Origin of the sequence: Arenibacter sp. S6351L (genome assembly GCF_023016025.1) — a bacterium.
GTDB lineage: Bacteria > Bacteroidota > Bacteroidia > Flavobacteriales > Flavobacteriaceae > Arenibacter > Arenibacter algicola_B.
In genome coordinates this window covers 57,672-115,342 of the sequence record NZ_JALKBB010000021.1, presented here as the reverse complement: position 1 = coordinate 115,342, position 57,671 = coordinate 57,672, and the positions used below count along the sequence as shown (strand labels likewise).

56 protein-coding genes (2 of these 56 cut by a window edge) are annotated in these 57,671 nt (G+C 38.4%); 30 read left to right on the top strand and 26 right to left on the bottom strand.

Annotated features, from left to right (window positions below; translation table 11 throughout):
* On the top strand, positions 1 to 717 hold the 3' portion of the coding sequence (locus tag MWU82_RS16650; RefSeq protein ID WP_247097232.1) for a hypothetical protein. The gene continues 588 nt to the left of window position 1, outside the view; the window shows 717 of its 1,305 coding nt (coding positions 589–1,305); the start codon falls outside the window, past its left edge; its stop codon occupies positions 715 to 717.
* A 162-nt stretch (positions 718 to 879) separates the two neighbouring features.
* Complete coding sequence (locus tag MWU82_RS16645) at positions 880 to 1,656, top strand: DUF3825 domain-containing protein (protein WP_247097231.1); 777 nt, start codon at positions 880 to 882, stop codon at positions 1,654 to 1,656.
* A 188-nt stretch (positions 1,657 to 1,844) separates the two neighbouring features.
* Here MWU82_RS16645 and MWU82_RS16640 read toward each other — a convergent pair.
* Positions 1,845 to 3,025, bottom strand: a protein-coding gene (locus MWU82_RS16640) for an IS3 family transposase (protein WP_245808633.1) whose coding sequence is annotated in 2 segments (ribosomal slippage) — positions 1,845 to 2,767 and positions 2,767 to 3,025 — 1,182 coding nt in all. Because the reading frame shifts where the segments join, the coding sequence is not laid out codon by codon here.
* Between the two features lie 173 nt (positions 3,026 to 3,198).
* On the opposite strand from MWU82_RS16640, the gene MWU82_RS16635 reads away from it, so the two are divergent.
* Positions 3,199 to 3,663 carry a transposase gene (locus tag MWU82_RS16635; RefSeq protein ID WP_247097230.1) on the top strand — a complete coding sequence of 155 codons (465 nt, stop codon included), beginning with the start codon at positions 3,199 to 3,201 and terminating at the stop codon, positions 3,661 to 3,663.
* Complete coding sequence (locus MWU82_RS16630; protein WP_085496298.1) at positions 3,660 to 4,169, top strand: DUF6398 domain-containing protein; 510 nt, start codon at positions 3,660 to 3,662, stop codon at positions 4,167 to 4,169. The genes MWU82_RS16635 and MWU82_RS16630 overlap by 4 nt, the downstream gene beginning before the upstream one ends.
* Here MWU82_RS16630 and MWU82_RS16625 read toward each other — a convergent pair.
* Positions 4,163 to 4,738 carry a hypothetical protein gene (locus tag MWU82_RS16625; RefSeq protein WP_085496300.1) on the bottom strand — a complete coding sequence of 192 codons (576 nt, stop codon included), beginning with the start codon at positions 4,736 to 4,738 and terminating at the stop codon, positions 4,163 to 4,165. The two genes, MWU82_RS16630 and MWU82_RS16625, sit on opposite strands and share 7 nt — an antisense overlap.
* A 468-nt stretch (positions 4,739 to 5,206) precedes the next feature.
* On the opposite strand from MWU82_RS16625, the gene MWU82_RS16620 reads away from it, so the two are divergent.
* Together MWU82_RS16620 and MWU82_RS16615 are read left to right on the top strand one after the other, a co-directional pair.
* A complete protein-coding gene (locus MWU82_RS16620; RefSeq protein ID WP_085496302.1) occupies positions 5,207 to 5,815 on the top strand; it encodes a DUF6088 family protein in 609 nt (202 codons plus the stop codon).
* Positions 5,816 to 6,817 carry a nucleotidyl transferase AbiEii/AbiGii toxin family protein gene (locus MWU82_RS16615; RefSeq protein WP_085496304.1) on the top strand — a complete coding sequence of 334 codons (1,002 nt, stop codon included), beginning with the start codon at positions 5,816 to 5,818 and terminating at the stop codon, positions 6,815 to 6,817. It abuts the gene before it with no gap.
* On the opposite strand, the gene MWU82_RS16610 is transcribed toward MWU82_RS16615, so the two are convergent.
* Positions 6,814 to 7,128 (bottom strand): hypothetical protein, encoded by a 315-nt coding sequence (locus tag MWU82_RS16610; RefSeq protein WP_139827129.1) that lies wholly within the window; start codon positions 7,126 to 7,128, stop codon positions 6,814 to 6,816. The genes MWU82_RS16615 and MWU82_RS16610 overlap by 4 nt on opposite strands.
* A 74-nt stretch (positions 7,129 to 7,202) precedes the next feature.
* Here MWU82_RS16610 and MWU82_RS16605 point away from each other — a divergent pair, with 74 nt between their 5' ends.
* The 5 genes from MWU82_RS16605 (at position 7,203) to MWU82_RS16585 (ending at position 10,187) form a co-directional block, all read left to right on the top strand.
* On the top strand, positions 7,203 to 7,874 hold the full coding sequence (locus MWU82_RS16605) for a hypothetical protein (protein WP_085496308.1): 672 nt from the start codon (positions 7,203 to 7,205) through the stop codon (positions 7,872 to 7,874).
* A gap of 118 nt (positions 7,875 to 7,992) precedes the next feature.
* Entirely contained in the window at positions 7,993 to 8,283 is a 291-nt protein-coding gene (locus MWU82_RS16600; protein WP_085496309.1) for a helix-turn-helix domain-containing protein, read from the top strand.
* A 269-nt stretch (positions 8,284 to 8,552) separates the two neighbouring features.
* Positions 8,553 to 8,849, top strand: coding sequence for a mobilization protein MbpA (mbpA, locus tag MWU82_RS16595; protein ID WP_085496312.1), 297 nt, complete (start codon positions 8,553 to 8,555; stop codon positions 8,847 to 8,849).
* A gap of 5 nt (positions 8,850 to 8,854) precedes the next feature.
* On the top strand, positions 8,855 to 9,715 hold the full coding sequence (locus MWU82_RS16590; protein ID WP_317045108.1) for a relaxase/mobilization nuclease domain-containing protein: 861 nt from the start codon (positions 8,855 to 8,857) through the stop codon (positions 9,713 to 9,715).
* 4 nt (positions 9,716 to 9,719) lie between these two features.
* Complete coding sequence (locus tag MWU82_RS16585) at positions 9,720 to 10,187, top strand: DUF6730 family protein (protein ID WP_085496316.1); 468 nt, start codon at positions 9,720 to 9,722, stop codon at positions 10,185 to 10,187.
* Between the two features lie 114 nt (positions 10,188 to 10,301).
* On the opposite strand, the gene MWU82_RS16580 is transcribed toward MWU82_RS16585, so the two are convergent.
* Genes MWU82_RS16580 through MWU82_RS16570 form a run of 3 tightly spaced genes read right to left on the bottom strand, consistent with a single transcriptional unit; the run spans position 10,302 to position 11,491 of the window.
* Complete coding sequence (locus MWU82_RS16580; RefSeq protein ID WP_085496318.1) at positions 10,302 to 10,646, bottom strand: hypothetical protein; 345 nt, start codon at positions 10,644 to 10,646, stop codon at positions 10,302 to 10,304.
* A gap of 9 nt (positions 10,647 to 10,655) precedes the next feature.
* Positions 10,656 to 11,015: a hypothetical protein gene (locus MWU82_RS16575; protein WP_139827130.1), complete on the bottom strand. Its 360-nt coding sequence runs from the start codon at positions 11,013 to 11,015 to the stop codon at positions 10,656 to 10,658.
* Between the two features lie 20 nt (positions 11,016 to 11,035).
* Complete coding sequence (locus MWU82_RS16570; protein ID WP_085496322.1) at positions 11,036 to 11,491, bottom strand: hypothetical protein; 456 nt, start codon at positions 11,489 to 11,491, stop codon at positions 11,036 to 11,038.
* A 147-nt stretch (positions 11,492 to 11,638) separates the two neighbouring features.
* Between MWU82_RS16570 and MWU82_RS16565 the strand changes: the two genes are divergently transcribed.
* Entirely contained in the window at positions 11,639 to 11,857 is a 219-nt protein-coding gene (locus MWU82_RS16565; protein ID WP_085496324.1) for a helix-turn-helix transcriptional regulator, read from the top strand.
* A gap of 171 nt (positions 11,858 to 12,028) precedes the next feature.
* On the opposite strand, the gene MWU82_RS16560 is transcribed toward MWU82_RS16565, so the two are convergent.
* Complete coding sequence (locus MWU82_RS16560; protein ID WP_085496325.1) at positions 12,029 to 12,919, bottom strand: nucleotidyl transferase AbiEii/AbiGii toxin family protein; 891 nt, start codon at positions 12,917 to 12,919, stop codon at positions 12,029 to 12,031.
* Positions 12,906 to 13,679 carry a type IV toxin-antitoxin system AbiEi family antitoxin gene (locus MWU82_RS16555; RefSeq protein ID WP_085496327.1) on the bottom strand — a complete coding sequence of 258 codons (774 nt, stop codon included), beginning with the start codon at positions 13,677 to 13,679 and terminating at the stop codon, positions 12,906 to 12,908. Before MWU82_RS16555 ends, MWU82_RS16560 begins: the two co-directional genes overlap by 14 nt.
* A gap of 764 nt (positions 13,680 to 14,443) precedes the next feature.
* Between MWU82_RS16555 and MWU82_RS16550 the strand changes: the two genes are divergently transcribed.
* From MWU82_RS16550 to MWU82_RS16535, 4 genes are all read left to right on the top strand, one after another.
* Positions 14,444 to 14,731, top strand: coding sequence for a helix-turn-helix transcriptional regulator (locus MWU82_RS16550; RefSeq protein WP_085496329.1), 288 nt, complete (start codon positions 14,444 to 14,446; stop codon positions 14,729 to 14,731).
* 9 nt (positions 14,732 to 14,740) lie between these two features.
* Positions 14,741 to 14,923, top strand: a complete 183-nt coding sequence (locus MWU82_RS16545) for a hypothetical protein (RefSeq protein WP_085496331.1) — start codon at positions 14,741 to 14,743, stop codon at positions 14,921 to 14,923.
* Between the two features lie 310 nt (positions 14,924 to 15,233).
* Complete coding sequence (locus MWU82_RS16540) at positions 15,234 to 15,476, top strand: hypothetical protein (protein WP_085496332.1); 243 nt, start codon at positions 15,234 to 15,236, stop codon at positions 15,474 to 15,476.
* Positions 15,469 to 15,765 (top strand): type II toxin-antitoxin system RelE/ParE family toxin, encoded by a 297-nt coding sequence (locus tag MWU82_RS16535; RefSeq protein ID WP_085496334.1) that lies wholly within the window; start codon positions 15,469 to 15,471, stop codon positions 15,763 to 15,765. The genes MWU82_RS16540 and MWU82_RS16535 overlap by 8 nt, the downstream gene beginning before the upstream one ends.
* Positions 15,766 to 16,699: 934 nt before the next feature.
* On the opposite strand, the gene MWU82_RS16530 is transcribed toward MWU82_RS16535, so the two are convergent.
* The 4 genes from MWU82_RS16530 to pelA all read right to left on the bottom strand — a co-directional run bounded on the left by MWU82_RS16530 (position 16,700) and on the right by pelA (position 22,083).
* Positions 16,700 to 18,124, bottom strand: a complete 1,425-nt coding sequence (locus MWU82_RS16530; RefSeq protein WP_215946682.1) for a DUF1593 domain-containing protein — start codon at positions 18,122 to 18,124, stop codon at positions 16,700 to 16,702.
* 5 nt (positions 18,125 to 18,129) lie between these two features.
* Positions 18,130 to 19,410, bottom strand: a complete 1,281-nt coding sequence (locus MWU82_RS16525; RefSeq protein ID WP_215946683.1) for a nucleoside hydrolase-like domain-containing protein — start codon at positions 19,408 to 19,410, stop codon at positions 18,130 to 18,132.
* A gap of 58 nt (positions 19,411 to 19,468) precedes the next feature.
* A complete protein-coding gene (locus tag MWU82_RS16520; RefSeq protein WP_247097229.1) occupies positions 19,469 to 20,896 on the bottom strand; it encodes a nucleoside hydrolase-like domain-containing protein in 1,428 nt (475 codons plus the stop codon).
* 71 nt (positions 20,897 to 20,967) lie between these two features.
* Positions 20,968 to 22,083 (bottom strand): pectate lyase, encoded by a 1,116-nt coding sequence (gene pelA, locus MWU82_RS16515; RefSeq protein ID WP_247097228.1) that lies wholly within the window; start codon positions 22,081 to 22,083, stop codon positions 20,968 to 20,970.
* A gap of 339 nt (positions 22,084 to 22,422) precedes the next feature.
* Here pelA and MWU82_RS16510 point away from each other — a divergent pair, with 339 nt between their 5' ends.
* The 3 genes from MWU82_RS16510 (at position 22,423) to MWU82_RS16500 (ending at position 25,791) form a co-directional block, all read left to right on the top strand.
* Positions 22,423 to 23,295 carry a helix-turn-helix domain-containing protein gene (locus MWU82_RS16510; RefSeq protein ID WP_247097227.1) on the top strand — a complete coding sequence of 291 codons (873 nt, stop codon included), beginning with the start codon at positions 22,423 to 22,425 and terminating at the stop codon, positions 23,293 to 23,295.
* Positions 23,296 to 24,127: 832 nt separating this feature from the next.
* A complete protein-coding gene (locus tag MWU82_RS16505; RefSeq protein WP_247097226.1) occupies positions 24,128 to 24,949 on the top strand; it encodes a histidine kinase in 822 nt (273 codons plus the stop codon).
* 119 nt (positions 24,950 to 25,068) lie between these two features.
* Positions 25,069 to 25,791, top strand: a complete 723-nt coding sequence (locus tag MWU82_RS16500) for a LytTR family DNA-binding domain-containing protein (protein WP_215946688.1) — start codon at positions 25,069 to 25,071, stop codon at positions 25,789 to 25,791.
* Positions 25,792 to 25,867: 76 nt separating this feature from the next.
* On the opposite strand, the gene MWU82_RS16495 is transcribed toward MWU82_RS16500, so the two are convergent.
* A complete protein-coding gene (locus tag MWU82_RS16495) occupies positions 25,868 to 27,244 on the bottom strand; it encodes a vanadium-dependent haloperoxidase (protein WP_247097225.1) in 1,377 nt (458 codons plus the stop codon).
* Between the two features lie 764 nt (positions 27,245 to 28,008).
* Here MWU82_RS16495 and MWU82_RS16490 point away from each other — a divergent pair.
* From MWU82_RS16490 to MWU82_RS16470, 5 genes are all read left to right on the top strand, one after another.
* Positions 28,009 to 29,235, top strand: a complete 1,227-nt coding sequence (locus MWU82_RS16490) for a hypothetical protein (RefSeq protein ID WP_247097224.1) — start codon at positions 28,009 to 28,011, stop codon at positions 29,233 to 29,235.
* Positions 29,236 to 29,303: 68 nt separating this feature from the next.
* Positions 29,304 to 29,684: a hypothetical protein gene (locus tag MWU82_RS16485; RefSeq protein ID WP_111622102.1), complete on the top strand. Its 381-nt coding sequence runs from the start codon at positions 29,304 to 29,306 to the stop codon at positions 29,682 to 29,684.
* 239 nt (positions 29,685 to 29,923) lie between these two features.
* The gene (locus tag MWU82_RS16480) at positions 29,924 to 30,517 is read left to right on the top strand and encodes a sigma-70 family RNA polymerase sigma factor (RefSeq protein WP_247097223.1); all 594 of its coding nucleotides are present in this window, start codon (positions 29,924 to 29,926) and stop codon (positions 30,515 to 30,517) included.
* The gene (locus MWU82_RS16475; protein ID WP_247097222.1) at positions 30,510 to 31,259 is read left to right on the top strand and encodes a hypothetical protein; all 750 of its coding nucleotides are present in this window, start codon (positions 30,510 to 30,512) and stop codon (positions 31,257 to 31,259) included. The genes MWU82_RS16480 and MWU82_RS16475 overlap by 8 nt, the downstream gene beginning before the upstream one ends.
* Complete coding sequence (locus MWU82_RS16470) at positions 31,256 to 34,504, top strand: CHAT domain-containing protein (protein ID WP_247097221.1); 3,249 nt, start codon at positions 31,256 to 31,258, stop codon at positions 34,502 to 34,504. The genes MWU82_RS16475 and MWU82_RS16470 overlap by 4 nt, the downstream gene beginning before the upstream one ends.
* 26 nt (positions 34,505 to 34,530) lie before the next feature.
* Here the strand turns inward: MWU82_RS16470 and MWU82_RS16465 are convergent, their stop codons facing one another.
* On the bottom strand, positions 34,531 to 35,304 hold the full coding sequence (locus MWU82_RS16465) for a hypothetical protein (RefSeq protein WP_247097220.1): 774 nt from the start codon (positions 35,302 to 35,304) through the stop codon (positions 34,531 to 34,533).
* A gap of 146 nt (positions 35,305 to 35,450) precedes the next feature.
* Positions 35,451 to 36,362 (bottom strand): YihY/virulence factor BrkB family protein, encoded by a 912-nt coding sequence (locus MWU82_RS16460; RefSeq protein ID WP_215946690.1) that lies wholly within the window; start codon positions 36,360 to 36,362, stop codon positions 35,451 to 35,453.
* 347 nt (positions 36,363 to 36,709) lie between these two features.
* On the opposite strand from MWU82_RS16460, the gene MWU82_RS16455 reads away from it, so the two are divergent.
* Together MWU82_RS16455 and MWU82_RS16450 are read left to right on the top strand one after the other, a co-directional pair.
* The gene (locus MWU82_RS16455; RefSeq protein ID WP_247097219.1) at positions 36,710 to 36,877 is read left to right on the top strand and encodes a lmo0937 family membrane protein; all 168 of its coding nucleotides are present in this window, start codon (positions 36,710 to 36,712) and stop codon (positions 36,875 to 36,877) included.
* A gap of 283 nt (positions 36,878 to 37,160) precedes the next feature.
* Entirely contained in the window at positions 37,161 to 38,183 is a 1,023-nt protein-coding gene (locus tag MWU82_RS16450) for an AI-2E family transporter (RefSeq protein ID WP_247097218.1), read from the top strand.
* A 260-nt stretch (positions 38,184 to 38,443) separates the two neighbouring features.
* On the opposite strand, the gene MWU82_RS16445 is transcribed toward MWU82_RS16450, so the two are convergent.
* From MWU82_RS16445 to MWU82_RS16435, 3 genes are all read right to left on the bottom strand, one after another.
* Positions 38,444 to 38,629, bottom strand: coding sequence for a CsbD family protein (locus tag MWU82_RS16445; RefSeq protein WP_111622110.1), 186 nt, complete (start codon positions 38,627 to 38,629; stop codon positions 38,444 to 38,446).
* 183 nt (positions 38,630 to 38,812) lie between these two features.
* Complete coding sequence (locus MWU82_RS16440; protein WP_247097217.1) at positions 38,813 to 41,140, bottom strand: BamA/TamA family outer membrane protein; 2,328 nt, start codon at positions 41,138 to 41,140, stop codon at positions 38,813 to 38,815.
* On the bottom strand, positions 41,137 to 46,122 hold the full coding sequence (locus MWU82_RS16435; RefSeq protein ID WP_247097216.1) for a translocation/assembly module TamB domain-containing protein: 4,986 nt from the start codon (positions 46,120 to 46,122) through the stop codon (positions 41,137 to 41,139). Before MWU82_RS16435 ends, MWU82_RS16440 begins: the two co-directional genes overlap by 4 nt.
* A gap of 315 nt (positions 46,123 to 46,437) precedes the next feature.
* Here MWU82_RS16435 and MWU82_RS16430 point away from each other — a divergent pair, with 315 nt between their 5' ends.
* Positions 46,438 to 47,334, top strand: a complete 897-nt coding sequence (locus MWU82_RS16430) for a DUF808 domain-containing protein (RefSeq protein WP_247097215.1) — start codon at positions 46,438 to 46,440, stop codon at positions 47,332 to 47,334.
* Positions 47,335 to 47,391: 57 nt separating this feature from the next.
* On the opposite strand, the gene MWU82_RS16425 is transcribed toward MWU82_RS16430, so the two are convergent.
* The 5 genes from MWU82_RS16425 to MWU82_RS16405 all read right to left on the bottom strand — a co-directional run bounded on the left by MWU82_RS16425 (position 47,392) and on the right by MWU82_RS16405 (position 50,521).
* Positions 47,392 to 47,607, bottom strand: coding sequence for a hypothetical protein (locus tag MWU82_RS16425; RefSeq protein WP_247097214.1), 216 nt, complete (start codon positions 47,605 to 47,607; stop codon positions 47,392 to 47,394).
* A 1-nt stretch (position 47,608) separates the two neighbouring features.
* The gene (locus MWU82_RS16420) at positions 47,609 to 48,277 is read right to left on the bottom strand and encodes a hypothetical protein (protein ID WP_215946695.1); all 669 of its coding nucleotides are present in this window, start codon (positions 48,275 to 48,277) and stop codon (positions 47,609 to 47,611) included.
* An 87-nt stretch (positions 48,278 to 48,364) separates the two neighbouring features.
* The gene (locus MWU82_RS16415) at positions 48,365 to 49,453 is read right to left on the bottom strand and encodes a hypothetical protein (protein WP_247097213.1); all 1,089 of its coding nucleotides are present in this window, start codon (positions 49,451 to 49,453) and stop codon (positions 48,365 to 48,367) included.
* The gene (locus tag MWU82_RS16410; protein WP_247097212.1) at positions 49,437 to 49,982 is read right to left on the bottom strand and encodes a hypothetical protein; all 546 of its coding nucleotides are present in this window, start codon (positions 49,980 to 49,982) and stop codon (positions 49,437 to 49,439) included. The genes MWU82_RS16415 and MWU82_RS16410 overlap by 17 nt, the downstream gene beginning before the upstream one ends.
* Positions 49,982 to 50,521: an RNA polymerase sigma factor gene (locus MWU82_RS16405; RefSeq protein ID WP_247097211.1), complete on the bottom strand. Its 540-nt coding sequence runs from the start codon at positions 50,519 to 50,521 to the stop codon at positions 49,982 to 49,984. The genes MWU82_RS16410 and MWU82_RS16405 overlap by 1 nt, the downstream gene beginning before the upstream one ends.
* Positions 50,522 to 51,408: 887 nt before the next feature.
* Here MWU82_RS16405 and MWU82_RS16400 point away from each other — a divergent pair.
* Genes MWU82_RS16400 through MWU82_RS16390 form a run of 3 tightly spaced genes read left to right on the top strand, consistent with a single transcriptional unit; the run spans position 51,409 to position 55,381 of the window.
* A complete protein-coding gene (locus MWU82_RS16400) occupies positions 51,409 to 53,775 on the top strand; it encodes a TonB-dependent receptor (RefSeq protein WP_247097210.1) in 2,367 nt (788 codons plus the stop codon).
* Positions 53,776 to 53,781: 6 nt separating this feature from the next.
* Positions 53,782 to 54,627: a DUF4249 family protein gene (locus MWU82_RS16395; protein WP_247097209.1), complete on the top strand. Its 846-nt coding sequence runs from the start codon at positions 53,782 to 53,784 to the stop codon at positions 54,625 to 54,627.
* Positions 54,628 to 54,649: 22 nt separating this feature from the next.
* Positions 54,650 to 55,381 (top strand): HAD family phosphatase, encoded by a 732-nt coding sequence (locus MWU82_RS16390; protein WP_215946700.1) that lies wholly within the window; start codon positions 54,650 to 54,652, stop codon positions 55,379 to 55,381.
* A 313-nt stretch (positions 55,382 to 55,694) separates the two neighbouring features.
* Here MWU82_RS16390 and MWU82_RS16385 read toward each other — a convergent pair whose 3' ends face one another.
* The 3 genes in view from MWU82_RS16385 to MWU82_RS16375 are tightly spaced (at most 7 nt apart) and all read right to left on the bottom strand, a layout consistent with a single transcriptional unit that may run on beyond the window.
* Positions 55,695 to 56,405, bottom strand: coding sequence for a hypothetical protein (locus MWU82_RS16385; protein WP_247097208.1), 711 nt, complete (start codon positions 56,403 to 56,405; stop codon positions 55,695 to 55,697).
* Positions 56,406 to 56,412: 7 nt separating this feature from the next.
* Positions 56,413 to 57,000 (bottom strand): hypothetical protein, encoded by a 588-nt coding sequence (locus tag MWU82_RS16380; RefSeq protein ID WP_247097207.1) that lies wholly within the window; start codon positions 56,998 to 57,000, stop codon positions 56,413 to 56,415.
* A 1-nt stretch (position 57,001) separates the two neighbouring features.
* A protein-coding gene (locus MWU82_RS16375) for a D-alanine--D-alanine ligase (RefSeq protein ID WP_247097206.1) crosses the window boundary here: on the bottom strand, positions 57,002 to 57,671 show its 3' portion. Its footprint extends 374 nt past the window's final position; the window shows 670 of its 1,044 coding nt (coding positions 375–1,044); its start codon lies beyond the right edge, outside the window — the gene reads right to left on this strand; it ends in the stop codon at positions 57,002 to 57,004.

The following is a 57,671-nucleotide window of genomic DNA, read 5'->3' as shown; positions in this document are numbered from 1 at the left end:
ACACAATTTGAATTCTATACAACGGCATATCTAATGCTTGACATGATTGGTTATAAAACTGATAAGTTACCAAAGGCAACCGATAATTTGCAAAATATTCAAGCAGATGGTGAACACTCATTTTATGGAGGTCATTGTGATTATTTTGTGTCAATGGATAAAAAGCTAGGAGTGAAATCTAAGGTGTTATATAATGAATTTAACATTGACACTAAAATAATTGAACCAAAAGACTTTATTTCAGAATTGAGTAAAGTAATTGACCCTTTAACAAACAACATCAATTTTATAGAAGAAGCAATAGACTTCTGCAAAAAAGAAAGTATCATTGAATCTTATGTGGATGAGAATGGTGATGGTGTTGAATCAATTGCATATAAGTTACCACGGTTTTATTTCAACTTTTTTAATTACGTGGTCTATACTAATTATCCTGAACAAGGTGGATTCGTCATGACTTTTCGCAAGGTGTTTAAGAATTTTTCACGATTTGTTTATTTTACAGAGTCAGAAACTTTAATCGATTCTGTATGTAATTATTTTGGATACGAAAATAAAGAAGAATTAAAATCTAAGAAATATGAATTTATACATGAAGATACGAAGACAATATTTGACTGGAACTTTGAAGGCGGATTGATTCGTTTAGAAAATGAAGAGGATACAAAACGACCAATTTTAAGCTATATTATATCAACTAAATTAAAAACTGCGTAACGGTTTGACAGGCAGTTTCCAAGCTATTTCTTCCCCATGCAAAAAGTAAAAATCCCTAAATTGGTATGAAATAAAAAGGATACAAAACAAATAACAAGGATAGCGCAAAACTTACACAACATAATTCATTATAGAAATTAAACTTAAACAAACCCATGAGCAATGAGAAACGACAAACTTGATCTTCCCGAAAATTTACACCAATTTGCTTTTTTACCACGGTTTTCTGAAAATATTGAATTTTTAGCAAATTTGTCCGAAGATGAAGATTGGAAATATCATCATACAGAATCAGATTTCCCGATTTTGGAAAACTATATAAAATATACTTACAGACGACTTGCAGAGGAGAAGAAAATAAGTTACTCAAGGGAAGGAACACATTGCTGTATAAATACGGGACTTGTAACAAGAAATCAAGAAGCCATATTTATGGTATTTGATGAAAACAAAATCGAGGATGTTGAACCTTATTGGCATTTTTACAAATTTTTAAGGAAAGGTGAATATGAATTGAGCAAATTTCCCAAGCTACCTGAAATGGCATTTTATTTTGATGACCCAGCTAAATTAGTTTATGATGTAAAAAAAGAATTAGTTGCAAACGTAGAGCACATTATTGAAGACAATAAAAACCGATTTCCCGAACCATATTGTTCAATGAATAATTATCAACTTCAAAATTCAATTCACGGTTCAATAAATAGCGCAAAAGAACGTGTAAAAAGAAGTTACAAAACTGCCGTACCTCAATATTATCGGAATAATATTCAGCTTTTAGTTCCGCTTTGCTTAAATGATCCCAAAATTGCGGATTTAGCGTTGGTCGTTGAAGATTATGGATTGATGTATAGAGCTTCAACTTGTCTGACTTTAGATATGGCAATTAATAATGCGCGGCAAATTGCTAGACCTGATAGAGATTGGTTACAGCCGTAAAAAAAAGCTGTGCCAAGTAACTAAGAAGCGTTCAGGTGGTCTGCAAGGTCCAACATATACACCATGTGGCCCGCCAATTCATAATATTTCTTGGTGGTTAGTGCCAGTCATTCCCTTTTAACCTGTACCACTTAAGGTAAAAAAGAAAAAATGGACTTGCAACAAAAAAGTGGACAATTAGATAAGAGTCATGCTGCTGTTTTTTGATTGTACATTTCTATTTCAAATTCCTCTATAGTTTTATACCCCAAAGTGGAGTGCATTCTTCTTCTGTTGTACCAAGTTTCTATCCATTGAAAGACGGATAGCTCGGCTTCCGATCTAAGGGTATAGCTATGTTTGTAGACCCATTCTACCTTTAAGCTCTTAAAAAATGATTCTGCCACCGCATTATCCCAACAATTACCTTTTCTGCTCATACTTTGTTTTATAAGGGCATTGTGATTTTTCAGGATATCGGCAAATCCATAACTGGCATATTGAGATCCTCTATCGGAATGAAATATGAGTTCTTTTGTGATATCGTTTGATTTAACAGCCATATTCCAAGCAGGTATTATAGTATCGCTTGTATTTAAGGTTTCGCTCATCGACCACCCCACGACCTTTCTATGGAACAGATCGATGATTACGGTCAGATACATCCATCCCTGTTTAGTCTCTATATAGGTAATATCGGACACCCAGACCTGGTTCTTTCTGAAGACCGTAAAGTTCTGGTTCAAAATATTACGGGCCAATGGATAGTTGTGTTCACTATCCGTTGTAATCTTGAACCTACGCTTTCTTCTGGCAAACAGATTATTGGCCCTCATTATCCTGGCAACTCTTGGTCTGGAAACATGATATCCCTTTTTTGAGAGCTCCTCTTTGATCCTTGGTGCCCCATAACTCTCAAAGCTATCTTTGAAAATATCCCGAATGACCGAGGATATTGTTTGGTTTTCCAACCATCTTTTGGATGGTCCCCTACCCAACCAATGATAATAGCTACTTTTACTTAACTTGAACATTTTGCACATCTTCTCAACTGGAAATTTAAATTTGTGGTGTTTTATGAACCTATATTTTTCCTGTCGCCCTAGGAGAAGATGGCTATCGCCTTTTTTAGGATATCACGTTCCAGCTCGGCATCCCTTAATCTTTTCTTCAACTCGGCAATCTCACGTTGCTCGTCCGTCAGTTTCGGATTTCCCTTGCCCGGAAAACTGTTCTTGCCATAAGCATCCGATTCTCTGCGCCAGCGGCTCAATACGGATGTAGGTATATCCAATTCCCTGCATATTTCCACAACGCTCCCACGTGCGTAGCTAAGTTCCACAGCTTTTTCCTTAAACTCTACGGTGTAATTTCTTTTTTCTCTTGACATTTTTCAAAGTTAATTTAAACAACGAACACGCTCTTAACTTTAAGTCCAGTTAAATATAGCAAGTCCACCGATCCCAAGATCACCCTTGCCGGATGCCTGGTACATGCCAGGCGCAAGTTCCATGATGCGCTGGACAGTGACAAAAAGCATTGGCCATCTTTAGGGAGATCTATTTGGAAGAACGCAAGATCAAGGAAGAGGCCCAAGATGACCTTAAAGCGAGGAAAACACAGCGCGACATAAGGATCAGGCCGTTATTGGCACAGATAAAAACGTGGATCGAAGGACAACAGTTCAAGGTGCTGCCACAAAGCCCCATCGGCAAGGCGATGACCTATTACATCAATCAATACCCAAAACTGGAAGCGATCTTTGAAGATGGACGTATAGAACTCGACAACAACCTGATCGAAAATGCCATCCGGCCCATGGCCATTGGCAGAAAAAACTATCTTTTCTGCGGATCGCACGATGCAGCGCAAAATGCCGCCATGCTATATTCATTCTTCGGTAGCTGCAAGATGCAGAATATCAATCCAAGGGAATGGCTGGCCAGCACACTAGAGCGGATACCTGATCATAGCATACAAAAACTCGAAGATCTCCTGCCCGGATATCAAAAACAGAACAGCATATGACCAAAGAGCTGATAAAAGAAAAGGAAAAACAACTATTGGAAATAACAGGGGCCTTCTGCGCGCAGAAACTTAACGATGAATACTTCGGGCTTTGCGAAAAGCTCATCAAAAAGATGGGGAGAAAAAGGGATGTCCCCTTCGCAAGGGGAAAATTGGAGATATGGGCGGCAGCCGTGGTCCATGCCATAGGTTCGATAAATTTTTTGTTCGACAGATCGTTCCAACCTTATATGAGTTCCAAACAGGTCAACGAATACTTCGGGACCAAGGGGACTACGGTCTCGAATAAGGCCCGGGCCATAAAGGATATGTTCGACCTATGGTATTATAGCCCTGAATTTTCTACAAACGCCATGCAGGAGAACAGCCCTTTTAATAATATGGTAATGGTTGACGGACTAATACTGCCCCTGGGCAACCTTCCCGAAAACATACAACAAATGGTGCTCCAGGCAAGAGCGGAAGGAAAAGATATTGAATTCACTACAGAATATGAAGATCAATAGCTAATGTAGTTGCTCGGATGGATACTTGCTTCGAGAGTATCTACTGGATTGTCCAATTTGAATTTAACATAACCAAAATTTCGAATTAGTAGTTCTGTTCGTTTAGAATTAATATTCAAAGAGTGATTTATCGTAACTGTAAGACCTGCATCATCAATTCTGATTTCTTGAGAGATATCGTCCTCCTTGATCAATTTTTGATCTGTAGAATTGTACCATGTTCCGTGATTAACCCAGCTGACTATAGCATCATTGGTGACATTAAATTCTTGAAATTTTAAATTTAATGCATTTATTGGGTGGTGGGCGCTGATAAATGAATACTTGGGGGCATAAATTTTCATTTGAGAAATGCCGGACTCTGATTTTCTTATTTTACAATCCACAAAAGTAAGATGTCCTAAACCAGTAAAAATGCCATTAATTAGCGGCTCCTTATGAACTGGTTTTGTGGTTAGGAGGTTTGTTTCAAGTAGAATGTCGTTATCATTTATCAACAAAACACAAAAACACCTAGTTTCTTCTTTTGGAAACCACACTTCTCCATAATATTTTTTTTCTTTAAACATATTATTATACTTGGTATTTTAAGTTAACTATTAAGTGATATATTTCGGAAGTTTGATAATGGTATGTCATTCCTATTTTATTGCAGACTCGTGATAATTTAGCTCATCTGTGATGTCTTTAATTTCTGATGGTACTTTTTTTCCAGGAAGGTTCCGATATTAAGTTGTTAATTATTTTGTTCATATCATAGCTTTGAATACCACGAAAATTATTGACTTTCAGTTTTTGAAAAACTAACTTTACGCCTTACTGCTTCTACACGGAATTTTTTATTTTTAATTATTTTTTGGTATTCCGTGTAGAAGCAGTAAGGTAAAAACTTTTGATGAGTCGACAGGGGCAGTAATTACTGCCCCTGTCGACTCATCAGTATAATGCCTTTTTGTACTCATAAAATCTTATTTATTATCTCAATGTAATTTCGTCACAAATATTCATTAAATTTGTGACGAAATATATATTTTAAAATGCTTGTACCTACTGAAAAATTTATAAAAAATGCAATTTTAAATCACAAGCGTGGAAAAATATTTTTCCCGAATAATTTTGTTAAATTTGGGTCTTCTACAGCAATCAGGCAAGCTTTAATACGTTTAGAGGAAAAAGGGCTTTTGGTTCGACTGGCACAAGGTATTTACTTATATCCCAAGGAGCATAAGCAATTGGGGCTGCTTTACCCATCATTAGAGGAAATTGCTTTGGCGATTTCAAAAAGGGATAAAGCAAGAATAATTCCAACGGGAATCCAAGCCCTTAATAAACTGGGATTATCTACACAAGTTCCTATGAATCTTGTATACTTAACCGATGGATCTCCTAGAACTGTTAAAATTAAAAATAACACTATAAAGTATAAAATCGCATCTCCTAAAATTCTTTCGGCCAAAAGTGAGACAAATATTTTGGTGATACAGGCATTGCGAGAAATAGGGCAAAAAAACTTGGATGGAAATCAGCTTGAAAAAATTAAGAACATACTAAAAACGGTCGATAAAGATCTTATCAAACATGACATGAAATTGGCACCTGTATGGATTTCAAAAATAATGGAAGAGATACTAAAAAATAAAGAATAAATGAAGGAGTGGTTTAGCCTGTCAGTAAGCGACCGGAGAGAAGCTATAATACAAACGAGTATAGATAAAGGTCTACCGGCCGCAGCCATTGAAAAGGATTGGTGGGTTGTAACGGTTTTACGTGCCATTTTCAGTACTGTCTATACTGAACACCTTGTCTTTAAAGGCGGGACATCTTTAAGTAAGGCCTGGGGTGTAATTGAAAGGTTCTCTGAAGATATTGATTTGGCGATGGACAGATCATTTTTTGGCTTTAGTGGTACACTTAATCGCACTAAAGTTTCTCACCTGAGAAAGGCTTCTTGTAAATTTGCAAGCGAAGTGTTTCCCAAGGAATTAGCCAAAACTCTTCATGCACAAAATGTGGGAGAATTTTCAATAGAAGTTCGTGAATTTGTACTATCTGATACTGATCCCTTAGCAATAGAAATACATTACAAATCGCTTGTTGAGCATATAGACTATTTGGCACCGAGAATTCTAGTGGAAATTAGTTCAAGGTCGTTAAGAGACCCATTTGAAAAGAAGGGTATCATCTCTTTCATTGGTGCAAAGTACAATGGACAACCTTTTGCTGATGAAATAATTTATATACCAACAGTCCTCCCCACAAGAACATTTTTAGAAAAACTTTTTCTTTTACATGAAGAGTTTCAAAAGCCTGAAAATAGAGAAATATTTAGTGAACGAATGACAAGGCATCTATATGATATTTCTAGGTTGATGGATACTCCATTTGGAGAAAGTGCTTTAATTGACAGTCATTTATACTCCAATATCATTCAACATCGCAAAATTTTTACTAAAGTATCTTGGGTAGATTATTCCAAACACGCTAAAAGAACATTGGATTTTATACCGCCTGATCGGGCAATGAAGGATTGGGAAAGGGATTATGTGGCAATGCAAGAAAGTATGTTTTATGGAAAAACAGAACCATTCGACGAACTAATGAATAAATTGAGAGGTTTAAGAGATAGGATTAACAAAATGGAAAGCTAGTAGTTTAATTTTCTCAGATATACGGAAATTGCGCACAATACATTTGGTCCATAATTTTTCTTATCATGAATTGAGAAATCAGTGTTTCTGTAACTTTTTATTTTCCAAGCCTGCGGAAGTCGAAAATCCCTTCCGATCCAATCCTCCCTACGCGGACATACTACGACAGTCCGCATGGGAAGTTTTTCCGTTCTGGCCTGCCGCCATAGGTAGGTTTTTTCGACCTCCTCTGGCGCACGAAAGAACAAACGGCGAAGGGCCGCTTGACCTTTCTTCTCCCTACCCACAAAATCTGGTAAATCGCTATCCATTTTTTGAACCATAACATCGAAAATGTAAAAAGGTCTAAATTCTTTTAATTATCTTGAAATCAGCTTTTTGTAAAATGGAAAAGATAATCGAAAATATCGCCAATTGGTTGGTCGCCTTGAAGGTGAGAAAAGACAAAATTCACCAGAACTTTAATGCCTTTATGAGAAGAGGTTATAATGGACTGATTTTTGGGCTTATTCTTTTTGGAATACTTATGGTCTACTTTTCGTTCGATCTTTATGAAACCTACGAAAACCTTTGGTTGGCATTGCTTCCGATATGGTTTTTCGTGATTTTAATATTTGGTATTTTGGTATCTGATGCTTATAAAGAGAAAGTGAAGTACCAAAGCCGAAGTTCACGAATGAAACTAGTCGGTTTCAATATGGATTTCAATGAGCGTGTCCTTAGAAGGATCTATGGTTCCTTGACCCAATATGAATATCTGGACGAGAACTTAACAAGCTTCTCCAATTTTTATGAAGTTATGGTTCTGGATTTTGAGGACCACGATTCGGTGCTGCATTTTAACTGTACCCAACCGCAATTAAAATATATTCTGGATAAGTTCAAACAACTTAAAAAGGGGATTAGCTTAAAATCCTTTGAGAGATCCCAAAAAATTTACCATAAGGGTAACTTGATATCAGCGGAGATACTTTCAAAAAAGTACAATGAGTTTCCTCCCAATCATGAATTTGAACAACAGATAGATTCATTCTTCCATTTCTTGGGGGATATTTGAATATTTTATGGGGTAGATTTCCCCTTTTTTTTCTTTTCACCCGCTTGCATCTCCTTTCTTTGCTTCGAACATTTGTAACACAGGTAGACCGCACTGCGGCTATTTTAAAGCGAGAATTATGGAAATAGAAAATGACATGGTAGATCTCTTAAGGGATATCAAGGGACTTCTTTCGCATCAAAAAAAAGTGATGAACGTAGATGATCTTGTTGCCTACACGGGACTCTCCAAAAGCAAGATTTACAAACTGACCCAGTTACGATTAATCCCCATGGGAGGTAACAAACACATCCGCCAAAAATTCTTTGATAAGGATATTATTGATGCTTGGTTAATGGGCGAACCTAATTTATCAGATGACTATTTGGATCGGGAATTTAATAAGCACTTACCACGAAAAAAGAAGTAGTAGTTCTGTAAATACACGCTAATTAGTAGTAGCGCTAATAAGTAAGAAGTATGTGGATAGGTAGAAAATGATGAAACGGAATGTAGCCGTAAAAAATCCGATTGAGTGAGAATTCAAGATGTGTCATTGTCATGACAAATCTTGCTTTTGCTCCCGATGGGTCGCAAAAGAATAGGAACCAATAACTTGATTTTCGATATAAGATGATGGATGGAGTTTCAATGGGTATTTTATAAAGGGTTAGAGGGTAAGGATTCAGAAATGCAAAAATGAAGAACGAGTTTGTACAGTTTAGATGTTCTATTTATGAGAAGAAATTGCTAAGGGTCAAGGCCGATAGGAGTGGACTTTCCATAAGTGAATATTGTCGTCGTGCGGCTTTTGATGACCGGATAATAGAACGTTTGACCCAAGAACAAATAGAGATGTTCAAGATGCTGTCTAGGTATGAAACAAATTTTAAGCTAATCGGGAATATGTTCCGGAAACGCAATCCGAAATTGGCAGATGAAGTAGTTCAATTGGCCAGTGAGATACGACGACATCTTTTATCCTTTAGGAAATGATAGGCATGGGAAAATCCATATCGCATACCGGAGCTTCCATGGGTTATGGTTGGAACGGGGAGAAGGAGGCGGAAGTCGTCTACCGCGAACATTTGTCGGGAGACAATCCTAGGGACATCACTCAGGAGTTCAAGGTCATCCAGCAGCAAAACCATCTTTGCCAAAAGAATACCTTGAGTTTTGTACTCAGCCCAACAATTGAAGATGGGCAGGGAATGATCAACGAAAATCTGAATGAAATTGTTGAAAGGTTCCTTAAGGAAATGAAACTACAGGAACACCAGGCCATCGGCTTTGTGCATAGGGATAAGGAACATACCCATGTACACGTATATGTAAACCGTATCGATTTCAATGGGAATGCCTACAAGGATAGTTTTATAGGAAAACGGAGCCAACAGGCGGCGGAAAAAGTGGCCAAGCAAATGGGCCTGACCACGGTAAAAGAAGTGCAGCAGGAAAAACTGAACCAGATTCAACAGGTCAGAGCGGAAATCAAACGGATACACGATAAGGTTATGGAAAAGGACAAACCAAAAAACTTTGATAAGTACATCAACGATATGGCCAAGAACGGTGTGGAGGTGATTCCCAGTATCAATAAGCAAAACCAACTCCAAGGTTTCCGATTTGAATACAAGGGGCATAATTTAAAGGGGAGCGAAGTACATCGCTCCATGTCCATGGGAAACATAGCTGGAAATATGGGATGGGATAAAAATGTAGCCCAAAAGATGGCTAAAGAAAATAGGATAAAACTACTGGGCAAGCCCGTTGGGCTATCACCTAACCTGGCGGCAACTATTGCCAAAAAGGTGGTAACTATTGCGATTAAGAAATCAATTGGACTGGGAATGGAAATATAATATCATGGCAAAACTGGACGAAATTATGGAAGTGCTTACCCAAGAAATATCCGGGTTCAACAACTCCATTGGTAAACTGGAAGAACTATCCACAAAATTTGACGACTTAAAAATAACAGCGGACACTTCTCATTTGGAGTTTCAACTAAAAGATTTTTTAAGGCTGCAAAAGATCAACTTGGAATTTTATAATAAGCGGATGGATGAAGTCTTGAAAAATATAGAAAAATCTAGATGGACACCAAAATGGGAGATGTTGATACTATACCTTTTCATAATAATGAACACTTCGGCATTTGGCTACATGGGCTATTATTTTATCAACTATGAACGGAAAAAAAAGGCTGAGGTTTTAAAAGTAAAAAAGGAAAGTTTGGGTAGGGCAAGAGGCTATTTTGAAGACCATCCGATCATCTATAAGGATTTTGAAAAGTGGGTCCAAAAGCAGGATAGTGTTCTAAATCCGGAGTAAGGTTGCGCCCTAATTCGATTTTACTTTACGCTTATCATCCCGAACGCTATAAAATCGAATTAGGATCCCCGCGCAGTTAAGTTATGGTAAGATTTAGGGACCATGCTCAAGGTATTATTTTAATCCCTCCCTCAATTTTTCCTCTCTATAATAAAGATTGAGGTCGTCCAAAAGTGCCTCTTCCCCTTGCGGTAATAACCTATTGGCAATTGTAAGTGCCTGACGAATATATTCCTTTTCATATCTGTCATTGATGTTATCGTACAATTCCGGGTCGATTGTCTTCATGGCCAGGTAGAGCATGGCTCGGACGGTCAACATCAAATCTACATGATTATCTACATAAAAGAGACTTACTTCATATTTATTATTAAAGAACGGGTGGGGCCTTAAGGTAGGGTGGTGGTCCAGTGCCTGATGTTTTAAGCTATTGATCAGTTTTTCTTCGTTTGGGTTCATAGTTCATATTTATTCAGATGATTTTGTTTTGGCATTGTTCAAACGGTTCAGCTTTTCGGTTACGTAGTCCATAAAATCCATTTGACTATGCGGAAGTATATTTAGGACCAATTCCAGCACCCTGCTAACGCTGTCATGTTTGGTTACATTTTGATTGTTTGGAGACAATAGCATTCCGTTCCCGTCCAGAGCAAATACACATACTTCAAGAAGGCTCGCTATGTTCAACAGCAGATCATTGTTGTCCCTTACCTCTATGGATACCTTAAAATTTTCAGATGAATAACCAGAATCCTGTTTTAATAAACCAACTAGATTTTGGTGCAGTTTGTGAATGTCGTTCAGGGTCTTTAATTTTTTCTTTTTCATAGGCTGTATTTTTAGGGTTGTCATTTAGTTTCCATATTCGGTAAAATATGCCGGATCTTATCAAGGAATTCCATTTCCTCATAGGGTATCATATTGAGTATATACCCGAGTACTTCACGAATGTTCTGTTCGGGTTCTGGAACGACACTATTTGGGGTGCGTTCCGCATCCAATGCCGTGATGCATACCTTTAATAAACTGGAAATCATAAAGGAGGTTTCCAGATAGCCATCGGTGATAAGGTTTATGGTATAGAGTTCCTTTTTGGAGGGGTAGCGTTTTAAAGTATGGAAATGTTCTTTGGCCAATTCGCTTATTTTATCCAAGATGCTTTTTTCCTCCGATTCCCGACTTTCCACTTGAGAAGTACTCTCCTTAACAAACGTGTTTTCTTTGATTGGATCTCGATTTTCCAAATACTTTCGGCATTCTGTATTAATTATGTTTTGTTCTGATTTACTGATTTCGTGGCCCATAATACATAGTGTGTTAGAATCATTAATATATCTTTAGATTATCTAATCAAATCTATAGATAATCTATTGAAATTCCAAACAAAATTTTAGATATTCTATATTTTTCATTAAGAAAAGTATATTTATGTAATCAAATTCAATAGATTTATGACTCCGTTAGGATTATTTTTAACCAAAAAATCGGTAAATCGCGCCATGGTCTCAAGACGAACAGGTATTAGTCAGGCTAGGCTTTCCCAATTAAGTTCTAATGAATCTACTAAACTTCGGGCGGATGAGCTCTATTTGATTGCCTTGGCAATAGACATTGATCCTTGTGAATTATTAAAGGAAGTATTTAAAGGACTTAAACTACCTAAAGAGTAAAGACTGTTGGCATATATTTTAATTGTTTTAAACCAATATAAGTATGCGGAATCAGAGTTTTAGAGATATACTAGATACTTCATATATTCAACGTACAGCATATGCATTCTGCTAAAATATAATTTTAAGTGGCTTGTAACAATTGAATAATTTGAATTGTATAGGAGGCAATTATAATCTATCCTTTAATATATTGATTAGCTTGCTGTGTTTTTCAGGGTTTGTTTCCTTTAGCTTTTGTAAGTTTTGCAATTTCCATTGCACAGCAGGAAATCCTTTAAAATTGTATAAACTCCAATCTGGAGTAACATTTTCAAAATTCAACAGAAAATCTTTATCGGCAGTAGTTAAACTTTTATGGATGTTTTGAATTAGTAAATTCCGGGTGGTTTCAAAATCATCATAGGTAAATGGTTCATTGCTCATTCCGTCGAATTGATTGGTCATTGCGGAACGCTGATCCAATAGGTTTGGGAACAACATTTCATATATAGGTCTCTTACTTGCTAAAAGGCAAAAAAGAAATCCTTTTTTTATTTCATCAGCAAACCCCTCATTTTCTAAAAGATATTTAACATCGAACAAATCCCTCGGGTGCTGACGGTCCAGTGCGGCGCATATTTTTCCTCCGTAGAGTTGTCCTATAGGTACCACATGAATGGAGCAAAACGCATCAAAAGCCGTTTGTGCTTTATGACACAATCCTATTTCTGTTACCGGTGCTATTATGCCTCGCATCGCTTGGCTTACTTCCAGTTTTATTTGGGCCTGATTATTGGTAATTAAAAGCTTGAGTTCTTTTTCTTTATGTGATATTCGAGCATTTGGTATAATAGTTTCAATATTGGATTTGATTCGCGCGAGTGCTTCTGAAATATGGACTAAGGAAGTATTCCTATCCTCAACTGGAATATATGTTAAATCAATATCCACTGAAAGTCGAGGCATTTCTCGAAGAAAGAGATTGATAGCAGTACCACCGTGAAGAGCAAAGTTATTTTCTTTTGCTACTTCGGGTAGTACACTTAACAGCAATGAAACTTGGGATTTATAATTCTCCATTGGCTAGTTCAACTGGAACAGTTATTTTATATTTTGGGTCATAAACACCATTCTTTACAATACTTCGTTTTCCACTTCCCAAATTTATTTTATCCATATTCAAGTGTTTTACCCAACTATGGTTGGCTTTTTCAGCTAGATACATAAATAGGCGGTTTACCTTGATGGAGGTACAGTTTTCCAGTAAATCTTGAACAAGATTGGGTCTTAGATTGTTTAATCCCTCCATTAGTTGGTAACACTCTACTAATTCTTGATGTTCTGGCGCTAAAAATAGGCACTCTAACATGGCCCTTGCGGCACTGGACACTTTTATTGAGTAGGTTTTTAGTTCTACTTCAACAAGGCCTATATTAGATGGTAGAAATGAAGAACTGTGATAATCCAATTTTACACCCCAGTCATGTTGTATACACCAGGTGGGCAGCTTTTCTTGTTGCCCACCAAAAAGTGTTACCTTATTTGGTGATAGTTCCAAATAATGGGATTTACCAAGTATGGATAGGGCTGTCTTGCCCGCAGGATGAATATACATCCCAGCTTGTACTTGAAGTGCATAGATTGCACCTTCATAACCGACCTTATCGCCCGAACGTATCATGGCACCGGTTCCGATTGAGGTAAACCAGTTGCTTTTTTTATACTTGTCAAGTAGCTGATTAGAAAACCCTCTTTGAGTTAGCCATGCGGTCAGATAAACTATTGAAGATGGCTTTGATTTTAGAAGAGAGTTTATTTTTTGTTCTTTTTTTAAACTCATGGTTGATAAAATTGATTTTTTTTAAACCAAAGTAAATATATAGTTTATTTTTTAAACTGTATGTAAACCATTGGTTTATGTAATATGTTTTTTTTAAACCAGATATTATTAAAAATTGATTTTTTTTAGCCACATTATAAAATCGGCTTAAGAGCTACTTTTGAATTAATAGGCCTCGGGAATATCCAAATAAATTAAAGGGCCTTTTACGAAGGCTAGTGGTATAGTAAAAATCATCAAAAGTCCTCTCTATGAAACCTTTAATTAATTAACTCATGCATATACATTAAATATTGCCTACAAGAATTTATAATAGTGACTAACTTACCATAAAAAACGTACTATCGAAATAGAGATGAACAAGCTGGTTTTATCAATATCAATTTGTGTCATAACGGATATTTTTTGAAAGTAAGGGGAAGGAAGAAAACTATTCAATTTTTGTGTATTGGCCTTCCTTTTCTATGATTTATATTCAGTCATAATAATGGAGCTACTTGCTAACATAATTTTAAAACGTCATTTCAATCTGAGCTTTAGAATACGATTTACCCTTACTTTGTTACAAAAAATTAAAAAAATTACCCTGACTTTGTTACAATAAATTGAAAGGGTTACGCTTTCACTGTTATAAATAATAGTGGAATTTTTCCTGTAAGCTCAATTTATGATATGATTACTCATTGATTCTTGAAAATAATTCTATTTAAAAAAGAGTATTAATATCCCCATAATTGCCATATTTGGGGAAAATATTACCCATTATGAAAAATAAGAGAGCTGTCCTTTTTCCAAAATACCAGAGGACAATGGGGCAATTAGGAGAGAATATAAAGCTTGCGCGTAAACGAAGAAAGCTTACCACTATTCAGGTATCCGAACGGGCAGGTATAGATAGAAAGACTTTGTATCAGATAGAAAAGGGGAATTCAAAGGTAGCGATTGGTTCATACTTTAATGTTCTGATTGCACTTGGTTTGCAAGATGATTTTTTAAAGTTGGCAACAGATGATGTATTCGGAAGAAAACTTCAGGACTTAGATTTATTATAACAGGGAAGAATGGCACAAGGTAAATTTGATATATCCGTTTATGCACATTGGCGGGGAATGCCAGAAGCTAAGATGATAGGTGTTCTTGTGGCCCATTATGCCAAGCGAAAAAAAGACGTTAGCTTCGAATATGATAAAGGTTGGATAAAATCAGAACAACAATTAATGGCAGCGGCATTTATGGATGGCTAGTTGTTGTACAAGTTAAGTATGTCGATAAAACTCAAATATTTTGACATATGCAGCATATATGTCGTTGGTATGGACATCTCGCCGTATTACATACATGGCCAAAAGTGTCCCATAAAAGCTCAATTAACCAAACTACTAAATTTTACCTAGTTTTAATAAATGAACGATTTATAGCACAAATATTTTATCTCTATCTTCATAAAGCAAATTTGAAAGTTCAAATACAAGGACATACCCGGTGAAAAAAAAGTTCGTCTTTGAATTAATTCATAATTGTACGGTTTTTGTAACTTTACTTTAAAATGATAATATGGGCACAGCAGAATTGAACAATACTAAAAAGGAGCTTGTTGGATGGATCCAATCTTTAACCGATGATTCTATTTTAAGTCTGCTTAGTTCCGTTAAATTATCCAGTGAGGGCAAATCCATCGACTGGTGGGAAGAACTTACAGAAAGTGATAGGGTTAATATTCTAAGTGGTATCAGAGATTATCAACAAGGTGAAACCATGAAATCCAATGAATTCTGGAACGGTTTGACCAATGGATAAACCTTACAGGGTAGAATGGACAAAAAGGTCTCTGATAAACGCCATTGCCATTAAAAATTACCTTATTCAAAAGTTCACTGTCAAGGAGGTCGTTAAATTTGAAAGATTGCTTCGGCAATTTGAATTAACGGTATCTAATTTCCCTACATTATATCCTGAATCAAAAAGTCAAAAACTTTTAAGGCGAGCGGTCATTCACAAAAACACAACTGTTTATTACATTTTCAATAAAGGCAAAGTGACGGTTGTAGCTATGAAGGATAATAGGAAAGAGAAGGCCGATAGATAACCATGGTTAAAGATAAGACACTAGTGTCATGATTTTTAATAGCTTAATAGTTAGGGTAGTTCTTAATTCCTTTTCCTGGTTCTGTAAAAAGAACTTTAATTGGGATCATTTTTTAATTTGAGCATTACTATTGGTGGGTATCTTTGCTAAAAATGAAGACACCTAGCTAATCTTGGAGTTTTCTATATTTGATGATATCTGATTTTCTTTGTAATTTTAACTCGTAAATAACACATAATCAATACGTTCTTGAGCTATTTATAAATCGAGTGTCCTTAAAGGGATTTGATTTTGATAAGTACATGCAAAATACTGATAATCAATCATTTGTAACAAGTAGTTGTATTCTGTCATCCCGACCAAGCAGAAAAGTGATTTGCAATAGCAAATCACTTTTTTTGTTTCCAATGGAGCCAAACGTAGTTTGTGCGAACATAGGAAACAAAAAAAGTAGGAAGGCGTTAGCCTTCACTTTTCTATTTTCAGCAAAGGGTTTATTGGGATTCTGTAAATCCTGTTCTGATAAGTTTGCCAAACGCAGTTTGGGCGAACACAGGAAACAAAAAAAGTACGAAGGCGCCGGCCTTCACTTTTCTATTTTCAGAGAGGGTTTATAAGGATTCTGTAAATCCTGTCGTCCCGAGGAACTACTTATCAAGTAAAACCAAGTTTTTGTCGATTATCAAGTTACAGATCAATTTCTTCCCTGGTCAAATGCCGGACCATACCCTATACGGTATCTGTAATCCATAGAAATGGGCTGCCATTAAAGTGTTGAATGTGAAAATCATACCATGGAACACTCATCGCCTATTTCACCATCTGAAGTCACAATTATTCGCGGTTTTTTTGCTTTGACTTTTTACCTCTGACTGGGCCGTGAATAACAGAATGATAAGGCTTATAAATACAAGTTTAGTTATTTTACAAATTGTTATTCTTCAATGGTAACTATTACCCTTTCATATCGGGTTAATCGTGGCGAACCATGGTCTGTTACCGCAAGAATAATATGCATGGTTCCCTTCCCTGAACCACCGATTCGACTCTTTGGAACGGTAAACCAGGCTTCAGGTTGGTCAAAGTTTTGAATGGTCAAAGGTTGTCCACTACGTGCGCTGGAGACTGAAAATGTGCCAGCTTCTTCATAAAAAAACCAATGGTATGAGAGGGCATCTCCATCGGGATCCTTGGAACCTAGGGCACTTAAAAGTATTTTGTCTCCTTTTTTTGCGACAAGATTTTTTTTATGGGTTAGTTTAACTTTGGGCGGGTGGTTGGCATTATCGTATGGCTTTATGGTCCAATCCATTCTGGCTGCAAAATCGTTTTGAAAATCTTCTCTCCAGCGCCATATAGTTTCGTGGTTGCCCGAGTGCCATCGGCCATCAGTACCTAAGACTTCGTCTACAGCATCGGAAAAGATAGGTCTGGTCTCTGGATATAAAAACCACTTTTGCATCCTTGGGGTGTAGAGTTCGTATCTGCCTCCCCAGCCGCCCCATTCCGGGTGTTCCGGATAACTTAGGCCGTTATTGATCAAGCCAAGGAAAGAGGGTGTGTCTCCTTCCATTAAATAATCCCATCTGGGGTACTCGGCCCCTAAAGGCCCTTTTTTCCGTATATTCCGATCTAACCATTCGTTTGTAACGATGCTAAAATCGGCTCCGTCGCAACGGGCATGAAAAAAATCACCGCTTATTCCACTCCAAGTGGCATGATGATAGCCGCCACCTGCATTAAAACCTGGACTCACAATGTAGAATAGTTCTGGAAATTCCTTGCGGATCCATGGGCCGCTATCGTCCTGATCGGAAATAGTGTAAACCCGTAATTTCTTGACAAATTGTTCCAAATCTTTTTTTGAACGTGTTTCCCTAACTTTCCAGAGCGCCTGTGCCAATACATTTGGCCCTCCCCAAACCGTTACCCATAAAGGCCTTGTGTCATTTTTGTCGACTGCTTTAATTAATAATTCGGAGGCCGGGGAATCTTTTCCAACCCCAATTGCTTTTACTCCGTACTCTGGTAGTCCTTCTGTAATCTTTGATTTTATATGGTCTCCCGAAGGAAAACCTGATTCGTGTTTTTCAAGGTTATCCCTTACCTTATCATAGGCATTTACAATTTCTTGAATACGATAGGTTGCTACCTTATTTTGTTGGTGAACAGATGTAGTAGCGGCCAATCCTTCAACGTCATAGTGATTTGCATAAACCAAAAAACGGACCATCGACATGGCATCATCCGGTTCATTTTCTATGTCGGTAAGCACAAATACCCTAGGCTTTTCTTGTGCAATGGCGGTAGTTGTTAGTAAGGCTATGCCAACTATTGCAATGAGGTTGTTAATTTTCATCCTTTTTATTTGTTTATTGATTGCCACCTTTTAGCCCAATCCATTAAATAGGCTTCCCGATGTTTTGAAATTGTTTTCGCGCCTTGCTGATCTCCGATAAAAAGGTCGGGAGCTGGCTTGTCGCTATACCAATTGGAACCAAGAGGGTAATCATTGGGAGTTGTTTTTCCTGGCCATGGGGTTATACTAACAAACTGACCTCGTTGGGCATCCAATTCGGGGATGGCACTTTTGGTGAAATAGCTGCCGGTTTCCGGTTTTTTGGAGGAGTAGCGTACCCCATAAATTCCATTGCCAAGATAATATCCTGGCCATGACTGATTAGAAATCTCCAATGTAAAACAAGTGGAATCTTGCGGAATGGGCAGGTCAGGCCCTTTAAATCTCCATTCCAATTCGGCATAGGCGGCTACCGTATCTTTCTTGCTGCTGTTTCCTTCAAAAATAGTTCGTGAGCTATTTTTGATCGGGGTAAAACTTCCGCCCCAACTTTCGCCTGTAGGATTATCTGCATCACCATTCATCAGATAGGCCAAGGAAGGGGTGTCGCCCATTTTAATTTCGCCCTTATAGTGGTTTTTAAAATTTTTCCCTAAGGCCCCTCTTCCCTGGATATAGTTGTTGTAATAGGATTTGCCTTTGAGTTTATTGGGTGATTCTGAATCCATGAACCAGCCTCTGTAAGTTGAATTAGCTTCGATTATCCATAGGTTGGGATGATTTTTTACAATGTAGGCATAGGCATTGATGCTCCATTTTTTATTTGGACCACCAATCCAATATACCCTTATTTTTTCTTCAATTCCAGGTGCATCATGTAGCGCCTGTGCCAAATCTTCCAAACCGCCCCAGACCAAAATCCATAGGGGTTTGCCGGTTGTTCTATTGGCGCATTTAATGATCCATTCCGAACCTTCCGTGGCTTTATCGTATCCTTTGTAAGGGGCCTCTAGTATTGTTCCCTGTTTGCAAACGGCCCTGAGTGAATCTGGATGGGACAAGTTCGGGGTATATCGTTTTAATTCAGGTAAATCCTTTTCATAAAGGTCAATCATATTCAGAAAATCCTTTTTTCGACCTTTGCCAAAGGGGGAGGAAACCAGGCCCTCTATTTGGAAAAGGTCGGAATACATCAATAAATGTATCATGGATTGAAAGTCATCGGGATCGGTTCCACCAATATCCGAACTGATCAATATTCGAGGTTTTTCTACAATTTGCTTGCTGTTTTTAGATGCACAACTTTGTAGAATTAAGAAGGAAAATATAAAAATTAGTTTATTCATGGTCGTTTTGTTTTATTCCCAATAGTTGGATCGATGTCTTCCAATTGGTAAGTACCGACTATTTTGGAAGAACCGTCACTATTACACGCTTGTATCTTGACAAAGCAGGGGTGCCCTTGTCCGATAGTTTCAAAATGAAATGAATGGTCTCCTTCTTTTTTACTATCGGAGCCCTAAGGTTTACAATATGCACGTTCTCAGCACCCAAATCTATTTTTTCTTTATATGAACTTTCCTCTGGATAATGGAACCACAAATAACTAAGATTATCGCCATCAGGATCCCTAGATTTAAAAGCATCTAGGCTAAAGGCTTCGCCCGACTTTACCGTTAATCGATCGGAATGGGTCAGTTTCGGTTCGGGTGGGTGGTTGGCTTCCTCATAGGTTTGGGTGCACCAATCCATACGGGCGGCGAAATCATTTTGAAAATCTTCCCTCCAGCGCCATAACGTTACTTTGTTATCTTTGAATGTAATGGTATCCTTTTTAACGGAACGGCCATATTCCTTAGGAGCGTAGGGGGTGTAATTATCATCGGTATTGGTCCAAATTGCCCTGGTCTCAGGAGCAATTTTTACAATGGAGCTTCCTTTTTTTGTTTTTGAGAAATCGGGTTTGTACAATTCATAGCGTCCGCCCCATGCACCCCATTCCGGATGTTCAGGTTCGTTAAGTCCGTTGGGTATTAACGATAAAAATGCGGGTGTATCCCCTTCTACGCCCCAAGCAACATCCGGATATTCAGCTCCTAAAGGTCCATGATTCTGTTGAATGTTTTGGGCTATCCAGATGTTGCTGATCGAGCTGTTGTCTATTCCTTTTATATAGCTATTGATGCCCGTCCAAGTTGCAGTGCCGTAATAATCTCCCGGACTAACGATATAAAAAAGCTCAGGAAAATTGTTCCGTATCCAAATACCGCTATCATCTTGGTCCGAGATGGTATAGACTCGGAGTTTTGAGATAAGTCTTTGGGCCTCCTTCTTACTTTTGGTTTTCCGAATTTGGTCAAGGGATTGGGCCAAAGTATTAACACCGCCCCAAACTGAAATCCACAATGGGCGATCATCTTTTTCTTCCAATACTTTGATTATCCACTCGGAACCCTCTGAATTTTTTCCGTCACCAACCCCCTTCATACCATATTCCGGAAGGCCGTTTTTAATTAATGCTGCCAATGCTTCTGGTTTGGGAAAACCAGCTTCATGTTTTAAAAGGTTGGGATGTACTTTGCCATAGGCCTGAATGACACGTTCTATGGATTCTGGGGCTATTCTATGCTGTAACCAACAAGACGTTGTGGCGACAATTCCCTTTATGTCAATTTGGTTGGAATACAAAAGCAAACGCACCAAAGACTGAGTGTCATCGGGGTCGGCTTCAATATCGGTTAAAATAATTACCCTATTTTTTTGATCTATTTGGGCAAAAGTTGTGATAGAGGATAGCAAACAAAAGGAAATAAACAGATAAAATGTTTTCATATCAATGAAATTAAGGGTTTTTCAATTATGGATTAATTGTTATCCTAAAATTCTTCAAAGGTTAGGCATGTTTATTTATTTCTTGATAGATTTATTTTTGCCAACCATTCCGGGTATTTTTTTAGTACCTTTTCCGGTGCATTTGTGTACCAACTATAACCGTTCCTTCTATTGTCGCTTATGTCTGCCAGCGAGTTTCTTTTGATACCATCCCGACTACAGAAATATATAGTGCTGGTTTCTAAATCATAAAAGCGTCCCCATAAGGTGGGTGCATTTTTATCTTCCACAACAATTCTATTCTTTCCTCCGTCCTTGTTGATTTCGGTTTCTATTTTTATACCCTCAATTCGGTTGTTTTCAAACCATTTTACCGCCCCTTTTACAGAATTGGCAATTTCTTTGGAAGGATTATCTATGTCCATCAATAATAGTACAATTCCCACGGATTCTGAACCGCTAAACGAAGGAAGTTCGTAACTACGGGCCTTTGCAGGGGCCAGTGTCACTGAATCATGCTGGGCACACCAGACCGCTGGTTTGCCTTTGTATATTATTTGTGTATCAAGAAAACATTGAATGCCCTTATCGTACGCTTTTTTGGCTTCTTCCCTTATGTTGGCACTTAATTGAAGTGATGCGTATTCTTTGTTATCCGAACTAATTCCTTTTAGGAATTTCATGATATTGACCATGGCATCGTCGTTATAAGTGATATGGCCAGAATAAGCAACACTCCCTTGGCGCACTGGAAAAAATTGTGGCCATCCGCCATTTTCGTATTGTGCCTCAAAGATGTAATTGAGTCCCTTTTCAAAAGCTTTTTTGTACTGATTATCCTGAATTTGTGAATGCATTTTAGCCAAGAACCTTAGTTCAGTTATGGTGGCGCCATTATCGAAGGTTGCTCCAATTTCAGCCTTGTTATTTTTATAATGGGATTTCTCTGCCTCAGAAAATGGATGATGGTAGTCTTTGTTTTTCTCCCATCCTCCGATGGCCTTTTGACTTAGGATTACATTTTCTGCAACCAATTGCGCTTTATTAGACCCATACCACTCTAAAGGCATGCCTGTGGCAACATCCCCCCATCCCATACTCAGATAGTCAGTGGTTTTGTTTTGAGTGTAGCCCACAGTTGTGATTAAGGTCATTACTGCTATTGTAATAAGTTTAATTAGTTCCATGTTTTTATTTTTTGAAAATGATTTGAATTTCTGTCTATTGACAGATAACTCTGATTAATTTTTTATGAATTCGGCAATATGTCATCGAATTCTACTACTCGATTGAGTCGGTTATAATCTAATTCTTAGTTTCGAAATGAATCGAAGTTGTTAATGCAAACTACGTACCCGGCAACCTCCGGTCCATTTTTCATATTCGTAAGTGCAAATAACCCAGTTTTACAACTGTTGGTAATGGTTTAGGGTAATACTCACTTACAAGGTGAAAATTAAAATAATCGGATACCCCTATTTCAAAATGCTAAGATATGCTCGTAATTATACACATACTTCCTATATTTGAATAAATACCTATCACTTTCCTATATGTTAAAGCATTTCGATGAAAAAAGAGAAGATTTAGCCCCCTATGGTCTTACCTGTGAAGTTTGGCGGCCCAATGTAATGAGAAGGGCCGATAGACATAATGAAATAGAAATTAATTATTTACCGGAAGGATCTATCACCTATTTGATCCATGACAAAAAAATACATGTGGAAAAGGGCAGTTTTGTTGTTTTCTGGGCATTGTTACCACATCAAATTGTTGATTATGAGGGTGATGCGCCATATTTCGTAATTACTATACCCTTTGGATTGATATCTCAATGGAATATGTCCAAATCATTTTTGGATCTACTATTTAAGGGACGGATACAAATGTTTGAAACAGTGCAGAACCTCCAAATAACAACGGCCCTGTTTAAACAATGGGTACTTGACCTGGAAAGCAAATTATCCTATCTAAATGAGGTTTGCGCCCTTGAAATTCAGGCCTACCTAAAGCGATTGATGTTTCAAAAATCGAATAATGACGAAATAGAGCTTAAGATGGAACTGCCGCCAATGAACCTTGTAGAGCAAATGGCCATATTTATTGCCCAAAATTTTACAAAACCAATTAAAGTCACTGATGTTTCCAGCGCTGTGGGAATTCATTCCGATTATGCCAATGCTATTTTTAAAAAGGCCTTTGATGTATCGCTTTCCCATTACCTTATTCAGCAACGGGTATTATACGTACAGAGAAAACTAACCATCACCATGGATCCAATTACTTCCATAGCCTATGAAGCTGGTTTTAATTCCATAAGTAGATTTAATGCCAGTTTTCTAAAATTCGTGGGCATGACACCAAGGGAGTATCGAAAAATAATCCAGTCGGACATATAAAATGAAGGTTTTATGGACAATTTTACTCTAGAGGGGTAAATATCCCAAGAATTGCCTAGTCAATACATCGTTAGAGCTTGTAAACGGGTGCCTTTAAAGTTATTTAATATCAACCCCATGAACAAGAGTCTCTTTAAATGTTGAGTTTTGTCCCGGAACAAAATCTCTTAATTTACTTTCCCTATTAAGAAATTCTCCTTGACTCAATATGATTTGGGCGTTGAACTTCTCAAAACTATTTTTTGCCAAGTATGCACCAATTGGTCCAACAGCACTTCCATAGGCAATATCTTCCTTGGAGCAGGAAACAATGCCAAAAGTGATAATACCAAGGACTCTAATTAATAAAATAGACTTTGTTTTCTTGAAACACTTAAATATAATTCAAAGATTGGGGTCAATTTTAATAGGCGGGTAGAAGGCGCAATTTGTTGTACAGAGGATCAGTTTCCATTTAATAATGGATAGACCGCTCAATTTTGATCTTCTATCTACGAAAGTTCGTTGTTCGTCATCAAATTTTTCCATTTGGAGTAGATTGTTTAACTTTAATAGAGACTTTATGTAAACGGAACTTATGGGCACCCTGCGTCGATTCCAAGCTTCCATCTGTCTGAAAACAATCGGGCTGCACCTTGTTTTTTGGGTTTTTATCGTCACCTATTTCGCGTGGGGTTTTGGCCTTAATGTAAATCCAAAAAAGTCTTTTATAAACTCCATGTATTTTTTGCCGGGACATATTATTATGGTGTATTCCCTGCTCTACTTTTTGGTCCCCAGATTTTTGCTTAAAAGCAAATTTTTACAATTTTTTATTGGGCTATCAATTGTAATGTTGTTCTGCATTCTCTATACTATTTTGGCCCAATTACAATTGTCATCCAGTATTGACGATTTTAAGGGTATTACCTTTACCGTGGGCAGGAACGTATTGCCTTTTCTGCACGTTGCGGGGATAGCTCTATCCATTAAGCTCTTAAAATACTGGTATTTGCAAAGGAAGAGGACCATTGAGGCCGAACAACAGAAAACAGTTGCTGAATTAAAACTGTTGAAAGCGCAGTTGCATCCCCATTTTTTATTCAATACTCTTAATAATTTGTATTCACATACGTTGGAGGCGTCACCGAGATCCCCTGAGATAGTGCTGAAACTTTCTGGGCTCCTGCGGTTTATGATCTATGATAGCAACGTTCCAAAAATCTCCTTGGTGAAGGAGATCGAATTGTTGCAAAACTATATATCTCTAGAAAAGTTGCGTTACGGTGATAGGTTGGATTTATCCATGACCATTACCGGTGACATTGGGCGATTTCAGATTGCACCGTTACTATTACTTCCTTTTTTGGAAAACACCTTTAAGCATGGAACCAGTAGACAGGTAGAAACAAGTTGGATAAGTTTTCATCTTTCTATGCAGGGTTCCACCATGTACTTCAAATTGGTGAACAGTGTAGATGCCGATGAGGCAAAAACCAGAATTGGGGGATTGGGCCTTCAAAATGTACGGCAAAGGCTGGAACTTTTATATAAACATGACCACACTCTGGAAACGGTGATGTTGGACGAAGTTTTTGTTGTAACCCTAGAAATCAATTTGGAAGAATTGGAGAAACAATATGAGGACGAATTGGTTTTAAGCATATCAAATTAATCTATATTTTGAAATGTTCCAATCCAATTATCGATAGTAATCCAACCAGAATTTAAAGTGCTAGCGCAGCTTGAATTTGGGAATATCTCTTGTCAGAAGAAACTATTAAACATTGACAGATGAAATATAATTGTATTATTGTGGATGATGAGCCCCATGCGATCAAGATCCTTGAAAGCTACATAAGGTCTACGGATCAACTAAAGATTGTCGGAACTTGCAGTAATGCATTTAGAGCAATCAATATTTTGAACAATGAAAAGGTAGACCTAATATTTCTTGATATTAATATGCCAAAATTGCTTGGCACGCAATTATTGAAAACACTTCAATATCCCCCGAAGGTTATTTTTACTACGGCCCATAAAGATTATGCTATTGAGGCATTTGAACTGGATGCCATTGATTATTTGTTAAAACCTATTTCCTTTGAGCGGTTCTTAAAGGCGGTGAATAAGTTTTGCCATACAACAACTGTTGAGGTGGCTCCCGCTAATCATGGACCGGGCTTCTTATATTTTAGGGCAGACCGTAAAATGGTAAAAGTATTTTTAAAGGATATTTTTTACATAGAAAGTTATAAGGACTATATAATTATCCATAAAAAAACGGATGTGGTCAAGGTAAAGCTGACGATCAGTGCCGTTGAAAAAATGTTGCCACAGAATTTATTTTTGCGGATCCATCGTTCCTTTCTGGTGGCTATCAACCAAGTAACCGCGTATACGAAATACGATGTTGAAATTGGGATAATTGAACTACCCATTGGTAGGAGCTTTTCCTCCGTAATTCAAAAGTTGACGGATAATACCTCAATCATTGCTAACTTGGATAGTCCATAGATAACCGGGTTAAAACCAGGATCCAGTTTTAGAAATAAAACTGGATCCTATTAAGTTCAATATTCCGATGTGGATTTTAAGGTAGTTCCCTTAAATTGTTTTCAAATACAAATTTTGACAATTGTCTTCCCATTTTTTTTCCTTCGATTATATCTTGTCGAAAATGATAGCCTATATATATCCTGGAAAGCGAAATTTCATCTGCAAGTTGAGAAAAGCTTTTATAACTTCTTTTTGTTCCAGGCAGACTAATACTTTCAATGGTAAATGATTTTTTGTCTTTCCCGAAGAATAATTTGAACAACTCTGCAGCAGCTCCTCCGTTGGCAGCGTTGGAGGAAGGGTAAGACGGTGTTGGTGGTGTTACTCTTACCTCGGGCCGTTGAGGTATATTCCAGTTGGTGTCTCCGGCCGTGTTATTATTTCCGTCGTTCTCTCCTTCTCTAATCGCAGTTATGGGTCTCCAGCTATTGTAGTAATATTTGGCCTCAAAAATGCTTATGTGTGCATCGGCTTGAACCATATGGGTAAGGGCTAGAAGTCTGGCAGTCTCGAATCCGTTAAGTTTATCCCCGACTGCCAATAATCTGGCTATACGGTTCATGGCACTTGGAGAATTTTCAATAAAGAAGGCTCCTAGGTCTAATTGCTCCTGGGTTCGATCAGGGCAATCGTTGCATCCTAATAGCTTAACTTCATCATAATCGGAAGCATATTCCGGGGAAGTGATTGGATATGGTGGACCAGGTCTAAAGTGTTTCCCCGAAGTTATGCCAAATGGCTCAACATTTCCCCAATCTGGAGCATAAACGGCATTTGCTGGCCAAATGGGAAGATTGGCGATTGTCCATGGCATATAGGATCTATATTCCCCCGGCAGTGTCCCTTGAGTGGAAGCCGTAAACATGGGCCTTAAATCTTTTTGCCTTTTTTCCAAAATAGCGGCTGCTGCTTCTTTACCAATCTTAATTCCTTTTTCTTTGAATTCCGAGTCTTCAATTTTCGAGAGGCATTCAACTAAGAGATCATCGGCATTTAACTTCCAACCTGGAGCCACAATGACTAGTACGTCATGTGCAGCTTGTGCTACTGCCGCATCCGCGATTTGTACTATTTTTTTCTTTGGGATATCTTTAGGGTTCACCAGACTATTATCTAGGGCGTAGGGTTCATATTTAGGAACAATATTATTCAATGCGTCGTGTATGGCCAATGTTACCATTGCATATGCTCTTGATTCCGGAGGGGGTGGACTTAAATTATCAATGGCCAAACCAATGGCATTGTCCCATTTCAACACCATTTCATTGTTATATGATTTTATCATTCCATTATACATTAATTTCCAATCGGAAACAAGAATCGGATCTTCTTCAAAATTGTTGGTTTCGCAAGCAACGATTGCTAGAAACAACATTACAATGCGCCCAAAAAGCTTAACATTTTTTTTCATGACAGTATATTTTTAGGATTTCATGCTAAAAATATTGCATTTCGGGATTCAGAAATTTTAGGCATGATGTATAACCTATTTTATGGTAAGAAGGAAGTGTTTTGATCGACAAACGGAATCGATAATTCCATCTAAAAATGTTCCGATTTTAATATTGGTCACCTAGCGTTTCATTCATTTCATCATGGAAACCCAATAACAACACCTCCATGTTCCTGAAACATTACCCAATGACAAAAAGATTAGTCTAAGGAAAGTTATACGTCTTTTGATAAACTGCCTGGCATGTGGCGAGGTTCTCCGATAATTATACAGTAGGAATCAATAGTAGTTATAAGTCGTTTCTACGATATTTTGTGGAATTGGATATAATTCATACTGAATGGACACATCTGTAGAATATTCCTATGCAAACTTGTTAAGCAATTTGGGTCGGTTATCTTTTTGCGACCGGCCCAATTTCAAAGAAACAATAGGGTCGTGTTAAAGGCATTGTCGTTTTAAGAATCGTTCTTGGCTATGGCTATGGAGCTGGAGTCGTCACGGTTATAATCGTTATTTTCCTTGTTATCATTACGGTTTGTAATGTAGTCCAATGTGTTGGTTTTGTTTTTCCTTCGTATGAAGTGATACTATGTGAAATGAAAGCAAAAAAAATGGTGAAGGGTGAGGTCTATAATGGAAAGTTAAATTAAGAATACAAAATTGATGACAATTTCATAATAACACGATAGTAAGGTGTAACACCTAAAAAACACCATATCATGAAAAAGTTTCATTTGCCCGCAGCATTATTTTTTACGCTTATATTCCTTTCTTGTTTGGGACCAAAAACTGAAAACAATAATTTTAGTACCGATTCCGACTTCAGTTCCGGATCTGATTCAGGAAATGGGATTGCTTCCTTTTTTGGGAACGATTCAAAGTCCTATGAATTCAAGGATCCAAAATCGGGTTTTGTGGTTTCTAACATAGATTATCCTAGCGACTGGAAAGTTGTTTACAAGCCTCAATATGAGGTAGATCCCTTAATTCCCTTTTTCCTTTACCAGATTCAGGGACCATCCAACACCAAGATTTTTAATACACCGTTAAAAATGTTCTACGCTTCTCCCAATCCACAAATGGAGCAAAACATGCGAAACTCCGGTATGCAGAATGTACGATCATTGGTCCCTATTGAAGAAATCCTTGATAAAGAAATAAGGCCCATGATGACTACTAAAGGGTTTTCCTTTGAGAGGCAGAAGCCTTTACCTGAATTAGATCGTTTTTTTGCTCAAAAAGTCCATGAGTCTGCCCCACAGGCAGCAACAAAAGTTCTTACTACGGAATGGAAGGGAGCCAATAATCAAAAGGGTCTTGTTATTATATCCTACGTTCAAATGCAACAACCACTTTTCACTGGAGATGTGGCCAATATTTGGCTGTATACGACTGACTTCCTAATAGCCGATGATGAACGTTTTGAGAAGGTAATTGAAACCTTTGTAAACGCTAACATTCAAGCCAAGGAAAATTCTGAATGGAAGAACCATGTGGCAAGCATCAACAATAAAAGGCAGATGGAAAACAGAAGGCAGCGCCAATTGCAAATCGAAAATATGGACAATGCTACTAGGGCAATGGCTCAGACACATCAATATAAAATGAGGGATAGACAGGCAAGTTTTGATGCCCATCAAAAACGAATGGCAGATATGTCCGCTGCACGGGACGCTAGTCATGCGAATTTTATGAACAACAATTTTGGAAGTAATTCAACTTCAAGTTCCTATTCTGGCGGAGGTCAGCAAAGTTTTTTAAATATGATCAGCGAAGAGGAAACTGTTGCCCATCCCAACGGAAATACTTATCAAGTAGAAGCAGGTGCCAAAGAATATTGGATGGATGACAGCGGCAACTATATAAAAAGCAACGATTTGTTTTACGACCCCAATGCCGGCCTTGACAACAATACAGAATGGACGAAAGTCATGGATGATTATTGAACATTTTGCTGGAGTGATGACATTTTTAATTTGTATCGATATTCTTAAAATAATTAAACTAAATTCTTATGAAAACTACATTTAAAATTATTGCGATGTTTATGACTTTACTGGTCGTTGGTTGTTCCAGTGGCAGTGATGAGGACGAAACTGAAATTGACCTTTACGGAAATTGGTTCGGAGTCTATGATGGCGACGATTCAGGAACATTCGGTGTATATATTTATCCGGATGGTAAGGTTACTGGCTCTGCGACTTCATTCAATTTGCAGGGCACATTTTCTATAAATGGAAACACTGCGACCTCGGGAAAAATTACTGCCGTTATTGAAACAACGGGTGATGGCAGAAGTTTTACCGGTCAATTCTCTTCTGATTCGGGTTCAGGAACATGGAAAAGTGATCAGGAAGGGACCTCTGGCACTTGGCATACGACTAAAAAAGAATGAATCCTTAAGGACATTAACGGTTCTATTGTTTTCAATTTAGTTATATAGCCGATAATTAATCAAGAAGAAAACCACAAGGAAGGTGAATTACCATCCCTGTGGTTTTAATGAAAAAACTGAATTATAGTAATCAAATACCAAAATAAAACTCTTTAGAGCTATGAATTAGATCGTTTTAGCCCAATTTGTGCGGATGAATGGTTAAAATCTGTAAATTAACAGTGCTTTTTTAGCCACCAATGAACCAGACCAAAACCAATCCATTCCTCGCCCGAACGCAAGAAGAAACGTTCGCTGGCGTAATTCAAAACAACGACCTTGTTCTGAGATCGCTGTATGAAGGGGTATATCCGAAAGTAAGGCATTACATTTTACAGAATAATGGTTCGGATGACCAGGCCAAGGACACGTTCCAAGAAGCTTTTGTAACCACCTGGAAGAATATCAAGGATGGAAAACTTAAGAAAGATAATGGACTAAATATAGAAGCATACCTCTTTACTGTCGCAAAAAACAAATGGTTGGATTATTTGCGTTCTTCAAGGTATAAAAAAACGACAAGGGTTGACAAAGTAATTCATTTGCGGCCAGATGTGGAGGAGGAGGAAAGTGAACCTAGTCAAGGTCAGGATGAAATGATGGCCATGCAAAGGGCCTTTAAGCAATTGGGTGAAAAATGTAAAATGGTATTGAAACTGTTCTATTTTGAGAGAAAATCGATGGACGAAATTTCAAGTGAATTACAGATAACTTCGGCCTCGGTTCGAAATCAGAAGTACCGATGCATGGAAAAATTAAGGCTGTTGAGCCTAGAAATTAAAAGCAATGGATAAGTACCCCAAATACATATCACAGGAAAAACAGGAGCTTTTTGAAAGATACCTGCTGAACGAAATGGACAAAGCCGAACAACCCGCTTTCTTGGCAAAGTTGGATGCCGATGCTTCCCTTAAGGCTGAATTTAATGAATTCAAGAAACTATTTTCCGCCGTGGAAGAGACAAGTTTACACGAAAAGATGAACGAGTACCATAAAACTTTTGAAACTTATTCTTCTAAAGAGGCAACATCAAAAAAACGGTTTCCTTTCCGAATCAATTATGGTATTGCAGCCTCGGTCATTTTGTTACTTTCACTAGGGGGTATCTGGTATTTTAATGCCGGGAATAAAACTGAAAAACTCTTTGACGAATTCTATTCACCAGATCCTGGACTGCCCACCGTGATGGGCGATACTAACAATTATGACTTTTATGAGGCCATGGTAGCCTATAAACATGGGGATTATGACCAGGCCATTGAAAAATGGAAAAAATTATTGGTAACACAACAACAGAATGATACCCTGAATTATTTTCTGGCCTCCGCACAAATGGCCATAGGTGACGAAAAGACGGCCAATGCTGGTTTCTTAAAGGTCATTGCCAATAAAGGATCTGTTTTCGAAGATGAGGCCTATTTCTATTTGGGATTGCAGGCGCTTAAACGGGGAGCCATCCCGGAAGCCAAAAGTCTTTTGGAGCTTTCCAAAAAAGAAGCCAGTAAGGAGCTTTTAAACCAATTGCCCAATAAATGATACAACGGCTATCCTTTTCCTTGGTCTTGGCCCTGTTTGTTTTCTTAACAAATCAAACTGCTACGGCCCAGGAAAAAGGGGAGGCAATTGCTCGAATTAACGCTTTTATTTATTCGGACAGTATTGCACAGGCCTCAGCATTGTTGACGGAATCGATTAATACATCCCTTGCGGACGCAGATTTCGAAACCGCAGCGTCCTTTGTATATCCTCAAGGTAAAATTGAATTGTTGGGCAACAGTGCCACGGAGTTCACCAAAGCCATAGCCCTGTACCATCGGGTACAAAAATCAAATTCTCGAGAGGCAGAATATAAGGCAAGTATTGGAATGGCGTTATTGTATAACGATCACGGACGGGCCCAAATGGCCTATCATTTTGCCCAAAGTGCAAATAAATTGGCAAAAAGGCTCAAGGATGTTCAAATGCTACTGGAATCTGAATTCTATCTCAGTGAATTTGGAATGAAACGGGGAGATTTTAACCTTCTGGCAGATCACAATAACAATTCATTGCAGATTCTAAAGGCCAACCCGAAAATTGCTTTTGCCTTAGCTCCCAGAGTTTATAATTACAAGGCCTCCATCATGCATTTTACTTCAAAAGAAGATAGTGCCAACTATTATTTTAAGAAGGCCATTGATGCCTTGAAGGAATTGGAAAAGAATCCGGAGACAGAATATTATCTGCCAGCAACTATTTATGGGAACTGGGTCATGGTAAAACAATCTACGGGAGATTATGCCAAGGCTATGGAGCTTTCACTTGAAAGCGTCCGAAAGTTCCATTCATTTTTGGCCAATACCAATAACCATCCACTTACCTCTAGGGTTCATGGTAATCTATCCATTACCTACAGGAATATAGGAAGTTTATATAATGACATGGGCGATAAACAAAAGGCCAAGCAATTTGCCGGCATAGGATATAAACATGCAAAGGCCAATTTTTTACCCAATACGGTAAGTTATTTCACTGCTATGTTGATGATGGCGGAGGCCCATGTTTACACCTCTGAGCCAGAATCAGCTAAAATATATTTGGAAGAGGCGGAGGCCTCCTTAAAAACAATAGCAGGGAACAATTACCTTTGGCATGCCCAGTTTGAATCGGTTTACGGAGATTACTACGTAAAGCTCAAAGAGTACCAAAAGGCCATATCGTACTATCAAAAAGCCTTTGATAATTACGACTTAAGTCACCCCGATGGGTATGACCAAAATCAATTATACAATTTAATGAATTTGGCGAAGGCCTATGCAAATAACGGTGAATCCGAATTGGCCATAGAGACGGCATTGAAGGTCTATGAACACAACAAACGGGAATATGGGGAATTTGGGTTTTTGACCAATGAAGCCCTACTTTCTTTGGCTCAAGTGGCGTTTATCAACAAGGATTACGAAATGTCCTTGGCCTATACTCAAAAAAGCCTTGATCTTTATAAAAATAAAGAAGCGGCGGATAAGCTGAATAAACTTTATTTTGAAGGAAACAGGTCTTGGGTTATTTTACTTCATGTTAAATCGCAATATGAATTGTTAAGTGATAAGTCCGAAGCCTCTTTAAAACCTTTGGTTCTTGAATTGGATGAAGCCATCCAAGTTTTGGAAGAACGAAAATCATTTGTTGTCCACAATGACGAAATCAGTGATTTGATAGCCAGTAATACAGAGGTTTTCGACTTTGCAAAGAAATTGAACTCGGAGATTTATGATAAAACCAAAGATTCAAAATATCTGGAAAAGATTTTACAACTTCACGAATCTGCCATCTATAATAGAATCAGAACTCGCCTAAACCTTAAGAATCCTGAAATCTCAAATATTCCAGAAAATGTTAGACTACGAGAGATTGGATTGAAGGAAACAATCAATGAAATATTATTCAGTCCTGAATCCCACAATGGAATTGAAATAAATTCCTATACGGAACAAACGGAAGCCTGGAACCTGTTTTTGGATTCGCTTCGTACTTTCTATCCAGAATATTACAAAATGCGATATGCGTCCATTACAGAGGACATAACCGATCTGCAACAGAAAATTCCACAAGGCTCAACGCTGATACGCTATTTGTTTATTGAAGATCATTTGTATGCATTCATTATTGATGCCCATAACCAGGAACTGATTAAATTGGATTATAATGGAAATTTGGATCAGATTGGGGCATTGAATGCCGACAATGCCACAATAGATCAGGTATCGGATATGGCGATTTCCCTGTACAATGCTCTTTGGAAACCGTTTGCGTCTAAGATCAAAACCGAAAAGGTGATTATTTTCCCTGACCGGGAATTGTTCAATTTGAGCTTCGATCTATTAACACCCAACAAAATTGAATCGTTTAAAGAAATGGCAGCCCAGGGGCTTTTGGCCAAATATGATATTTCCTATAACTACAGCTTATTAATTCTAAAAAAAGATAGAAAATTACTCGAATTCGAAAAGGTTATGGTAGCCTACGCACCCGGTTTTAATTCTAAAATGAAGGCCGAATACCAGATAGCCATTACCGATTCCCTAGAGTTGGACCATACCTACCTGACCCTTTTGCCGCAACCTTTCAGTACTGATCTTGTCACGAAATTCACTAAAAAATTCCATGGTAGTTCATTTTTGAACAAAGATGCCTCTAAAAAGGTATTTGGTCGCACGGCCAAGGAACACAAGATTATCCACCTGGGCACCCATGCGGAATCAAATAATGTTAGTCCTGAATTGTCGAGATTGATTTTCGCGAAGAATGTTGGGGATTCCATCGATATAAATGATAATTATCTATACACCTATGAAATCTACGACCAAGACCTAAGTTCTAACCTAGCTATCTTAACGGCCTGTGAAACGGGCAAACCTACGTTGCAGGCTGGGGAAGGAATGATTTCCTTGGCCCACGCTTTTAATTATGCCGGAAGCGAGAGTATATTGACCAGTCTTTGGAGTATTGATGAACAGTCCAGTAACCAAATAATTGCCATATTTTATGAAAATTTGGCCAACGGAATTCATAAGGACAAGGCCTTGCGGAAGGCAAAACTTGAGTATCTGTCTACCGCTGAAGGGCGTACAGCACACCCAAAATATTGGGCCGGTCTGGTTCTGATGGGCGAAACGGCACCGCTTCAACTTTCCGGCTCTACAAATTGGATATGGTGGACTATTGGCATTGCAGTAGGTATTTTGGTATTATGGTTGATACTGAAAAATAAAAAAAGCCTTCCAAGAAAGGAAGGCCTTTGAACTAATACTAACCATGCACAACTAAATTACCCCTGTTTTATAGGGACATTGGGGTCATTGTCGTCCGGATCCTCCAGGACGGAGAACCCATCACCGTCCTTATCCTCGGCGCTTCCTCCACTACCAACGTACAGCTGAAAATTAATTGGCAAAAAGGTATCGAGTACTTGAGTGTCGAATTCGCCAGTAGGTGCTGCGGTAACGGAGATTGTAGAGAAGGTGCTTTCTGCAATATAAGTTGATCGGACCCATACTTGTCCGGTAATATTCCCAAAGCGCAACAAACGGGCAGTAAACGTCATTGGAATGCCTTCAAAGGTAGTATTTGATGTAGTAGTACAAAGAACTTCGGGCGTACCATTAAATCCATAATGGGCGAACATATTGTTGATCTCGTTAGCAATGATGGCCGTTGTGGATACAGTGCCAAAAACTCTGGTGTTCGGCACCCATCTATAGACTACATTATTATCGTTCCGTACAACGTTAACTCCCAGAGTAGCGGTGAGCGGATTGGTTACTTCAAAGGCGTTGAACCCCTGTGGAATGGTAAATCCAAGTAAGGGCAATTGACTATGGACAAATTGTTGTCCGGGATTTTTTAGTAATGGAACCTGTCTTAGGGGTGTTGGCAGGCCATGCGAGAAATCCCAATAAATTGCGGATGCACCTTGCACATTTGCACAAATTTGGGAGTTGGTCGTTTTAAGCGAAGAAGCTGATTCCTCCACTTCATCTTTGCTGCAAGAACTTGCAAGAATAAAGGCTGAAAAAAGTACTATAAGTTTAAAAGTCTTCATAATTAGGTGTTTTCTAAAGAATCGAAAAAATCTAAAAATGTCATCAAACTGGATATAAATTTTAAGAGTCCATAGATGGGAACCCGACCTAGCAGAAAAGTTTGCTGGCACACCTGTCTTCAAGTTTATTGGTCCCGTTAGAAGGATCAACAAGGGTCCTTGTCCCTAACGGCCCTACTATTTGGCTTAATACCGTACCCAAACCTTTCGGAATAGTTGTAGGTGAACTCGGCCCCGAAAAATAAGATGAGACAGGAGTAGGATACCCATAATAGTATTAATACAATAGTACCTGCCGCACCGTAGGTAGATCCTGGTTCTGCCTGTCCGAAATAATACCCCAAGGCCGATTTCCCCAAAACGAATAAGAGAGCCGTTAAAACGGCACCTATCTTCACCGTAGGCCATTTTACCTTGGCATCGGGCAGGTATTTGAACATTAGTCCAAAAAGAACCGATATTATGGCTATGGAAATCAGAAAATCAAAAGCATAGGCGGCGTAAAGTAACACATCGGGCAAAACCTCCCGAATAAAATCGTTAAGGATCGATATGGCTGCCGTAACTATGAAACTGATGAGCAATAGAAAACCTATAGCCAGAATAAAGGCAAAACTTAATACACGGTCTAAGATCACTTTTTTTATTTTCGCCTGCGGGTCCGATTTAATTCTCCAAATGGCGTTCAATGAAATTTTTAAGTGATACACTACTCCAGTAGCTGCAAAAAGAAGAATACCGATACCGATAATGGAGGATAAGGTACTTTTTTGTTCGCTCTGTGTTTCCTCTATCATAGCTTGGATAGATGTTGCAGCGTCACTACCCAGGGCCATGGAAAATTCTTCTGTAAGTTTTCCCTGTACTATTTCCGTTCCCCAAACTGCCCCAATAACATTTACTATAATGACCAAAAGGGCGGGGAGGGAGAGTATGGCGTAATAGGCTACCACTGCACTGGACCTAAAAGGGTCGTGGGACAACCATGACTTATACGTGTCAGCGATTAAGCTGGGTATGGCTTTGAAAGAAAATTTTTCGGAATTATCGTTGTCCATACTGTTTTGTTTTTAATTGTAGAAACCCGAAGGGTAACTTAATCCAAAATCTTTGAATTTCTTGACGTTAATCCATTCAATTTTAATCCAATTTATTGGAGGCCTTAATGTCAATAGCGGAAATCTTTGGTAGGCGTTACGTTTATAGGGTCTTAAAGAACAATGATTTACAAGTAGTGCTTGTACAGTTTAGATTTTGAATAGGTGTTGATTGCATTAATAAATTTAGCTATTGAATTACAGTTGGTTATTGGATTGGAATAACTTTAAATTATATAGAATAATATGGGCAGCCTCCGCTGAATCTATTTTCTGTTCATAAACTTTAATCACTAAAACTTGAAATTATGAGAAGTATACTTTGGTTAATCGCTGTAATTTGTATCGTTATCTGGATCTTGGGCTTCTTTGGCATAGTGGCCGGAATGGGGACCAGTAACTTGATCCATATTCTTTTGGTAATCGCTATTATCGCCGTTCTTTATAATATTATATCGGGACGTAAGCCTCTTTAATATTTTGCAATTTAAATAGCTTGGAGCTCATTGTGCGTATATTGTAAGTTCCCAATTTTATATCCAATAATGCAAAAGCTGAACTGGAGACCATTTTAGGGAACAGTCGGATTATGTATTTATCAGAATAGTAATCTTGGGATTTTTTTAGAATGTATTATACTATGGATTTCTAGGCCCATTGTAATTTAAGGTATTCACTGTAATGATCATATAGAAGATAATAAACACATAAAATAACTTTTAAATATATATTGACCTTATTTAATTGGGCAATCCTACTATGACGCATATCAATCCTAAAATAATTCGACAAATATTTAGCTTACTCCTTATTATTATGTTGGGAGGCCTAATATTTCAGGCGATACTTCCTTATTTTTCCGGTGTTTTGGGAGCCATAACCATTTATGTGCTTTTGCGTGCACCCATGTCCAAGCTTGTAAAAAAAGGGTGGCCTCCAAATTTGGCTGCCGTTGTTTTACTTATAGGATCATTCGTTTGTATTTTGTTACCTGTTTCCGGAATTGTCCTTATGTTGGGAAATAAGGTGGAGAGTGCCATTCAAAATTCGGAAAAAGTAATTTCTGCTGTGGAATCCCAACTCGCAACTTTGGAGAGTAAATTCGGATATGATTTTACTTCCCAAATTGATCCCAGTGGGGTGTCTACATGGCTTTCCAACAACCTTCAAGGCCTGGCAGGTGGAACCTTTAATGTTTTTATTGCTGTTGGTATCATGTATTTTATGCTTTTTTATATGCTGACCAATCGTCGGGAATTACAAGAGTCCTTATTTAGGTATATTCCAATTAGCCAGGAAAATCTAAAAATTATCAGCGATGAAATTGGGACAATGGTACGTTCCAACGCTCTGGGAATCCCTTTGGTGGCCCTGGCACAAGGGATAATTGCGCTAATTGGGTTTTTAATATTTGGGGTTCAAGCTCCGTTCTTCTGGGCTGTTATAGTTACCATTGGTTCTATGGTGCCCTTCATTGGGGCGTTGTTAGGGATATTACCTGTATTTATTCTTTCTTTTGCTGAAGGCAACAATTTTCAGGCTTGGGGAGTTCTGCTTTATGGTCTCATCGTTGTTGGGTCTACCGATAATTTGTTCAGGCTCTATGTACTTAAAAAGTTGGATAACGTACACCCCTTAATTACATTGATCGGAGTAATTGTTGGTGTGCCCATTTTTGGATTTATAGGACTGATATTTGGTCCCCTGCTTATTAGTCTTTTCCTGATTATTGTGCGAATGTACAAAAAGGAATACGCTAAGGACAATACGGATAAGCTATAAGTGCTGTTTTAATTAGGTCTTTTTTTAACAGTTAACAACTTTCTTTGCTACTAGCCTTTTTTTTGCGTTAGGCCTGTCTGCGGTGGGCAGGGACCGCCTAAATAATTAAGCAAAACCTTACTGAAATACAGATTCTCCTAATTTTTAATATTGGCCCTTGCCAAGGTTTAGGCATGATTCATTACTACTCTTCATAAAAAAACAACCCCTACAAGATTGTAAGGGTTGTTGCAATAAGATTTCAACTTATAAGTTCGACTCTATAGATTGTCGATCTCTTCTTTTAATTGCTCTTTTCTCTTTCCGGTTTTTTCTTGTAACCGGCCTAAGAATTCGTCGAACTTACCTTCTGAATAAGTTAGGTCGTTGTCGGTTAGATCACCGTATTTCTGTTTAAACTTACCTTTGACCTGTTTCCATTTTCCTTCTAATTGATCACTGTTCATAGTATTTTTATTTAAGGTCTGCAATAAAAAGCAGACAGGTTAATAATTTATCTTAATTAAAATTAGCCCTAAATATCGATGGTCAATAGTTCAAAAGATTGAATTTTTGATCCATTTGATTGATAATGAAAACTTTATGATTTCTTTAATATAACAATGTGGCTTCTTAAGCTTTAGGAACTGTTAAAAGGGATATCCGATGGCAAAATTGAAGATGAGATTGTTGCTGCCACCATCCAAGAATGGGGTCCTGATGCGCTCCCCCTCCGGTAGGTAGGGAATTTGTAAGGGAGAAGCAAGATCAAATCGTATTACAAAACTTTGGATATCTACCCTAAGGCCCAAACCCACGCCAATCCCCAATTCCTTGGCCCAATTGGAGCTAAATTTTCCTTTGGCAAGCAATTCTTCGTTGAACTCGCGACTCTCTGCAGGTTCGTCCTCTGGAATCTCTATTTCATTGGTAAGCCAAACGTTTCCGGCATCGGCAAAAATAGCTCCTTTAAAATAGGACCATATTGGAAATCTGTATTCCAGATTGGCTTCCAATTTTAGATTACCAGATTGGTCGAAAAACGAAGAGGTGCCATCTTCCACTGAATTGAAGGTGCCAGGTCCTAGCGATCTAATATTAAATGCCCTTACACTGTAGGGTCCGCCAGAAAAAAATTGTTTTACAAAGGGTAGGGTAGTGGAGTTTCCAAAAGGAATACCCCATCCACTATAAAGTCGGGCCACCAAAGCCTGTTCTTTTTCCCATTTTATATAATACCTCAAATCAATATCGGCTTTGGCATATTGGGCGTATTCAAGTCCAAAGATGCTGGTCTTTGAACCGCTAAGGAGATTTAAAGTATTTCCGGCAATATCCAAACTTGTAGAGACGAAAAATGGATTTCTTTTATTGGGGTCTACCAATTCGTTGTAGGTAAAAGTATAATTTAATCCAGCAATAAACTGCTGTTCAAAGCTTTGTCTTAGAAACGGATTTTTTTCCAAAATGGCCGTAAATTCTTCAGAGGTATTGGAAAGATTTACATAATTTACATTAATTGGGTTGAGTTCGTGGTAAGCAAATTTATTGGCATTCCATGTATACCCAAAGGAGGTATTGAACGAGCTTAGGGTATATAATTTGCTCCTTTTTAGGAAATCGGTTCCCAAGCTAATTTTCGTCTTGGGTACGGCGTATTTAAATTTTTTAGGGGAAAAGGGAATGAGTCTAGGGATGATCAGATCCGTTTTTAGTCCTCCGGCTATACTACTGAGGCCAGTGTTCTTTCCTCCTGAAAGCTGGGTCTCATAGGCAAAGTTACCGGTAATGCCAAAGGTCTCGCCCCCCTTGAACAAATTTCGGTTATTGTAGGTGACGGCTACCCCCGGACCGGCAAAACCATTGGATTTGGTTACGGCCTGCAATTCTGCACGTACAGACCTCTTGGTCAGGGGCGAAAGGTATACGTCCGCGGACAAAGATCCTACACTATCGGTAGCCGTGGTGTCTTTTTCATTGAATCTAATGTTCACGAATTTATAGGTACCTAAAGAGGATAGGCGATTGCTTGTTAGGCGGGCCGTTCTTGAATTATATTTTTGACCTGGCCCGAAAAGGAGGTAAGGTTCCAGTTTTTTTGGTTTAAAAAATTCTTCTTTCTGAAAAAAGCTTATACCGTTGATCGTTGTGGCTCTGGGAGGAGTAAGGGTATCCGTATTGATTGAATAGTTCGGGAATACGGAAATGGAATCAATGGTATAGGGAATAAGGGACTTTTTGGGAACATTTTTTTTAAGCCTCAAAAAAAGATCGAACTTCTTGTTGTCATAGCGATTGGTATCGACTTCAAAAATCAAAAAATCTGGATTAAAATTGTAATAACCTTTTTGCTTTAGTTCCTGATCTATACGTTCCCTCTCGTATTTCATAAGCTCTAGGTCGAACCGTTGTCCAAGCTTTATTTCTGTTCTGGTCAGGGCCTTGGATATATCTTTATAAATTGGCAGGGAATCTTTATGCAGCTTAAATTGTTCAAGGGTATAGGGTTGTTGGAGCTCCGCATGGTACCTAAGGGCCGCATGTTTTTGGGTACTGTCTATTTCTGACGATACTTTGCTGTAAAAAAATCCACGATTGTCCAAACGGTTCAACATGAGTTGCTCTATACGTTGTGGATTTACATCGGATAAATATATTGGTTCTTCTCCAAATTTTTTATTGAGCCATCGGTTTAGAAAACCTGGGTTTTTCTTCTGGGATTTATAATGGAAGTACAGCCCTGGCCTTAGCCCCAGAATTTTGGAATTGGGTTCTGGTTCCAGAAGGGTATGCAGTTCTTGGGAGACCTTTTTGGTCTTCCCTATTTCTTTATTGGCTGCAATGCTGATCTCGGAACCTGTATATAAGGATTCCCCATTTGGTATAAATTTACTTACACCGCAGGAGTATAGGCTAGCTAGTATTAGCAGTATCAGCGCATAGTAATATGTTTTGGTTGCCATCAAAATCCTATTCATTTTTTTTGATCTCCCTTCTCCTTGTCATCTGTTGTACCTGTTTCTTTCAGGGGATTGAATAACTGACTGAATTTATTGAATTCCCTGTTGAAAATTAGGGCTATTCCCGTGACGATCAATTGACCGTCTATAATATTTTCGTACTCGTTCTTTCTAAAACCCCTAAGCCTATAGCGGCCATCTTTGGTAAGTAAATACTCTAGGCTTACGTTCCCAATAATCGGGGTTTCATCTTGACCGGGCTGCGCACTTCCTTCCACATCCACAGCACTGCCGGCAGTAACCACCAACCTATCATCGAACAATTTTTTCTTGGCATTGATGTTCAATTGGGTGCGATCCTGTGGACTATCTCCTTGATAATCTGTAAAACTGTCCAGGTCAAAATCGACCTCAAATCCTGATTTTCCAAAAACCTTATCAGAAAAGGCATTGATCTGTCCAGATAGCACCTTGTTTACATTGTCCCTTGCAATGGCTGCCGTACCGCCCATACTTCCATCACTGCCAGAATCGGGATAAAATCTATTAAGTGCCAACAAGGAAAACACTTGTTTGTTCAACTCTGCCTCTTGTTGGTTCAACTGTTGAACCCTACCGTAAACAGCCCCTCCAAGGGAACCCTGTTCGTCTTCGGGCATATCCAGCCTAAAGGACAATTTTGGCTGCAACAATTCGCCATCAACATTAAGGTATACCAAAAAGGGTAGTACTTGGCGGTATTTGTTGATAACACTTATATCTTCACCGGAAATAACGGACGACATCAGTGGTGTTGCGGAAGTTTCCACCTCATACACTGCCGTCACGTTCAGTTTTGCATCCGTTGGGTCGCCCTGCCAGACAATGGTACTTCCCGGGTTGATTTCAAATCTTCGCTTTACCAGATTGTATAAAGAGGTCTCATAATGCCCAGAATTTAGTTCGTATCGGCCGGTGAGATTTGTTGAGCCATTAGGTTTTATATTGAGATTTAGCGTTGCGTTACCAGATACTTTAAGGTTATCACCGGTACGTTCATCAATGATGATGTTAAAATCCGAATCGTCCGCGATTTCCAGAATAACATTGACATCCATGCCGGAAAAAAAAGCGGGGGTTTCTTCCTGGTCATTTCTGGTAAGAATGGCATCGGGGTTTTCACGGTTAACAAAAAGGACCACTCCTTCACGCTCCTGCACATCCAACTGCTCTTTGGGGACTACATAGGTAATATCGGTTATTTTACGGACTCTGATTCTCCCTTCTATTATTGGGAGCTTTAAATAGCCTTTGACACTCAAGTCCAGATCAAAACTTGACTTGCCATAGAACAATTCGTTGTCGTCCTTTGTGGAGTTTAGGGCTTGAAACTGTTCGGCATTTAGACTGATGTCGAATTTTGGATTTGTTAATTCTTCAGTGCCAATGGAACCGTTCATTTTAAAGTTGCTGCCATTGGCGTCCGTAATCTGAAAATTGTCCAAATAAATTCCTTTGTTATCAATTTTAAGGGTTTCATCGGAAATCCTGAATACGGAATTCAAAGTTGCCACATTAAAATCGACGTCGTGAAAATTAACAGAACCAGAATATATGGGGGAAGTAGTTGTCCCGGAAACATCAATATTTCCGGATAGCGTTCCATGAGAATCTTTCAAATTTCCTTGGGAGAATTTTTCTATAAACTGGAGGTCTATCCTATTTAGATCCATATCCAAATTTAGTTGTGCACCAGTTTCGGATGCGGCATAATCCCCGTTAAGGTCAATATCTGCGCCACCGCCTTTTAAAGCTAGATTAAAATCGTAGGTTCCATTTGTTTTGGAATTGGCATTCAAACTTAGATTGCCAAGGGCATGTTCCAAAATTTCTAAATCGGTTACATTAAAATCTGCCACAATCCCAGTGGCTCCAAATAGATTTTCAAGGGTAAAATCCCCGTTCACTATTCCTGAAGCCAAAGGCCTATCTGGGTTTAGCATGCCTATAAAGGTCTGTAGTTTAAATTGCTCGAAGGTTAGCCTAAGAGGTTTTTCCTCCGTTTCGGAAGATACACTTACAAGACTCAATTTTTGTAAATTTCTTTCCAAGGTTACCTTATTGAATTCCAAAAAGTTTTCTGCTATGGATATTTGATTGTCTTCTGGAATAGTCCATTCTTTTTTATTAAATATTAATTCCAAGGGATCGATATGGAGTAAGGTGGTATCCTTGGCCAAGGTCATTTCGGAAGCAATGTGCGTTATTTTTTCATTTCCATCATAAGAACTGAAATCCAGTAATAATTGCCTATTGTCCAACCTGCCCTCCAAAGAGGTTCTTCCAAGGTCTACCGGATCGGCCAGGAGGTTGGCCAGTCCTGCCTTAAAATTGAGATTCGTGGCATCTCCGTTTATAGAAAAGCTTAAACTATCAAGTGTCATTCCATTATATCTGGCATAGGGTATTTGTAAGTCCGACACCAAGGTTCTATTGGCCGCATCAAAACTGGCGTGTGCACTTATAGAGTCCAATTGTTCAAGATCTTTTAGAAATACCTCAGTGAGAATGGAATTCGGAATCAATTTTAAATCCATTTTTAGTTTTAAGGTATCGGCAGCGGAGGTAGGTACTATAGAATCTTGAAAATAATTTTTAAAGTATTGTTTTAAGGAAGTGTTTATGCCTTGGGGAGAACCATTGGAATATAAGTTCCCAGTCAGAAAATCACTTATTATTGCAATCTCCGTATTCAGGGTATCGATTTTGGATTTAATCTCCATTTCACCCATTTGGTATTGTTGCCCATCATATACGGCAACCCCATTTTTCACTAAAGCATTCAATGAAAAGTCTTTTGGATTACCGGTAAAATCGGCTTCCATTTCCAGCCCTGCCTTTATATTTTCTGTGGTAACCCCAAGGGCTTGAAGGTCTGCACCAATGACATTTAGATTTAGGCCATATTTTGAATTGGAGGAATCCAGATCCACAACTGTTTGGGAAGTGAAATTTAGATTCTCATCCTTGAAATTGAGGTTTATGTTGCCTTTTCCGTTACGGATTTTCCCATTGAGATCCAGATTGGCAAAATCGTAATTTTTGTAGGTAAGTTGGTCGAATTTGGAATCCATTTCAGCATTCAAGGTATTGAGGCTGCTACCGCTTCCGGATGCATTTATGGTGAATGCCATGGTGCCCAGTTGATCATTTTTTAGCAACTTGCCCAATTGTAGATCGCTTACTTGCAGGCTTCCGCTGAAGTTTATCGTATCCAAGTTGGAATAGTTTCCCGTGATTTGGGCAGTGCCTTCTGGAATTTTTACAAGCGCCTCTCCTGAGACGTTTTTTAAACCGCCCTGTGCCCGGGCCTCGACCAAAATAGTCTGGGGCAGGGACATGTTCAGGTCCTTTTCGGTTACAAATAACTGTAGGTCGGCAATGGTGGAGGTAGCTTTTAAAGTTGAAATATCAAAAGAAAGTGAATCGGACTCAGTAAGCTGGAATAGATGGCCTTCACCTGTCAAGGTAGTGTTGCTCCAATTTAAATTTAATTTAGGCAGGTTCAAATCATTTATTGTCCCCTGTATATTTAAATTTCCAATAATAGGATGTTGTTGGCCAATGGTAAAATATTCATTTTCTGCTAGCGCAGGCTGAAAATAGAGGGCGTCCTGAAGTGCCAGTTTTATCTCTTTCAATTGCAGTTCTACCTTGGTATTCCCCGGGAAATCTATCAGTTTTTGAATTGAGGGATAATCCAATGTGAACTCTCCATTTAAAACACTTGAAGCAGTCTGCATTTTTAATTCGGAAATGGATGCCGAGGTATCATTTAAACTTGCGTGCATGGCCAATTGGTTTAGAACGAAGCCACTTTTTTCCATGAATAAAAACCGGTCTATATTTAGACTGGCATTTTTAGGTTGATAGTTGAGGTCTGTTGCGTTCAAAGTAAGATTGGATAGCGCTACATTGTTGGGGTTGAAGTGCCCTGCCTCTGATGTAGCGTTATTTAACCGGTATTGGACGGAATTGTTTTCGAGCGAAATTTTATTTGCCACTAATGCGAAATCGGGCCACGAAAAGTCTGACTTTTTTATGGCGATCGCCGAAGAATCTGTAACCTCCAGATTATCTTTTTGGAGTTGTAGGGAGAAGTCCGAGTTTTTTAGGGAGAGCAATTCAATTTCCACCTCGTTTTTTGTGAGATCGGCTTTGGGGAGGTCCAATCTAAATTCTCCCAATCTTACCGCTGCTATTACATTGTCTGGAATGGAATTGTAATCTAATAAAATATTGTTGAAATTAAGTTCGTTGACCACCAAGAAGGGGAGTTTAGTTTCGGGATTGTCCTGGGGTGCAAAAGGTTTGCTTTGTTTGTATTGGATTTTGGTATCCGATAGTGCCACTTCGTCCAACTCATAATGCATGGTTTCAAGATCGGTCTTATTGGCATTTAAATATAGGGTACCCATGTCCAGTTTGGCCTCTAAACCCGAAACCCTATCATTATAGGATATTTTAAAGTCGGAAAAATCAAGAGTCCCTATTTTTACCTTCATAGGTGCGGTATTGGACTGTTGGGAAATGGTATCTTCCGTGGCCAAGGCATCTATGAGAAATTGGTAATTAAATTTCTCCGAATCCGATTTTCGTTCAATCTGAGCGCGTAAACCTTCCCATTTAAGGGACTTTAAATTCAGTTCATTTTGGAATAGCAAGGTTCTAAGAGGTATATTGGCCTCCATGGTTTTGGAATACAGTAGGGTATCCCCCTTTTTATCCTCCAGATATAATCCTTCCAAAAAAGCGTTTCCTGAAAAAGTTATAAAAAGCTGGTCTATTTCAACTTTGGTATTGGTCCTGCTGGATATGTAATTTGTTGCTTTGTTTACTATGAAATTCTGGGCCCATGGGCTTCTAATAATAAGTACCAATACGATAAAAAGCAAAGCAAATACCAAAACAACTTTGGCGGCCCTCCTAAAAAATCGATATTTTGACTTGGTTGATTTCATAATTTGTACACCAAAGATCATCATTAGTGGAATAGGAAATGCGCTTTTACGATACTTATGCTAACTTATTAAATAAAATATACGGGTAAAGGGAATTTGTACAAATATATTGGTCAATAATTGTGGGGTTTTGTTAGAAGCTAAAGGTGTATTGGGGCAAAATTGGAATTTTTTGAGCCTTGGTTTTTGAGGAAAAGGACCTATTCTTGTAATTAAAATGCAGGTGTAGAAATTATAAAATATATTTGCGGGCATGGAGCGTTAGCATGTGGGTGAAAAAATAACAAAATAAATTAATAAAGGAAGTGTAATTATATGGCATCAGGATTTTTTGCTTTACTGGACGATATTGCCAGTTTAATGGATGACGTAGGGGCTATGACCAAAATTGCAGGTAAGAAAACGGCCGGTATTTTGGGTGATGATCTGGCGGTAAATGCCGAAAAGGCTTCTGGTTTTGTTTCCTCACGTGAAATTCCAGTGCTTTGGGCCATTACAAAAGGGTCCATACTGAACAAATTGATCATTCTTCCCATAGCTTTTCTGCTCAGTGCTTTTTTTCCATTGGCAATCACTGTGATTTTGGTATTGGGCGGACTTTATCTGGCGTATGAAGGGGCAGAGAAGATTTATGAATTTTTTGTACCTCACGAACATCCAAAAGAAGAGAAAGTAAAAACCTATTTAACCAAAAAAGAAATCCTGCTTTTGGAAAAGGAAAAAATTAAGTCGGCCATTATAACCGATTTTATTCTCTCCGTAGAAATAGTAATCATAGCCTTAGGAACGGTAGTTCAGGAGCCTATTTGGACCCAGGTAATGGTAGTTTCCATTATAGCCTTGGTGGCAACGGCCGGGGTCTACGGTATAGTTGCGCTTATCGTTAGGATGGACGACTTTGGATTAAAGCTTATTGAGCTTAATGGCAAGAAGAACAGTATATCCGATTCTATTGGCAGGTTTTTAGTAGGAGCACTGCCTGTAGTTATAAAAAGTTTATCGGTAATAGGAACCATCGCCCTGGTTCTGGTGGCCGGAGGGATTTTTGTACATAACCTAGAATTTCTTCATCATTGGCTAGAGGCATTGCCGGCAATAGTGGGGGAATTTTTAGCCGGTCTGGTTATAGGTTTCCTTTGTTTATTGGTGGTAATGGTATTTAAGAAGGTTTTAACCCTGTTACGGCCAAACCGCAAAACCGACCACAAATGAATACTTGTTCTTACACGTTTTATAACTAGGAAGAAGCCTTTTGCCAATTACTAATATTTAATCCAAATTGGATTGCAGCGCTAAATTATTTCTTAGCTCTATGTCCGATACCCATTGGAAATTTATCGGATACCATTGGTCTTTGAGTGTTTTTCCATTTGAGGATTCGATCATATTTCTTTTTAGGAAAACTTGATTGTCCTCTGAAAATACATGTTGGGTCTCAATAACATCATGGCAGATGCAGCAAATGCTTTTAGTTGTATTTTTCATATTATATATTCTTTTTATACCTATTCCTTCCCATATTAAAAATGCCCACTTTGACTCCTATTCCTGCGGAAAAGCCGTTTATGTCCTTAATGGGGGCAAAGCTCTTGGCATCGTTGAATTTATTCGAAAATCGATACTTTACTCCAGCCTCCAATTGTAAGTACCTGGAAATATTGAACAAGGCGTTGATACCGGGTTCAACTATAAAAAAGGCCTGTGCGTTATCTTCAAATTCTTGCTCGTCAAAATCATGGTCGCTATAATTGTCATCTATATAGCCCATGCCCCCAGCTCCTATCAATACCGGAAATGAGAGGTTAACGAGGTTTTTGCTAAAAAAAATAGGTTCTAAATGCAGTCCTCCATAAGCGCCAATAAGATCTTCATCGTACATGGACAGACCCCTATAAATATTTTGGTCCGAATAGAAGAAGGTGCCCACAAAACCTATTTCAAATTGTTGGTTGGCCACATATGCGACTTGCAAACTTGTGAAGAAGGTGTCCTTATCCTCAATTTCTCCATAGTGGGTCGTTAGACCTAGGTAGACCCCATGCACTACATTATTTCGGTCATTAAACTCCACATAATCGCCAGAAGTGTCCTGGGCAAAGGTTGGAATAATGAACCCCAATAAAAGGGGAAGTAAAATTGCTGTGTTTAATTTCATGCTCTTTGATTTTTGATTGATGATGTTATAGTAGACAACAAACTCTGTAAAAAGTTGCATTTTTTTTCACTTTTTTTTTAATTTAAATTAAAGTTCCTTTAAAAGTATTACCCCTTTTTCACCTGTAATGGAAATGGAACCCAGTTTGGAATTGCCGTAAGTAGCCTTTATATCGCGTATTCTTTTTCCCTTATCTATCATTTGGGTTTCTACATTTTCGAAGGTTTTAGGAAGACGCAACAATCCTTCCTCCAAGGTTGCATTAAACCTAAAGGAGAAATCCTGAACATTAAGAACTATTTCCGAGGATTGTTGCTGAATTTTGATCTTGGCATCCGCACTATGAATGTTCGATACTTTAAATTCCGCGATTTTCATGACCAGATCAATTTCATCGTCCACATTCTCCAATGCTACGTTGGAGAATTCCAATGCCCCGTGTATGTCTTCCACGGCGTCAATGGTAATTTCATCTTTACTGGAATAGATTTCCAAGGAGGTAATCTCCTCTATATCTATAGCTGAACCGCTACTGGTGAGTCTTAAATCCTTGGATTTGCCAAGGGATAAACTGCCATTTTTTAAATTGATACTTCCAAAGTTTATATTCTTGGCCTTCAGCTTACCATATTTTAGGACAATGTCTGCGTTTTTAAGGTTTTTGTTGATCCAAATATCGCCATGCTGTACGTCTATTTTTAATTTGCCGGTCCAATCCTCTAGAATGACGTCGCCAAACTTATTATTGATGTCCACCACCGCATTGGCGGGTAAATAAATGGAGTAATTTATCTGTATATTGCTTCGGTCAAAGTCGAACGGATTTGCCTTGTTGAAATACTCGGCCAAAAAACCTTTGTTTTTTTCTGCAATTTCCGAACTAATAGTCACAAAATCTGTCATGGATTTAATTCTAGGCTCAATACGATCCAATAGGTTTTGTGCGTTCTCCCTTTTTTTATGAGTGGTAGTAATATCTACAGCAATCGAAATATTGTTCTTGGACCACCCGTGGATAGTTATGTTGCCATATTTGTTGTCCACTTGGAGTTCTCCGGCATTGGACATTTCAAAAGTCTCCGATATGGTTTTCGATACTTTTTCCTGGGCTAGCATTAAATTGGCCATTAGGACCATGGCTAGACATAATAGCGAGTTTTTATAAGGTGTATCCATAATCGTCATTTATCATTTTTGAATCATTTATTTGCCTCAATAAGTTTTCTATGAGTTCTATCCTTTTTTTGTAATTGCCAATAATAGCCTCCAAGACCCTTTCGTTGCCGAGGTTTTTTTCCATTTCCAATTTTAAAACTCCGTATTCTTCATCCAATTCGTCCATGAACGATAGAAATTCGTCTTTGTCTTCCTGTGATAGGTCGGGATGATTTTTTACTAATTGTACTTGATGCTGTACCAAGTTGCTATAATGCATATCAATATCCAGGAGTTCTTGGGAGACCACACTGTTCTGCGAGCCGGAGAGCTGTCCGCCATACACTGTAATACCGATTAGGATAGACAAAAGCAAGACCAACACAATACTGGCTGCCACACGAAATAACGGGGATTTCCACAACGGAACTACCTTTGGCTTCGTATTGGACAGTTCGGATTCTATTTTGGCCCACATTTTAGATCTGTCTGCCTTGTGTTCATCGAACAATGCCTTGTTGTCCCTTATATGTTTTTCAAAATAATCCATTACATTTCTTTTATAATTTCAAGTAACTTTTTCTTAGCCCTGTGGTACTGGGATTTAGAGGTGGATTTTGATATTTCCAATACTTCCCCAATTTCTTCATGATCGTATCCTTCTATCAAGTATAGGTGTATAATCTGCTGGTAACCCGGTGGAAGCTGTTTAATGCCTCTTTTTACCTTTTCTATATCTATGTCCTTTACGTTTTCAATTGGTTCTTCAGTGAGATGATATTCATGGTCAATTATTGGCACTAAGGGAATCCGTTTTAATTTTAAATGGTTGATACTTTTATTGATTACAATTCTTTTTAGCCAAGAACCAAATGTGCTCTCATATCTAAAATTCCCCAAATTCTTGAAAGCTTCAACAAAACTGTCCTGAACGGTATCTTCAGCATCTTCCTTACTGCACAACATCCTCATACTAACATTGTACATAGCATCTACATACTGTTCATACAATTGAAACTGTGAGTTTCGGTCGCCCAACTTGCTCTTTTCAACAAGTTCCTGGTGTGTAAAACGGATATTGGTTTTCAACTAAAAAAATGGTTTTAACGGTCCAATCAGGGGGGATTTCAAATTAATAGACAAACAATAGTGGAAAAAGTTGCATCTAAACAGAAAAATATTTTTGGACAATTTAATTTCACCCATACTCCTTTACCCCGAAAGCCACTAAATAGGGCAAGTTTTAGCGGAATAAACTTGGCAGCTGAAAATTGAAATAATTTTTTTTAGGGAAGATATGCAACCTTTATTTTTTTCGGATGTCAATAGGCCATAACATAAACATGAATATCAAAAATTGAAATCAAGAAATCAAAATAGAGAATTAGCATCCTTTGTTGAGGGGGGCAGTTTATTATTTTTTAGGTGGTTGGCAATAGAAAGTGTTATTGCCAAAATTACAAGTAGGCCTAGGAAAGATATAGCGCATCTATATTCTGGAAACGGATATTCCCATAGAGGCTGTTGGTCCACATTACTAAATTCCAACATAGCCTCTAGCCGAATTGCAAATCCCAATGAAACACTATTCTCAAAATAAGGTTCGGATTTTCATTACGGAACGTTTGAAAGGAAATGAATTCACAATTTTGCCGAGGAATTATGGAAAGAATCTTGACAGTACCTAATGGAAACATCGGTTTATTGGGTTGGACCAACCAGGGAAAAGATAATGTAGGCACATGCCTATTTGGTAATATGGATTAAGAAGGAACAAAAAAATAAATTTTAACCACTGTAAGTATAAAGCAAATTAGATGTAGCAAAAATTAACAAGTAATCAGCAGAGGTACCCAATACACTTAGGAGGTTTATTCATCAATCAAAACTACAAGGTAACGGCATAGGGCTGTCATAGGTACTTATTAAAAAAGAACAAACGAACAATCATTAAAGAAATATTCAATAATCAAAGAATGAAAAATATTTTTCTAACATTTTTATTATTCACAACAGTATTATCCGCTCAGGAAAGGTATACCGTAAGTGGTGCCATTGCGGATGGGAGTAATGGGGAGGCCCTTTTTGGGGCTTCTGTTTTTTTGGAGGGGACCACGATAGGTGTTACCACCAACGAATATGGTTTTTACTCCCTTACCGCTCCAAAAGGGAATTACAAAATTATTATTTCCTATATCGGTTTTACTGAATTAAAAAAGGAAATAGTCCTAGATCGGGATCAAAAAATAGATTTTGAAATCATGGAGTTTTCTACCCAACTGGACGAAATTGTGGTGACTGCCGAGGAACCGGAACGTGCTATCCTTAGAAAGCCGGAGATGAGCGTTTCCAAACTAAACATTAAAACAGTAAAACAAATGCCAGTGGTATTAGGGGAGTTGGATATTATAAAATCCCTACAAATGCTTCCAGGAGTTACCAATAATGGCGAGGGCTCCAGTGGGTTTCATGTTAGAGGTGGTGCGGCAGACCAAAATTTGGTACTCTTGGACGAGGCCATTATTTACAACACATCCCATTTACTAGGATTCTTTTCGGTCTTTAATGCAGATGCCATCAAGGATATTAAATTGTACAAGGGAGGTATTCCTGCGCGATTTGGAGGAAGAACCTCTTCAGTTTTGGATGTACGCCAAAAGGATGGGAATAGCAAAAATTTTGCCATGACCGGGGGAATCGGAATTGTTTCTAGCAGATTGGCCTTGGAAGGCCCTATGTTCAATGAAAAAGGTTCTTTCTTAATTGCAGGAAGAGGATCATATGCCCATTTGATGTTGAAGGCTGCAGGAAAAGACAACAGTGCAAATTTTTATGATTTGAATCTTAAAACCAATTACAACCTTAATGGGAATAACCAGCTCTTTCTTTCCGGATATTTTGGTAGGGATGCCTTTGAATTAGGGGAAAGTTTTAATAGCAGTTACGGAAACTTGTCGGGAAATTTGCGATGGAACCATATTTTTAATGATAGATTGTTTTCCAACCTATCATTGATATATAGCAAGTACGACTATGATCTGGGTATTGTAATTGAAGAGTTCGATTGGATTTCCTCTATAAACAACTACAATATAAAATATGATTTAAAGTATTATACCAGTGAAAAATTTAAACTGGATTTTGGGGCAAGTGGTATTTATTACGATTTTGATCCGGGGCAAATTCGGCCTACTTCAGAATCATCGGAAATCAATCCTTTGTCCCTGGACCGTAAAAAAGCGTTTGAAAGTGCACTGTACATTAATGCGGAACATAAGCTAACCGATAAGTTAACGGTACAGTACGGCCTTCGTTATAGCACATTTGGTCGCATGGGAGGGCAGGCAATGACAGAATATGTGGATGATAAACCAGTGGTGTATAACCAACTATTGGGTATTTACGAAAGAGGTACTGCAGTAGGGGAGACCTATTATGGGAAAAGTGAAACTATTAAAACTTTTGGCAATTTGGAACCAAGGCTTTCCCTTGCATTTCAGTTGAACGATTTGTCTTCAGTAAAGGCCGGCTATTCACGTGCAGCACAGTATATTCATTTATTGTCCAATACCACTTCGGTTACGCCTCTGGATGTTTGGACACCCAGCGGCAAATTTGTAAAACCACAATTGTCGGATCAATATGCCTTGGGCTATTTTAGAAATTTCAACGATAAAATGTATTCCATGGAGGTGGAAGCCTATTACAAGACCACGGATAACAGAATAGATTATATAGACGGTTCTGATTTAATAGGGGCCAACAATATTGAGACAGAAATTTTGAATGGGGAATCAAGGGCTTATGGGCTTGAATTTTTGGCCAGGAAAAATGAAGGTAGGTTTACCGGATGGTTTGCCTATACCTTGGCAAAATCTGAACAACGAACTCCAGGAGGCAATGCAGGAGGTTTGGGAATCAGTGATGGAAAGTGGTACAACACCGCTTATGACAGGACCCATGATTTTTCTTTGACAGGGGCCTATGAATTAAATGAGAAATGGTCGTTTGGGACCAATCTGGTCTTTCAAACAGGTAGACCGGTTACTTATCCCAACGGTCAGTATACCTATGAAGACCTGTCCATTGCCAGTTACTCGGATAGAAATTCCGATCGCTTGCCAGCGTATCATAGATTGGATGTTTCCGCTACTTATAGACCCAATAGAAAACCCAATAATAGATGGAAAGGGGAGTGGGTCCTAGGTTTATATAATGTTTATAATCACAAAAATGCAGCTTCCATCTCTTTTGGACAGAATGTGGATACGGGAGCCAATGAAGCCACCAGAACGGCAATTTTCGGCATTGTGCCATCAGTAACCTATAACTTTAAATTTTAATAGAAAATGAAGACATATATAACACTTGCAATTATTTCCATCGTGATTACCTTTAGTGCCTGTACAGATGTAATAGATGTTGACGTGCAAACGGCACCGGCAAGATTAACTATCGAAGCCTCTTTGGATTGGGAAAAAGGAACTTCAGGGAATGAACAAACTATTAAGCTAAGCACTTCCATGCCCTATTTTGGCAACAATAACAATTCCAGTGTAACCGGGGCCTCCGTTATCGTCACTAACAACGCTAATGGGGCAACATATGCATTTGAAGACCAAAACAATGGGGAATATACCACGACATCTTTTGTACCGGTATTAAACGGGACATATACCTTGGAAGTTATTTATAATAATGAAACCTATACGGCCACGGAGAAATTAATGCCGGTAGTAGATATTTCAGACCTTACCCAATCCCGAAAAAAAGGTTTTAACGATGAGGATCTTGAAGTTAACGTTATATTTACTGATCCCGAAGAGGAAGAAAATTATTACCTTTTTAAGTTCAAAGAACGGGGCGATCTTTTTCCTTATCTGGAGGATGCGGATGATGAATTTATAAACGGGAACGAAATTAGTTGGTATTTTGAAAAGGAGGAAGATGAAAGCACGGATAAAATAGAGGCATTTGTTCCTGGTGATATCATTGATATCGAGTTTTACGGTATCTCCGAACAGTATTCCAATTTCATAGGGATACTTATAGAACAGTCGGGAGGTACTGGTCTTTTTAGTTCTACTCCCGTCCCCCTTAAGGGAAATTGTGTCAATGTTAGCAATCCGGAAAATTATGCATACGGATACTTTAGACTATCGGAGATGGTGAAAAAAAGTTACACTTTTCAATAATTATGGCCAATTTAAGGACAAGATGATAAAAGCAATAATTTTTGATCTTGATGGAACTCTGGTACATACCGAAATATTAAAGGCGGAATCCTATGCCCAGGCCATTCAGATTTTGACAAAGGGGTCGGTGCTACAAAAAATGGTGATGGACAGTTTCGGGAAGTATGTGGGGCTTCCCAGGGCCGGAGTTGTGGATGGACTTTTTGAGGAATACAAAAAGCCCTTATCGGAACATTTGGACGGCCTTGATTCAGAAACTGTCAAAGAGAGGATTATTACAAGCAGGCTTGCCATATACCATCAAATGCTCAACGATAAAAACCTCCTATCCGGTCATTTTTGTAAGTATAACCTTGATTTGCTACGTAGAGTTCACGGGGATAATTTTCGAACAGTGCTGGCCACCATGTCGCATTGCCGTGAGGCTGAAAAGGTGATCGAGGCCATGGGAATCCGGGGAAAATTAGATTTTATCCTTACCAGCGATGATATTGTACAGGGAAAGCCGCATCCGGAGATATACCTTAAAGTTAAAGATATGCTCAAAATGGAACCTGAAGAATGTTTGGTAATTGAAGATTCGCTAAATGGGATTAAGGCCGGAATTGCGGCAGGTATGAACGTCTTTGCCGTAACCAACAACCTTACCAGACGTGAGGTGCATGCTGCGAACATACTTGCCCCTTCTTTTATAATAGACGATCCCAAGGAACTTCTCAACAGGATCTACCATTTTATAGGGGAAAATAGTTAGCGGAGCGGCCAGAGGTTTGGAAAGACGTCAAAGCCGAATGGCCTGGTTCTAGTGGTCGGGGGCATTTTTGTGCATAAAATTGAATGGCTACATCATTGGCTTATTGGCATACCGGCTATTTTGGGTGAATTTATTACCGGTCTCGTTATTGGTTTTTTGTGTTTATTGGTAGTTATAGCCATCAAAAAGATTTGGAAGGCTTTTGGGCCAGGGGTTAAGCGGGCTGACACTACGGAATGATTTATGTGAATTATTTAAGAGTAAGGAATTTTGGATGGCATTAAGGACGTAGAATAATATAAGTTGGCATCTTTCATCTAATATTTTTATAGAGATCATAGGAATCCATATAACATTCAATTGTAAGAGGATTCATATACCGTTGGGGTTGGGAAATTTTTCGCTTTTTGTAATTCCTATCCGGTTCCCCGCGCCATTCCGGAATTTGTAATTCCTGTCTTACATATTTGCTCCAAGCATACAATTGGTAGCCTAGGCCATGTGCTATACAACGGCGATCGGTACGGTATTCAAATTTATCTACATTTTTGGAACGTATCAGTTTTAGGAACAGGCTCAACAATTGCCAGTTATTTTTAGTACCATAATCCGAAATATGGGCCAATTCATGACCTAAAACCCCAATTTGTGCATTGTATGGCAAATTTGAATACAGAATTGGGGTTAGTTTTTTGCTGGACAAGGAACTAATGGTAATAATGTATGTGCGATTTTCTTTTTTCTTTAATATACTCCAAATACTTGGTCGCGAGCTAAGAGGAGTTTTCCTATCACGATTCCTAAAGATAATTTTCGTCGTACTCAGTTGGGGATAAAAGGAAAGTGCCACTAATACTTGAGAGGTTAAATCAATGGGTATTATTTTATTGGCGGTAAATTCTGAGTATTGTCCAAGGTCAAAATCACTTTCATTGAATTGCTTTTTTGGAATCTGACCATAGCCGACTGTATATAGTAAAAGGAATAAAAAAAATGTTCTAGGCAGAGAAATAAATGGAGGCATATTCAACCTACTTATTTAGGGAAAGTACATATTGTACCGTAACACTGGCTATCCAATCCTGTGCTACCTGTTTTCCGTCCACAATGGTGTTGATTTCCCTACCAAAACCAGTAGTTATTCCAATTTTTGAGTTGGAGTTTTTAAGATGGAAAAAATAACCGGTCTCCAACCAAGGTTGTAAGACCAAGGTATAGGTGGTGCCCGATGTCATATTTTGAAAGGGTAATTTGTCTCTCCAGTCAATCCATAGATTCCAGACATCCATATTTATGCCTGCAATAATTTCTCCATTCTGCAATGGATAGTGAATTCGATACCCTATGGAAGCACCAAATCCCCCTCCCTTTTCCTCATCATTTTCGGCACTAAAGTCTTGGCGGTCCACTATATTAGCGCCTAGTCGGTAGACCAGTGAGGAACGTTTTGTTAAATATTGTTCCAGGTTAACCGTTGGAATAATACCTGCAGGATAAACTTGAACGGATAATCCTAAATTTGTCACTTTTAGTTTCAATTCTTTATTGTCTGATTGTGCCTGGGCTATGGTATTCAGAAAAATCGAAATCATAAATGTGTAAAGGAAATGTTTGTTCATTTTAAATCAATTTCAACTGTGCCTCCAGTTTGCTATTTGCCCGCAACATTTTCCGTCCGTCTTTGAAGCTAAGGTATTTGTGACCTTTACTATGGTTTATCCGGCTAATCTGATACAGCAGTTTCCAATGTCTTGAGATTTCCTTCCATGCAAAGAACAGGGAATGTTTGGGGTCATAGATATGGGTAGGTTCGCTACCAGCTCCGTTTATTTCAATTATGCTAAAATTCTTTCCGGCGGATAGTTCTTCAAAAGAATCGTAACGAATATCCAATCTCCCGAAGTAAAATCCTGGAATCTGTACACAAATATTGTTGATGGTTTCTAGTAATTCATTGTTTATCTGATGGGATACGTCCAGAAATTTTGCTCCACGAGTATGACTCCCATAAGGCACTAAAATAAAATTTTCACCGGCTTTCAATATTTGACCCAAGGCCTGTCCATACTTTTGTTTTAAGGATGCCAACTGAAAATAACTTCTTGGATTCTGTTGGATCAATTGTAGTATTGAGTCCTGCCCATTACCTTTAACGGCTAAAAATTCCTTGGAAACAATGCCAGTTATAGTACCCTTATTTTCATCAGGAAACCGAACATAGAACAATCCTATTTCGTTAGGATATTCAATGAGTTCCTGAATCAGGAAATCTTTTGAAGATTTAATCATA

Bases quoted from the DNA above. Each gene is read 5' to 3' on its own strand.
- MWU82_RS16560 (WP_085496325.1), bottom strand. From the start codon at position 12,919: ATGGAGAATTATAAATCCCAAGTTTCATTGCTGTTAAGTGTACTACCC.
- MWU82_RS16390 (WP_215946700.1), top strand. From the start codon at position 54,650: ATGATAAAAGCAATAATTTTTGATCTTGATGGAACTCTGGTACATACC.
- MWU82_RS16585 (WP_085496316.1), top strand. From the start codon at position 9,720: ATGGCAAAACTGGACGAAATTATGGAAGTGCTTACCCAAGAAATATCC.
- MWU82_RS16530 (WP_215946682.1), bottom strand. From the start codon at position 18,124: ATGAAAATTAACAACCTCATTGCAATAGTTGGCATAGCCTTACTAACA.
- MWU82_RS16410 (WP_247097212.1), bottom strand. From the start codon at position 49,982: ATGGATTATTTTGAAAAACATATAAGGGACAACAAGGCATTGTTCGAT.
- mbpA (WP_085496312.1), top strand. From the start codon at position 8,553: ATGAAGAACGAGTTTGTACAGTTTAGATGTTCTATTTATGAGAAGAAA.
- MWU82_RS16615 (WP_085496304.1), top strand. From the start codon at position 5,816: ATGAAGGAGTGGTTTAGCCTGTCAGTAAGCGACCGGAGAGAAGCTATA.
- MWU82_RS16555 (WP_085496327.1), bottom strand. From the start codon at position 13,679: ATGAGTTTAAAAAAAGAACAAAAAATAAACTCTCTTCTAAAATCAAAG.
- MWU82_RS16470 (WP_247097221.1), top strand. From the start codon at position 31,256: ATGATACAACGGCTATCCTTTTCCTTGGTCTTGGCCCTGTTTGTTTTC.
- MWU82_RS16600 (WP_085496309.1), top strand. From the start codon at position 7,993: ATGGAAATAGAAAATGACATGGTAGATCTCTTAAGGGATATCAAGGGA.
- MWU82_RS16520 (WP_247097229.1), bottom strand. From the start codon at position 20,896: ATGAAAACATTTTATCTGTTTATTTCCTTTTGTTTGCTATCCTCTATC.
- MWU82_RS16545 (WP_085496331.1), top strand. From the start codon at position 14,741: ATGGCACAAGGTAAATTTGATATATCCGTTTATGCACATTGGCGGGGA.
- MWU82_RS16415 (WP_247097213.1), bottom strand. From the start codon at position 49,453: ATGGATACACCTTATAAAAACTCGCTATTATGTCTAGCCATGGTCCTA.
- MWU82_RS16495 (WP_247097225.1), bottom strand. From the start codon at position 27,244: ATGAAAAAAAATGTTAAGCTTTTTGGGCGCATTGTAATGTTGTTTCTA.
- MWU82_RS16485 (WP_111622102.1), top strand. From the start codon at position 29,304: ATGAAAACTACATTTAAAATTATTGCGATGTTTATGACTTTACTGGTC.
- MWU82_RS16420 (WP_215946695.1), bottom strand. From the start codon at position 48,277: ATGAAATTAAACACAGCAATTTTACTTCCCCTTTTATTGGGGTTCATT.
- MWU82_RS16445 (WP_111622110.1), bottom strand. From the start codon at position 38,629: ATGAACAGTGATCAATTAGAAGGAAAATGGAAACAGGTCAAAGGTAAG.
- MWU82_RS16380 (WP_247097207.1), bottom strand. From the start codon at position 57,000: ATGAACAAACATTTCCTTTACACATTTATGATTTCGATTTTTCTGAAT.
- MWU82_RS16580 (WP_085496318.1), bottom strand. From the start codon at position 10,646: ATGAACCCAAACGAAGAAAAACTGATCAATAGCTTAAAACATCAGGCA.
- MWU82_RS16475 (WP_247097222.1), top strand. From the start codon at position 30,510: ATGGATAAGTACCCCAAATACATATCACAGGAAAAACAGGAGCTTTTT.
- MWU82_RS16535 (WP_085496334.1), top strand. From the start codon at position 15,469: ATGGATAAACCTTACAGGGTAGAATGGACAAAAAGGTCTCTGATAAAC.
- pelA (WP_247097228.1), bottom strand. From the start codon at position 22,083: ATGGAACTAATTAAACTTATTACAATAGCAGTAATGACCTTAATCACA.
- MWU82_RS16625 (WP_085496300.1), bottom strand. From the start codon at position 4,738: ATGTTTAAAGAAAAAAAATATTATGGAGAAGTGTGGTTTCCAAAAGAA.
- MWU82_RS16455 (WP_247097219.1), top strand. From the start codon at position 36,710: ATGAGAAGTATACTTTGGTTAATCGCTGTAATTTGTATCGTTATCTGG.
- MWU82_RS16505 (WP_247097226.1), top strand. From the start codon at position 24,128: ATGTTGTTCTGCATTCTCTATACTATTTTGGCCCAATTACAATTGTCA.
- MWU82_RS16430 (WP_247097215.1), top strand. From the start codon at position 46,438: ATGGCATCAGGATTTTTTGCTTTACTGGACGATATTGCCAGTTTAATG.
- MWU82_RS16525 (WP_215946683.1), bottom strand. From the start codon at position 19,410: ATGAATAAACTAATTTTTATATTTTCCTTCTTAATTCTACAAAGTTGT.
- MWU82_RS16440 (WP_247097217.1), bottom strand. From the start codon at position 41,140: ATGAATAGGATTTTGATGGCAACCAAAACATATTACTATGCGCTGATA.
- MWU82_RS16575 (WP_139827130.1), bottom strand. From the start codon at position 11,015: ATGAAAAAGAAAAAATTAAAGACCCTGAACGACATTCACAAACTGCAC.
- MWU82_RS16400 (WP_247097210.1), top strand. From the start codon at position 51,409: ATGAAAAATATTTTTCTAACATTTTTATTATTCACAACAGTATTATCC.
- MWU82_RS16590 (WP_317045108.1), top strand. From the start codon at position 8,855: ATGGGAAAATCCATATCGCATACCGGAGCTTCCATGGGTTATGGTTGG.
- MWU82_RS16605 (WP_085496308.1), top strand. From the start codon at position 7,203: ATGGAAAAGATAATCGAAAATATCGCCAATTGGTTGGTCGCCTTGAAG.
- MWU82_RS16490 (WP_247097224.1), top strand. From the start codon at position 28,009: ATGAAAAAGTTTCATTTGCCCGCAGCATTATTTTTTACGCTTATATTC.
- MWU82_RS16425 (WP_247097214.1), bottom strand. From the start codon at position 47,607: ATGAAAAATACAACTAAAAGCATTTGCTGCATCTGCCATGATGTTATT.
- MWU82_RS16550 (WP_085496329.1), top strand. From the start codon at position 14,444: ATGAAAAATAAGAGAGCTGTCCTTTTTCCAAAATACCAGAGGACAATG.
- MWU82_RS16465 (WP_247097220.1), bottom strand. From the start codon at position 35,304: ATGAAGACTTTTAAACTTATAGTACTTTTTTCAGCCTTTATTCTTGCA.
- MWU82_RS16645 (WP_247097231.1), top strand. From the start codon at position 880: ATGAGAAACGACAAACTTGATCTTCCCGAAAATTTACACCAATTTGCT.
- MWU82_RS16620 (WP_085496302.1), top strand. From the start codon at position 5,207: ATGCTTGTACCTACTGAAAAATTTATAAAAAATGCAATTTTAAATCAC.
- MWU82_RS16630 (WP_085496298.1), top strand. From the start codon at position 3,660: ATGACCAAAGAGCTGATAAAAGAAAAGGAAAAACAACTATTGGAAATA.
- MWU82_RS16565 (WP_085496324.1), top strand. From the start codon at position 11,639: ATGACTCCGTTAGGATTATTTTTAACCAAAAAATCGGTAAATCGCGCC.
- MWU82_RS16395 (WP_247097209.1), top strand. From the start codon at position 53,782: ATGAAGACATATATAACACTTGCAATTATTTCCATCGTGATTACCTTT.
- MWU82_RS16480 (WP_247097223.1), top strand. From the start codon at position 29,924: ATGAACCAGACCAAAACCAATCCATTCCTCGCCCGAACGCAAGAAGAA.
- MWU82_RS16500 (WP_215946688.1), top strand. From the start codon at position 25,069: ATGAAATATAATTGTATTATTGTGGATGATGAGCCCCATGCGATCAAG.
- MWU82_RS16435 (WP_247097216.1), bottom strand. From the start codon at position 46,122: ATGAAATCAACCAAGTCAAAATATCGATTTTTTAGGAGGGCCGCCAAA.
- MWU82_RS16570 (WP_085496322.1), bottom strand. From the start codon at position 11,491: ATGGGCCACGAAATCAGTAAATCAGAACAAAACATAATTAATACAGAA.
- MWU82_RS16460 (WP_215946690.1), bottom strand. From the start codon at position 36,362: ATGGACAACGATAATTCCGAAAAATTTTCTTTCAAAGCCATACCCAGC.
- MWU82_RS16540 (WP_085496332.1), top strand. From the start codon at position 15,234: ATGGGCACAGCAGAATTGAACAATACTAAAAAGGAGCTTGTTGGATGG.
- MWU82_RS16450 (WP_247097218.1), top strand. From the start codon at position 37,161: ATGACGCATATCAATCCTAAAATAATTCGACAAATATTTAGCTTACTC.
- MWU82_RS16610 (WP_139827129.1), bottom strand. From the start codon at position 7,128: ATGGATAGCGATTTACCAGATTTTGTGGGTAGGGAGAAGAAAGGTCAA.
- MWU82_RS16385 (WP_247097208.1), bottom strand. From the start codon at position 56,405: ATGCCTCCATTTATTTCTCTGCCTAGAACATTTTTTTTATTCCTTTTA.